The 56,415-nt window shown below is 72.5% G+C and carries 47 protein-coding genes and 3 pseudogenes (2 of these 50 only partly in view); 25 read left to right on the forward strand and 25 right to left on the reverse strand.

From position 1 onward, the window contains the following. A protein-coding gene (locus tag ACIRPT_RS28435) for a sensor histidine kinase (protein ID WP_403832118.1) crosses the window boundary here: on the forward strand, positions 1–18 show its 3' end. 1,158 nt of this gene lie to the left of the window's left edge; 18 of the gene's 1,176 nt are visible here — the last part of the coding sequence; its start codon lies beyond the left edge, outside the window; its stop codon occupies positions 16–18. A gap of 24 nt (positions 19–42) precedes the next feature. Here ACIRPT_RS28435 and ACIRPT_RS28440 read toward each other — a convergent pair whose 3' ends face one another. The 8 genes from ACIRPT_RS28440 to ACIRPT_RS28475 all read right to left on the reverse strand — a co-directional run bounded on the left by ACIRPT_RS28440 (position 43) and on the right by ACIRPT_RS28475 (position 10,107). After that, positions 43–1,341, reverse strand: a complete 1,299-nt coding sequence (locus tag ACIRPT_RS28440) for an MFS transporter (protein WP_403832120.1) — start codon at positions 1,339–1,341, stop codon at positions 43–45. After that, entirely contained in the window at positions 1,338–1,895 is a 558-nt protein-coding gene (locus tag ACIRPT_RS28445) for a helix-turn-helix domain-containing protein (RefSeq protein WP_403832419.1), read from the reverse strand. The genes ACIRPT_RS28440 and ACIRPT_RS28445 overlap by 4 nt, the downstream gene beginning before the upstream one ends. Before the next feature lie 209 nt (positions 1,896–2,104). Beyond that, the gene (locus tag ACIRPT_RS28450; RefSeq protein WP_403832122.1) at positions 2,105–2,791 is read right to left on the reverse strand and encodes a cytochrome b/b6 domain-containing protein; all 687 of its coding nucleotides are present in this window, start codon (positions 2,789–2,791) and stop codon (positions 2,105–2,107) included. After that, on the reverse strand, positions 2,775–3,530 hold the full coding sequence (locus ACIRPT_RS28455; protein ID WP_403832125.1) for a molybdopterin-dependent oxidoreductase: 756 nt from the start codon (positions 3,528–3,530) through the stop codon (positions 2,775–2,777). The genes ACIRPT_RS28450 and ACIRPT_RS28455 overlap by 17 nt, the downstream gene beginning before the upstream one ends. Before the next feature lie 85 nt (positions 3,531–3,615). After that, positions 3,616–5,562, reverse strand: a complete 1,947-nt coding sequence (locus ACIRPT_RS28460) for a primary-amine oxidase (RefSeq protein WP_403832128.1) — start codon at positions 5,560–5,562, stop codon at positions 3,616–3,618. Continuing rightward, complete coding sequence (locus ACIRPT_RS28465; protein ID WP_403832130.1) at positions 5,559–7,181, reverse strand: APC family permease; 1,623 nt, start codon at positions 7,179–7,181, stop codon at positions 5,559–5,561. The genes ACIRPT_RS28460 and ACIRPT_RS28465 overlap by 4 nt, the downstream gene beginning before the upstream one ends. Before the next feature lie 58 nt (positions 7,182–7,239). Then, a complete protein-coding gene (locus ACIRPT_RS28470) occupies positions 7,240–8,193 on the reverse strand; it encodes a hypothetical protein (RefSeq protein WP_403832133.1) in 954 nt (317 codons plus the stop codon). A gap of 258 nt (positions 8,194–8,451) precedes the next feature. Further along, complete coding sequence (locus tag ACIRPT_RS28475) at positions 8,452–10,107, reverse strand: FAD-binding dehydrogenase (RefSeq protein ID WP_403832136.1); 1,656 nt, start codon at positions 10,105–10,107, stop codon at positions 8,452–8,454. Between the two features lie 221 nt (positions 10,108–10,328). Here ACIRPT_RS28475 and ACIRPT_RS28480 point away from each other — a divergent pair, with 221 nt between their 5' ends. From ACIRPT_RS28480 to ACIRPT_RS28510, 7 genes are all read left to right on the forward strand, one after another. Further along, the gene (locus ACIRPT_RS28480) at positions 10,329–11,222 is read left to right on the forward strand and encodes a DMT family transporter (RefSeq protein WP_403832139.1); all 894 of its coding nucleotides are present in this window, start codon (positions 10,329–10,331) and stop codon (positions 11,220–11,222) included. A 577-nt stretch (positions 11,223–11,799) separates the two neighbouring features. Further along, a complete protein-coding gene (locus tag ACIRPT_RS28485) occupies positions 11,800–12,450 on the forward strand; it encodes a TetR/AcrR family transcriptional regulator (RefSeq protein WP_403832142.1) in 651 nt (216 codons plus the stop codon). 10 nt (positions 12,451–12,460) lie between these two features. Continuing rightward, positions 12,461–13,252, forward strand: a complete 792-nt coding sequence (locus ACIRPT_RS28490) for a glucose 1-dehydrogenase (protein ID WP_403832145.1) — start codon at positions 12,461–12,463, stop codon at positions 13,250–13,252. A 62-nt stretch (positions 13,253–13,314) separates the two neighbouring features. After that, on the forward strand, positions 13,315–13,887 hold the full coding sequence (locus ACIRPT_RS28495) for an NUDIX hydrolase (protein WP_403832147.1): 573 nt from the start codon (positions 13,315–13,317) through the stop codon (positions 13,885–13,887). A 10-nt stretch (positions 13,888–13,897) separates the two neighbouring features. Continuing rightward, the gene (locus tag ACIRPT_RS28500) at positions 13,898–14,308 is read left to right on the forward strand and encodes a YidH family protein (protein ID WP_403832150.1); all 411 of its coding nucleotides are present in this window, start codon (positions 13,898–13,900) and stop codon (positions 14,306–14,308) included. A 2-nt stretch (positions 14,309–14,310) separates the two neighbouring features. Continuing rightward, positions 14,311–14,661, forward strand: coding sequence for a DUF202 domain-containing protein (locus ACIRPT_RS28505; RefSeq protein WP_403832152.1), 351 nt, complete (start codon positions 14,311–14,313; stop codon positions 14,659–14,661). A 128-nt stretch (positions 14,662–14,789) separates the two neighbouring features. Beyond that, positions 14,790–15,692, forward strand: a complete 903-nt coding sequence (locus tag ACIRPT_RS28510) for an MBL fold metallo-hydrolase (protein WP_403832154.1) — start codon at positions 14,790–14,792, stop codon at positions 15,690–15,692. Positions 15,693–15,909: 217 nt separating this feature from the next. Here the strand turns inward: ACIRPT_RS28510 and ACIRPT_RS28515 are convergent. Further along, a pseudogene (locus ACIRPT_RS28515) lies at positions 15,910–17,170 on the reverse strand (RNA-guided endonuclease InsQ/TnpB family protein); the annotation flags it as partial. A gap of 206 nt (positions 17,171–17,376) precedes the next feature. On the opposite strand from ACIRPT_RS28515, the gene ACIRPT_RS28520 reads away from it, so the two are divergent. After that, the gene (locus ACIRPT_RS28520) at positions 17,377–18,450 is read left to right on the forward strand and encodes a phosphotransferase family protein (RefSeq protein ID WP_403832156.1); all 1,074 of its coding nucleotides are present in this window, start codon (positions 17,377–17,379) and stop codon (positions 18,448–18,450) included. Between the two features lie 7 nt (positions 18,451–18,457). Continuing rightward, entirely contained in the window at positions 18,458–19,672 is a 1,215-nt protein-coding gene (locus ACIRPT_RS28525) for an acyl-CoA dehydrogenase family protein (protein ID WP_403832158.1), read from the forward strand. An 18-nt stretch (positions 19,673–19,690) separates the two neighbouring features. On the opposite strand, the gene ACIRPT_RS28530 is transcribed toward ACIRPT_RS28525, so the two are convergent. The 3 genes from ACIRPT_RS28530 to ACIRPT_RS28540 all read right to left on the reverse strand — a co-directional run bounded on the left by ACIRPT_RS28530 (position 19,691) and on the right by ACIRPT_RS28540 (position 22,947). After that, positions 19,691–20,314, reverse strand: a complete 624-nt coding sequence (locus ACIRPT_RS28530) for a TetR/AcrR family transcriptional regulator (protein ID WP_403504162.1) — start codon at positions 20,312–20,314, stop codon at positions 19,691–19,693. 57 nt (positions 20,315–20,371) lie between these two features. After that, positions 20,372–22,033, reverse strand: a complete 1,662-nt coding sequence (locus ACIRPT_RS28535) for a class I adenylate-forming enzyme family protein (RefSeq protein WP_403832162.1) — start codon at positions 22,031–22,033, stop codon at positions 20,372–20,374. A gap of 140 nt (positions 22,034–22,173) precedes the next feature. Continuing rightward, on the reverse strand, positions 22,174–22,947 hold the full coding sequence (locus ACIRPT_RS28540) for an SDR family oxidoreductase (RefSeq protein ID WP_403832165.1): 774 nt from the start codon (positions 22,945–22,947) through the stop codon (positions 22,174–22,176). Between the two features lie 179 nt (positions 22,948–23,126). Here ACIRPT_RS28540 and ACIRPT_RS28545 point away from each other — a divergent pair, with 179 nt between their 5' ends. Genes ACIRPT_RS28545 through ACIRPT_RS28555 form a run of 3 tightly spaced genes read left to right on the forward strand, consistent with a single transcriptional unit; the run spans position 23,127 to position 26,391 of the window. Beyond that, on the forward strand, positions 23,127–24,395 hold the full coding sequence (locus tag ACIRPT_RS28545) for an exo-beta-N-acetylmuramidase NamZ domain-containing protein (protein ID WP_403832168.1): 1,269 nt from the start codon (positions 23,127–23,129) through the stop codon (positions 24,393–24,395). A gap of 50 nt (positions 24,396–24,445) precedes the next feature. Continuing rightward, complete coding sequence (locus ACIRPT_RS28550) at positions 24,446–25,735, forward strand: sensor histidine kinase (protein ID WP_403832170.1); 1,290 nt, start codon at positions 24,446–24,448, stop codon at positions 25,733–25,735. Then, on the forward strand, positions 25,723–26,391 hold the full coding sequence (locus ACIRPT_RS28555; RefSeq protein WP_403832173.1) for a LuxR C-terminal-related transcriptional regulator: 669 nt from the start codon (positions 25,723–25,725) through the stop codon (positions 26,389–26,391). Before ACIRPT_RS28550 ends, ACIRPT_RS28555 begins: the two co-directional genes overlap by 13 nt. 16 nt (positions 26,392–26,407) lie before the next feature. Here the strand turns inward: ACIRPT_RS28555 and ACIRPT_RS28560 are convergent. Together ACIRPT_RS28560 and ACIRPT_RS28565 are read right to left on the reverse strand one after the other, a co-directional pair. After that, a pseudogene (locus ACIRPT_RS28560) lies at positions 26,408–27,595 on the reverse strand (glycosyltransferase family 4 protein); the annotation flags it as partial. 141 nt (positions 27,596–27,736) lie between these two features. Next, positions 27,737–28,723: pseudogene (locus ACIRPT_RS28565) on the reverse strand (glycosyltransferase 87 family protein); the annotation flags it as partial. Between the two features lie 139 nt (positions 28,724–28,862). Here ACIRPT_RS28565 and ACIRPT_RS28570 point away from each other — a divergent pair. Further along, the gene (locus ACIRPT_RS28570) at positions 28,863–30,188 is read left to right on the forward strand and encodes an MFS transporter (RefSeq protein ID WP_403832176.1); all 1,326 of its coding nucleotides are present in this window, start codon (positions 28,863–28,865) and stop codon (positions 30,186–30,188) included. Positions 30,189–30,299: 111 nt separating this feature from the next. Further along, positions 30,300–31,148 (forward strand): alpha/beta fold hydrolase, encoded by an 849-nt coding sequence (locus ACIRPT_RS28575; protein WP_403832178.1) that lies wholly within the window; start codon positions 30,300–30,302, stop codon positions 31,146–31,148. Here ACIRPT_RS28575 and ACIRPT_RS28580 read toward each other — a convergent pair. Further along, the gene (locus ACIRPT_RS28580) at positions 31,138–32,160 is read right to left on the reverse strand and encodes a LysR family transcriptional regulator (RefSeq protein WP_403504142.1); all 1,023 of its coding nucleotides are present in this window, start codon (positions 32,158–32,160) and stop codon (positions 31,138–31,140) included. The two genes, ACIRPT_RS28575 and ACIRPT_RS28580, sit on opposite strands and share 11 nt — an antisense overlap. Before the next feature lie 193 nt (positions 32,161–32,353). Between ACIRPT_RS28580 and ACIRPT_RS28585 the strand changes: the two genes are divergently transcribed. Next, positions 32,354–32,941, forward strand: a complete 588-nt coding sequence (locus ACIRPT_RS28585) for a hypothetical protein (protein WP_403832180.1) — start codon at positions 32,354–32,356, stop codon at positions 32,939–32,941. Positions 32,942–33,036: 95 nt separating this feature from the next. Here the strand turns inward: ACIRPT_RS28585 and ACIRPT_RS28590 are convergent, their stop codons facing one another. Further along, entirely contained in the window at positions 33,037–35,853 is a 2,817-nt protein-coding gene (locus ACIRPT_RS28590) for a penicillin acylase family protein (protein WP_403832182.1), read from the reverse strand. Between the two features lie 246 nt (positions 35,854–36,099). Between ACIRPT_RS28590 and ACIRPT_RS28595 the strand changes: the two genes are divergently transcribed. The 4 genes from ACIRPT_RS28595 (at position 36,100) to ACIRPT_RS28610 (ending at position 40,528) form a co-directional block, all read left to right on the forward strand. Next, positions 36,100–36,708, forward strand: a complete 609-nt coding sequence (locus ACIRPT_RS28595) for a hypothetical protein (RefSeq protein WP_403832184.1) — start codon at positions 36,100–36,102, stop codon at positions 36,706–36,708. Between the two features lie 57 nt (positions 36,709–36,765). Continuing rightward, on the forward strand, positions 36,766–37,494 hold the full coding sequence (locus ACIRPT_RS28600; protein WP_403832186.1) for a 3-keto-5-aminohexanoate cleavage protein: 729 nt from the start codon (positions 36,766–36,768) through the stop codon (positions 37,492–37,494). Between the two features lie 22 nt (positions 37,495–37,516). After that, entirely contained in the window at positions 37,517–38,893 is a 1,377-nt protein-coding gene (locus ACIRPT_RS28605; RefSeq protein WP_403832188.1) for an OFA family MFS transporter, read from the forward strand. Positions 38,894–39,088: 195 nt separating this feature from the next. Continuing rightward, positions 39,089–40,528: an amidase gene (locus ACIRPT_RS28610; protein WP_403832191.1), complete on the forward strand. Its 1,440-nt coding sequence runs from the start codon at positions 39,089–39,091 to the stop codon at positions 40,526–40,528. A 39-nt stretch (positions 40,529–40,567) separates the two neighbouring features. Here the strand turns inward: ACIRPT_RS28610 and soxR are convergent, their stop codons facing one another. Further along, on the reverse strand, positions 40,568–41,170 hold the full coding sequence (gene soxR, locus ACIRPT_RS28615; RefSeq protein WP_403832193.1) for a redox-sensitive transcriptional activator SoxR: 603 nt from the start codon (positions 41,168–41,170) through the stop codon (positions 40,568–40,570). A gap of 167 nt (positions 41,171–41,337) precedes the next feature. Here soxR and ACIRPT_RS28620 point away from each other — a divergent pair, with 167 nt between their 5' ends. Next, positions 41,338–41,799 carry a MaoC family dehydratase gene (locus tag ACIRPT_RS28620; protein WP_403504120.1) on the forward strand — a complete coding sequence of 154 codons (462 nt, stop codon included), beginning with the start codon at positions 41,338–41,340 and terminating at the stop codon, positions 41,797–41,799. Here the strand turns inward: ACIRPT_RS28620 and ACIRPT_RS28625 are convergent. Together ACIRPT_RS28625 and ACIRPT_RS28630 are read right to left on the reverse strand one after the other, a co-directional pair. Continuing rightward, positions 41,780–42,430, reverse strand: coding sequence for a TetR family transcriptional regulator (locus ACIRPT_RS28625; protein ID WP_403832195.1), 651 nt, complete (start codon positions 42,428–42,430; stop codon positions 41,780–41,782). The two genes, ACIRPT_RS28620 and ACIRPT_RS28625, sit on opposite strands and share 20 nt — an antisense overlap. A gap of 123 nt (positions 42,431–42,553) precedes the next feature. Then, positions 42,554–43,741: an acyl-CoA dehydrogenase family protein gene (locus ACIRPT_RS28630; protein WP_403832197.1), complete on the reverse strand. Its 1,188-nt coding sequence runs from the start codon at positions 43,739–43,741 to the stop codon at positions 42,554–42,556. Positions 43,742–43,851: 110 nt separating this feature from the next. On the opposite strand from ACIRPT_RS28630, the gene ACIRPT_RS28635 reads away from it, so the two are divergent. Both ACIRPT_RS28635 and ACIRPT_RS28640 read left to right on the forward strand, forming a co-directional pair. Next, on the forward strand, positions 43,852–44,511 hold the full coding sequence (locus ACIRPT_RS28635) for a TetR/AcrR family transcriptional regulator (protein WP_403832199.1): 660 nt from the start codon (positions 43,852–43,854) through the stop codon (positions 44,509–44,511). Positions 44,512–44,656: 145 nt separating this feature from the next. After that, on the forward strand, positions 44,657–45,628 hold the full coding sequence (locus tag ACIRPT_RS28640) for an urea transporter (protein WP_403832201.1): 972 nt from the start codon (positions 44,657–44,659) through the stop codon (positions 45,626–45,628). Here ACIRPT_RS28640 and ACIRPT_RS28645 read toward each other — a convergent pair. From ACIRPT_RS28645 to ACIRPT_RS28660, 4 genes are all read right to left on the reverse strand, one after another. Next, positions 45,618–46,964, reverse strand: coding sequence for an MFS transporter (locus tag ACIRPT_RS28645; protein WP_403832203.1), 1,347 nt, complete (start codon positions 46,962–46,964; stop codon positions 45,618–45,620). The genes ACIRPT_RS28640 and ACIRPT_RS28645 overlap by 11 nt on opposite strands. 174 nt (positions 46,965–47,138) lie before the next feature. Then, positions 47,139–48,218: a Zn-dependent alcohol dehydrogenase gene (locus ACIRPT_RS28650; RefSeq protein WP_403832205.1), complete on the reverse strand. Its 1,080-nt coding sequence runs from the start codon at positions 48,216–48,218 to the stop codon at positions 47,139–47,141. An 80-nt stretch (positions 48,219–48,298) separates the two neighbouring features. Continuing rightward, positions 48,299–49,717, reverse strand: a complete 1,419-nt coding sequence (locus tag ACIRPT_RS28655; protein ID WP_403832207.1) for an aldehyde dehydrogenase family protein — start codon at positions 49,715–49,717, stop codon at positions 48,299–48,301. Between the two features lie 167 nt (positions 49,718–49,884). After that, positions 49,885–50,460, reverse strand: coding sequence for a hypothetical protein (locus tag ACIRPT_RS28660; RefSeq protein WP_403832209.1), 576 nt, complete (start codon positions 50,458–50,460; stop codon positions 49,885–49,887). 325 nt (positions 50,461–50,785) lie between these two features. On the opposite strand from ACIRPT_RS28660, the gene ACIRPT_RS28665 reads away from it, so the two are divergent. Further along, positions 50,786–52,246, forward strand: coding sequence for a hypothetical protein (locus ACIRPT_RS28665; protein WP_403832212.1), 1,461 nt, complete (start codon positions 50,786–50,788; stop codon positions 52,244–52,246). Positions 52,247–52,257: 11 nt separating this feature from the next. On the opposite strand, the gene ACIRPT_RS28670 is transcribed toward ACIRPT_RS28665, so the two are convergent. Both ACIRPT_RS28670 and ACIRPT_RS28675 read right to left on the reverse strand, forming a co-directional pair. Next, positions 52,258–53,691, reverse strand: a complete 1,434-nt coding sequence (locus ACIRPT_RS28670) for a CitMHS family transporter (protein ID WP_403832214.1) — start codon at positions 53,689–53,691, stop codon at positions 52,258–52,260. Positions 53,692–54,328: 637 nt separating this feature from the next. Continuing rightward, a complete protein-coding gene (locus tag ACIRPT_RS28675) occupies positions 54,329–54,943 on the reverse strand; it encodes a TetR/AcrR family transcriptional regulator (RefSeq protein WP_403832217.1) in 615 nt (204 codons plus the stop codon). Positions 54,944–55,101: 158 nt separating this feature from the next. Here ACIRPT_RS28675 and hmgA point away from each other — a divergent pair, with 158 nt between their 5' ends. Next, positions 55,102–56,415 carry the 5' portion of a homogentisate 1,2-dioxygenase gene (hmgA, locus tag ACIRPT_RS28680; RefSeq protein WP_403832220.1) on the forward strand. It continues 21 nt past the right edge of the window, so 1,314 of the gene's 1,335 nt are visible here — the first part of the coding sequence; the start codon lies at positions 55,102–55,104; its stop codon lies beyond the right edge, outside the window.

The raw sequence follows: 56,415 nt of genomic DNA on the forward strand, positions 1-56,415 counted from the left end.
GAGGGGCGGCCGGCGTGACGGGAGCGGCCGGCCGGCGGCCCCTCAGTGCCCCGGCAGCGCCGCCGCGCCGTCCCGGCCCTCCGGCCCGGTGGCCCGCACCGCCTCTCCGCGCCCGAGCGGCAGATCGCGGACGGTCCGGACCGGCGAGAAGAGCAGGATCAGCGCGGCGAGCGGGACCCCGGCCGTCGTGATCCACAGTGCGGTACGCAGGCCCAGCGCGGCGCCGAGCGTGCCGCCCAGCAGCGCGCCGAGCGGCAGGGTGCCGTAGTTGAGGAATGCGGTGCTCGCGGTCAGCCGGCCGAGCAGCTCCGGCGGGCAGTAGCGCTGCTGGAAGCCGGCCTTGAGGATGTTGCCGCCGACCACGCCCGCCGAGACGCAGCCGGCGCCCGCGACGTAGAGCAGGGTTCCGGCGCCGGGGGCGGTCAGCGGGATGAGCAGCGCCGCGGTGGACAGGCCCAGTTCGAACAGGAGCGTGGCGCGGGCGGTGCCGAGGCGGTCGGCGATCCGCCGGACCGTGAAGGCGCCGGCCACGCCGCCCGTACCGGCCAGGGCCAGGAGTGCGCCGACGGCGCCCGGGGACAGGCCGACCTCGCGCACCAGGAAGACGGCCGTCATCGACTGATATCCCATGAGGGCGAGGTTGGAGGCGGCGCCGAAGAGCGTCAGCGTGCGCAGCCAGCGGTCCCGGGCGACCCAGCGCAGCCCCTCGGCGACCTCGGCGGTCAGCGACCGGGACGGGCGGCCCCGGGTGCCGGGGCGCGGCTCGCGGTGGCGGATGCCGAGCAGACAGACCAGAGCGACCAGATAGGTGGCGGCGTTGGCGAGCAACCCGTTGGCGGCGTCGGCCAGTTGGACGAGGAGGCCGCCCGCGCCCCGTCCGGCGATGCCTGCCGCGGAGGCGCTGCCGTGCAGTTTGGCGTTGCCCTCGGGCCGGTCGGCCGGGTCCAGGAGGGTGGGGAGGTAGGCGCTGTAGGCGGTCTGGAAGAGGACCGCGGCGGCGCCGGTGAGCAGGGCGACGGCGATCAGCACGCCGAGGGTGAGCCGGCCGTAGCGGGCGAGGACCGGTACGGCGGCGAACAGCGCCGGGGACAGCGCGGCGGCGGCCAGCATCAGGGGGCGGCGGCGCACCCGGTCCACCCACACTCCGACGGGGAGGCCGATCAGCAGCCAGGGCAGCCAGCCGCAGGCGCCGAGCAGGCCGACGGCGAAGGTGCCGGCGTGCAGGGTGGAGACGGCGATCAGCGGCATGGCCACGTTGGTGACCTCCGCGCCGAACCTGCCTGCGGTCTCGCCGCACCACAGGAGCCGGAAATCGCGGTGGCGGCGCAGCAGGCCGCTCACCCCTCGCGCCGTTCCCTGCGGGGGAAGGACTGGAGCTGGACGATGACGGGCCGCGCGGCCGGGTCCTGCGGGGAGGCCTGCGTCGCCTCGCGGTGACGGTCGATGACGCCGAGCAACTCCTCGTTCAGTGCGGCGAGTTGATCGGATGACAGCCGGAGGTCGTGTACCTGGGTGAGGGTTCCGGCGTCGCGCCAGGCGGGGTCCCAGTCCTCGGTGAGATAGCCGATGACGCGGTTGAAGTGCTGCTGGACGATCTCGTGGACGTAGACGGAGAGGGCGCCGCGGGTGTCCGGGTCGTCGCGGAATTCGGTGGTGCGCAGATCGTGGGAGACCCGGGCCGCCCGCCACCAGCGTTCGCGTCTGGTGCCGCGGGCGGTGTCCTCCTCGATGAAGCCGTGGTCGGCGAGGTGGCGCAGGTGCCAGCTCACGGTGCCGGTGTTCTCGCCGAGGCGGCGGGCCAGTCCGGTGGCGGTGTCCGGGCCGTCGAGTCTGAGGAGTTCCAGGATGCGCATCCGCAGGGGGTGTGCGAGGCCGCGCAGGCTGCGGGCGTCCATGCGGCGGGTGGGGGGTGGTGTGGCGGCGGGCGGGCGGTTCCCTTGCGGGGCAGGGCCGTTGGCTTCCGGGACGTCACGGGTCATGGGTGCCAGCGTAGGGTTGCAGAGACTTCTCTGCAGAGGATTCTCTGGAATGAGTGGGCGTCAGGAACTCACCACGAACGCCCTGCCCGACGCCGGGTCACTGGCGGCGTCGGACAGGGACCTCCTCACGGGCGGTCGTGGCTGCGCGGCGCCGCTGCGGGGCGCTTGCGCCCGTCGTGCACCCACAGCGGATGCTCCCGGCGGGCCCACTGCGCATCGACCGAGCCCGTGCGCATCCCCCGCCGCGCCTCCGGGTCGCCGAATGCCATCCAGACGTGACCGGCGACGACGACGATCACGGCGAGGGCGAGCCAGTCGTGGACGAAGGTGGCGCCGGTGCGCCAGAGCACCGGCGCGAGGTGGGTGAACCACATCAGCAGGCCGGTGCCCATCATCACCAGCACGGCGCCGGCGATCCAGGCGGCGTAGAGCTTCTGGCCTGCGTTGAACTTGCCGGCGGGGCGGCCGGTGCGGCGGCGGCGCAGGGCGGAGTGGAGCCAGCGGCGGTCGTGGGGGCCGTAGCGGTTGAGGCGGGTGAGGTCGGCGCGCAGCGCGCGGGAGGCGAGGCCGAGGAGGAGGGGGACGGGCAGGAGGATGCCGGACCATTCGTGGACGGTGACCAGCAGGGCGCGGCGGCCGACGAGTTCGGCGAGGAAGGGCAGGTAGAGGCAGGCCGCGGTGAGGATGCAGACGGTCAGCAGGGTGGCGGTGGCGCGGTGCACCCAGTGTTCGGCGGGGGTGAAGCGGCGGATGCGGGACGGGCCGGCGGCGTCCTCGGTGTGCGGCCGGTCGAGGTCAGCTGGTCGGGGCATCGTCGCGTCCGTTCGATCGGCCGACCCAGGCGTCGACGTCGTAGCCGCGCTCTTCCCAGAAGCCTGGTTCCACGCGGTCGGTGACGGTGATGCCGGAGAGCCATTTCGCCGACTTGTAGAAGTACATGGGGGCGACGTAGAGGCGGGCCGGCCCGCCGTGGTCGTGGCCGAGCGGTTTGTCCTGCATACGGAGGGCCACCAGGACGTCCTTGCGGCGGGCTTGGGCGAGGGTGAGCGATTCGCTGTAGGCGCCGTCGAAGGAGGTGAAGCGGACGGCCCTGGCCCGGGGGCTGACGCCGGCGGCGTCGAGGAGGGTGGCCAGGCGTACGCCCTCGAAGGGGGTGCCCGGGACCCGCCAGCCGGTGACGCACTGGACGTCGTGGACGATCCGGGTCTGCGGGAGCCGGCGCAGGTCGGCGAGGCGGTAGTCGGCGGGGTGGCGGACCAGGCCGTCGACGGTGAGGCGGTAGGTGCGCTCGTCCTTGTGCGGTACGGAGCCGGTCACCGAGTAGTAGCGGAAGCCGCCGCCTGCGGGGAGCAGTCCGGAGATGCCGGTGGGGTCGTTCTGGGCGGCGCTGCCGATGGTGTTGTCGTAGGCGCGCTGGAGGACGGGGCCGGCGGCGATGCCGGCGGCGCCGGCGGCGAGCATGCCGAGCACCAGGCGGCGGCCGACGGGGGTTCCGCGCCCGTCGGGGCCGCCGTGGTCCGCCGCTGGGGGGTCGGTTGCGTCCTTGGTCACTCCTTGATTCGAGCACCGTGCGGCGGCCGGTGCCAGTGTCCGGGGCCCGGCGTCAGACTTTCGTCACACCCGGACGCCCGGCCCGTCAGGGAGCGGCGTGGCAGTGGCCGCCGCTCTCCCGCGGCAGGTCGAGGGCGGGGTTGCGGTCGAAGAAGCCGGTGGGGCGGAGGGTGAAGCCGCAGCGGTCGACGGGCATGACCGGCCAGTCCTCCAGGCGCGGGAGGTGGGTGGGGCCGAAGGTGTGCCAGAGGGTGAGTTCGGTTTTGAGGAGGGATTCGCCGGGCCGGGACCACTCCAGGACGCCGGCGCCGCCGGGGTGCTGGTTGGGGTAGTCGCCGTCGGGGAAGCGGCGTTCGGGGCGGGCGCGGGTGACCCAGAGGTGGCGGGTGGCGTAGCCGACGCGGCGGGCGACGGAGGAGCCGGGGCGGGCCAGGAGGGTGGGGCCGGGCTGCGGGGTGAGGGTGTAGGCGACGGTGTGGCCCATGCGGTTGTAGGCGGCGGGGTTGGTGATCCGCCAGCGGCGGCCGGCGGCCGTGTCGGCGAGCCGGCCCGCGTCGGCCGAGTCGGCGAGGGGGGTGGCGCGGGTGGTGAAGGCGTTGCCGTGCGGGTTGTCGGGGCCCGTCGGGAGCGGTACGACGTCGATCTCCTCGACGGTGTTGGCGTGGCCGTCCACCGCCGGGTCCAGCCGGGCGCAGAACAGGTGCTGGTGGAAGGGTGCCTGGAGGCCGGGGGCGACCTCGGTGGCGTAGGCGGTGCGCTCGCCGGGCACGGTCGCGGTGGTCTGCACCAGTCCGGTGGACTTGGCCTCGAACTCGATGGTGCCGTCCTGGTAGAGGTACCAGTAGAAGCCGTAGTCGTAGTTGCCGAGGGTCGCGATGAAGGAGATGACCAGACGGCGGGAGCGGCGGCTCTCGGCGGCGAAGTCGTCGAACATGTTGCTGTGTTTCCACAGGAGGCCGTGGTCCTCCTCGTGGATGCAGATGGCGTTGGGCAGCGTCTGCGGGGCGCAGTGGTCGTCGGCGACGACGGCGTCGAGGTAGCGGATCTCGCCGAGGCAGTCGCAGCCCAGGCGGAGCGCGTTGGCGTTGCGGCCGAGGGTGTATTCGCCGACGTCGAGGTAGCAGACCCAGTTGCGGGAGGCGTCGGGATCGGCGTAGGGGACGGCCATTTCGGCGAGCGAGGCGCGGTGCAGTACGGGGCGCAGGCGGTCGCCGTCGCGGTGGGCGAGCTGGTGCAGGACCAGGCCCTCGCGGGCGTTGAAGTCCACCCGCAGCTGCCAGTTCTGCCAGGTCAGGACGGGTCCGTCGAGGTGGAAGGAGGGGCCCTGCGGCTGGGTGATCTCCAGCGGCCGGAGGTCCGTGCGGGGCGGGCCCGTGAACTCGGCCTCGTAGCGGCCGCATTCGGCCGGTACGGGGACCGCGCCGGTGTCGGTGAGGCGGATGACCCGGCCCTCGGTGAGGTCGACGTCGGCGACGAGGCCGCCGACCGGGTGCGCGAAGGGGTTGTCGGTGGTGGTGCAGCGCAGGAAGGTCAGCGAGCGCAGCATCCGGCGGCCGCGTTCTTCCTCGGCGGCGAAGTTGCCGGCCGCGAGCGGGGCGCAGACGACCAGGTCGGTGTCGGTGATGCCGCGTTCGGCCATGGCCTTGCGCCAGCCCGGGTCGGCCTTGACGATCCGGTCGCATCGCTCGTGCTCCTCGAAGAGGATCGGCGGCTGGCCGTCGGTCTCCGGGTCGAGCGCGCGGTGGGCGAGCAGGGTGCGGGCGGTGACGTCGACGAGGGCCTCGTGGCTGGTGCCGGTGGCCGGTTCGAGGAGGGTGACGCGCAGCCGGCGCGTGACGGGGGCGCCGGGGTGGTGGGCGGTGACGGTGTGCCGGTCCGGTTCGTCGAGGAGGACGAGAGGGTAGCGGGTGGTCCCGCCCGCCTTGCCGGCCTCCTCCAGGACGGCGCGGGCGGTGGCTATCTCGTCGGCGGTCAGCGGGTCGAGCGGGTGCGGGGTCCTCGGGTGCGGGGCCCGCGCGTGGGGGGTGGTCATCGTCGGTTCTCCTTGTGCGGCGTGGGGGCAGCGGCATCGCCCGGGGCCGGTGCGCCGGCCGCCTTGTCGAGTTGGAAGGCCTCGTTGCCCAGCCCGATCCGGGCGTGCACCTCGGGCCGCCGCGCGCGCAGCACCCGGCCGTGGACGAGGCCGACCGCGGCGGCGATCCCGATCAGGGAGGGCAGCAGCCAGCTCAGTACGGAGCCCTGCTCGGCGTCGACCAGCACGTCGAAGTCGGTGACGCCGTAGCCGAGGACGACCAGCAGGGCGAGGGCGGCGAGCCCCGCGCAGACCAGCCGGCCGGCCTGGGCGCGGCCCGCTCCACGGCGTACGAAGAAGACGATGACGGCGACGGAGGCGGTGGCCATCAGCGCGATCACGCCGATCGCGCCGACGTTGCCGGCCCAGGTGAACAGCTGGATGACGGGGGCGGTGGGGTCGCCCACGGGCTGGTCGTCGGTGACGGCGAAGCCGGTGACGACGATCAGGGCGATGACGGTCTGGAGGAGGGAGCCGAGGGCCGGGGCGCCGCTGGCCTTGGCGGTGCGGCCGAGCGGGGCGGGCAGCAGGCCCTCGCGGCCCATCGCGAAGGCGTAGCGGGCGACGACGTTGTGGAAGCTGAGCATCGACGCGAAGATCCCGGTGACGAAGAAGAGATGCAGGACGTCGGTGAAGACGGTGCCCAGGCGGGGCTCGCTGAGCGCGAAGATCAGCTTCGGGCCGTACTTGCCGGCGGTGGCGACGACGTGGTCGGGGCCGGTGGCGACGCCGATGAGCCAGGAGCTGAGGGCGAAGAAGACCGCGACGATGCCGACGCACAGGAACATCACCCGGGCCACGACCGTTCCCGGGCGGCTGGTCTCCTCGGCGTAGACGGGGGCCTGTTCGAAGCCGACGAAGGCGGTGACGGCGAAGCACAGGGTGGTGCCCAGGCCCGCGCCGCCGAGGGTGGTGGGGTCGAAGGCGTGCAGGGACAGGCCCTGCGGTCCCGGCTGGGCGGCGAAGGCGGTGTCGAAGACGACGATCATGGCGACCTCGATGCACAGGAGGACGCCGAGGACCTTGGCGTTGAGGTCGATCTTCAGGGCGCCGAGCACTCCGGTGACGGCGACGGCCAGCAGCCCGGGGATCCACCAGGCGACGCTCACCGACAGATGCCGCTCCAGCAGCGCGGAGACCTCGAAGCCGAACATGCCGTAGATGCCGCACTGGAGGGTGCTGTAGGAGGCGAGCGCCACGAAGGAGGCACCCGAGCCGACGGTGCCGCCCAGGCCGCGGGCGATATACGCGTAGAACGCCCCGGCGTTGTGGACGTGCCGGCTCATCTCGGCGTAGCCGACGCTGAACAGCGCCATCACCACACCCAGGATGACGAACAGCAGCGGCTGCCCCACGATCCCCATGACCTGGTACGTGGTGGCCATGACACCCGCGACGACCATCAAGGGTGCACTGGCGGCCAGTACGGACAGCAGCAGACCGGGGGTGCCGATGCGGTCGGCCCGCAGCGCGCGTTCGGTGCCCTTGAAGGTGCTGATCCCGCCGCCGGGGCCGGTCGTCGGCCCGGGGCGGGCGGTGGCCGGGGCGCTGCTCGTCTTTCCCGAACTGCCGATGGGCATGGCGGGGTTGTCCTTCCGGGGATGTGGGGGTGGGGGTCAGGTCGCGGGCAAGTGGCGGTCAGGTGGCGCCGAGTGCGGCGGCGCGGGCGGCCTTGAACGCCTTGAGGGCGTCGCGCTCGGCGTACGACCAGGGTTCGGGGGTGACGTGGGTGCCGATGCGGTGGAAGAGTGCGGCCGCCTCGGCCATCCGTCCCTCGTAGAACTTTGCGTGTGCGAGGAAGTTGAGATCCACCTTGGAGCGCGGATGGCCCTCGCCCTCCCACTCCAGCCACCAGTCGAAGGCGGCCTTCATGGCCTGGCGGGCGCGCCGGGTGGCCCAGTGGCCACAGGCGGCGGGGTCGGCGGGCTCCAGACCGTGGGCGGCCAGGACGCGGTAGCGCTCGGCGTGGGCGATGACGGGGAGGACGGCCAGCGGGGAGTCGGCGGGGGCCTGTTCGGCGGCCCAGGCGGCGAAGTCGTAGACCTGGTGCAGGGGGTCGTCGCGGTCGCCCTGCTGGAGTTCGGCCAGGCAGGCCGTCATGAGGTGGTGCGCGTGGTGGTGGTCGGGGTGGCGGGCGCGGATCTGGTCGAAGGCCTGCTCACGTTCGTCCACGGTGCCGGTACGGCGGGCGAGGATCAGCGCGCCGAGCCAGGGCGTCGGATCCTCGGGCAGCAGGACGGCGGCGGCCTTGCAGGCGTCGGCGGCGGTCTCGATGCTGCCCTTCCCGGCCAGTGCCAGGTGGACGAGCGCGCAGGCCAGGAGGGTGGCGGCGTCGCCGCTGTCCGGCTCGGCGAGCTGCCAGTCGCGGGCCCAGTGGGCGCTGGCCGGCGAGGCGCCCAGGACCGTTAATCGGTGGCCGCGCAGGTCCCAGTCGGCGCCGGTCCCGGCGAGCAGGCTACGCACCTCGGTCCACCGGCCTTGGGTCAACGCCGCTGCGGCGGTGACCAGTTGGGCGTCGTCCAGACTCGGGGAGAGGACCGGGGCGTCCTTGCGGCGGGCGCGTCCCAGCGGGGGCGGAGGGGGCGGACTCATGGACCAGGAGACTCCATGACGCGCTGCACCGATTTTCCACCTCGCTGTGTTGTCCGACTGGTCGGTGGACCGAATCTGCGCGCGTAGCCCGCCGACGGAAAATGGTCTGGTCCACTTCGGAAACTTCACGGACAGCAAAGCGGTACGCACAGCTTCGCGTCAAGGCCGGAAAGGGAATGGCCGGATCCCCGCCAACTCCCCTTCCGGAAAACGGTATTGATCGATCACCGGCCGGAATGCGGCGGGGACCCGGCGCGCTCAGGAAACCGCCCTGGCCGCCGCCCGGCCCGCCGTACGCCCGGAGAAGAGGCAGCCGCCGAGGAAGGTGCCCTCCAGCGAACGGTAGCCGTGCACCCCGCCACCGCCGAATCCCGCCACCTCGCCCGCCGCGTACACACCCGGCAGGGGCTCGCCGTCCTCGGCCAGCACCCGCGAGGACAGGTCGGTCTCGAGGCCGCCGAGCGTCTTGCGGGTGAGGATGTTCAGCCGTACGGCGATCAGCGGGCCGGCCTTGGGGTCCATCAGGCGGTGCGGGGCGGCGGTGCGGATCAGCCGGTCGCCGAGGTATTTGCGGGCCCCGCGCATCGCGGTGACCTGGAGGTCCTTGGTGAAGGAGTTCGCGATCTCGCGGTCGCGGGCGACGATCTCGCGGCGCAGCTCGCCCTCGTCGATCAGCGGGTCCCCGGTCAGCTCGTTCATCCGCCGCACGAGCGAGGTCAGCGACCGTTCGACGATGAAGTCCGCGCCGTGGTCCATGAACGCCTGTACCGGGCCCGGCGCCCCGGCCCTGGCGCGGCCCAGCACCTCGCGCACGCTCTTGCCGGTCAGATCCGGGTTCTGCTCGGAGCCGGAGAGGGTGAACTCCTTCTCGATGATCTTCTGGGTGAGCACGAACCAGGTGTGGTCGTGGCCGGTCCGCATGATGTGCTCGAGCGTGCCGAGGGTGTCGAAGCCCGGGAACAGCGGCACCGGCAGCCGCTTGCCGCGGGCGTCCAGCCACAGCGGGGAGGGGCCGGACAGGATCCGGATGCCGTGCATCGGCCAGATGGGGTTCCAGTTGTCGATGCCCTCGGTGTAGTGCCACATCCGGTCGCGGTTGATGATCCGGCCGCCGGCCGCCTCGGTGATGCCGAGCATCTTGCCGTCCACATGCGCGGGCACCCCGGACAGCATCCGCTCGGGGGGCTTGCCGAGGCGCTCGGGCCAGTTGGCGCGGACCAGATCGTGATTGCCGCCGATACCGCCGGAGGTGACGATCACGGCCTGGGCCCGCAGCTCGAAGGCGCCGGCGACCTCGCGGCCGCTGGGCCGGCCCCGCTCGGCGTCGGAGGGCGCGAGGATCTCCCCGCTGACCGTGTCCACGTTCCCCGCGCTGCGGGCGAGCCCGGTGACCCGGTGGCGGAAGCGCAGCTCCACCAGGCCGCGCGCGACACCGGCCCGCACCCGGCGCTCGAACGGCGCAACGAGGCCGGGGCCGGTGCCCCAGGTGATGTGGAAGCGGGGGACGGAGTTGCCGTGCCCGGTCGCGTCATAGCCGCCGCGCTCGGCCCAGCCGACGACGGGGAAGATCCGTACGCCCTGCCGGTGCAGCCACGCCCGCTTCTCCCCCGCCGCGAAATCCACGTACGCCTCGGCCCATTTGCGCGGCCAGTGGTCCTCGGGCCGGTCGAAGCCGGCGGTGCCCAGCCAGTCCTGCCAGGCCAGCTCGCGGCTGTCGCGGATGCGCAGCCTGCGCTGTTCGGGGGAGTCGACGAGGAAGAGGCCGCCGAAGGACCAGTGGGCCTGGCCGCCGAGCGACTGCTCGGGCTCCTGGTCGAGCAGGATCACCTTGCGCCCCGCGTCGACCAGTTCGGCGGTGGCCGCCAGCCCCGCCAGGCCCGCTCCGATCACGATCACATCAGCGTCGTACGCCATCTGCGCTCTCTTCCGCTCTCCTCACCGGAGCGTGCCGGCCGCCCCGGACGCCGTGATGCCCACGATCCTCAGCGCGGTGGACCATGCCGTCAACCCTTTGTTACCCGGTGGTACGGGCGGGCTCGCGCAAGAATGGTGGGTGTTGAGGGCCACCCCGGGCCGCCACCGGACGAATGTCCTCAGGCGCAATACCCCGCCCCGCGCGATACGAGGTGTGCGACGTGACGGTGATTCTGCTCGCCCTTGGGGCGGCCTGCTGTCTGGGACTGGGCTTCGTCCTCCAGCAGGAAGCGGCGCAGCACGCCCCGCCCAAGGACTACCTCTCCCTGCGCTTGCTGCTGGACCTGGTGCGGATGCCGCGCTGGGTGGCCGGCATCGCGCTGTTCGTCGTCGGGATGGCGCTGGGCGCGCTGGCACTGGGGATGGGCGACATCACTCTGGTGGAGCCGCTGCTGGCGACGAATCTGCTGTTCGCGATGGCGCTGGCCCGGCGGCTGAGCGGGCAGCGGCTCGGCCGCAGCGGCTGGGCCGGGCTGTGGCTGTTGGCAGGCGGGGTGACGGCGTTCATCGTGGCCGGGCAGCCGCACGGTGGCACCAGCGAGGCCGGCCGGCCCGCCCAGTGGCTGATCATGGGCATAGTGCTGGCCACCGCCCTGGTACTGGCGGCCGTCGCCAAACGCGAACGGGTGCATGTGAGCCTGGAGGCGGCGCTGCTGGGCGTCGCGGCGGGGCTGCTGTACGGCCTCCAGGACGCGCTGACCCGGATCAGCGGCGAACGCTTCGGCCAGGGCGGCTGGGCCACCCTGGCCACGAGCTGGCATCCGTACGCCATCGTCGTCCTCGGCATCACGGCGCTGGTGATGGTGCAGAGCGCCTTCGAGACCGCCCCCCTGCGGCTTTCCCTGCCCGCGCTGACCGCCGCCCAGCCGCTGGCCGGCATCGCCTGCGGGGTCGGCTTCCTCGGCGACCAGCTACGGGTCACCCCCGGCGCACTGGCCTGGGAGGCGGCCGGGATAGCCGCCGTGATCGCGGGCATCGTCCTGATCGGCAGCCATCCGGCGATGCCGCCCGGGGCCGGCAAGGCCGACCCCGTCAGGGAGTTGCAGCCGCGGTAGCGCCCTCGCCGGTCGGCGGGGGCGCGTCGTTTGGGTCACCGGTCCGCCGGTCCGCTGCGCTTTGCCTGGGCCGAGCGTTTTTGGCTTTCCCGCCGTGGGTGGTTTCTCGCCGTTGCGCCTGCGGCGGGCGTGGGTTTGTCGGGTGCGGTGACGGCCCTACACGGCTCCGCCGCTACGGTCCGTCCCCTCCCGTGGGTGGGGGGATTTCTAGTGGGGGCGGGCGTTGTGTGTCCGGTGCCGCTGATTGTGTCCACGGCGTGCACCTGACCGCTGGCGTACGCCCCCACCGGTTTTCTCCCACCCCAACGGGGAGGGACCGGGCCGCAGGACGGAGTCCGGAGGCCCGGTCCCGCAGCCGAACAGCCCCGCGCAAGCGGCACCAGCCCGCCGCAGGCGCCACGGCGAACAACCCCCACGGCGGGGCAGCCAAAAACAACGGCTCAGGCAAAGCGCAGCGGAGGGGCAGGCGCAACGGCGGCAAACCCCCACGGCGGGCAAGCCAAAAACAACGGCCCAGGCGAAGCGCAGCGAACCGGCGGTATGGCAATTAATAATGGCCAGCATTAAGGTGCAGGCCATGGCCAGAACCTCAGGCCCCGAGACCCGGGACAAACTGATCCGCGCCGCGGAGGAACTCTTCGCGGCGCACGGCGTGGACGGCGCCCAGATGCGTGACATCGTCCGGCGCGCCGGCCAGGGCAACCCCTCGGCCGTGCAGTATCACTTCGGCTCGCGCGCCGGACTGCTGGACGCGGTGATGGCGGGCCGGCTGGGGCGTACGGAAGCGGCCCTGGCGCCGCTGCTGGCCGCCGTGGAGGGCGCCGGCGGGACGCTGGCCGAGCTGGTCGGCGCGTTGCTCACCGCGGAGGCGACCGAACTGCGCGACGACCGCGGGCGGCGCTGTCTTCGGATTTCCGCCCAGCTCAGCCATGAGAGCGGGGTACGCACCCGGATCCCGCATCCGACGCTGGACGGCACCGCCTACTGGCGGCTGATCGGCCGTATGGAGGACGCCCTCGCGGCGGCCGGGCTGCCCGAGCCGCTGCGCCTGGAGCGGCTGGATCTCGCGCTGACCCTCATCGGCGCGGCGATGGCCGACCGCGCGCGGCACTACCTGGAGGGCGCCGCCCCCCTCCTCGGCGAGGAGCTGTTTCTCGCCGATCTCACCGGGACCACCGTGGCGTTCCTGCTCGCGGCCGCTCCCGGCACGACCACCCCCGATCTTTAGGAGTTCGCTCATGACCGACGCCACCCCCGCCGCCCCGGCGGCGAGCCTGGCCGGCAAGACCGTCATCATCACCGGCGGCGCCCGCGGCCTGGGCGCGGCGGCCGCCGAGCAGGCCCTCGAGGCCGGAGCCAACGTCGTCCTCACCGACGTCCTCCAGGAGGAGGGCGCGGCGACCGCGGACCGGCTCGGCCAGCGGGCCCGTTTCCTGACCCACGACGTCACGTCCGAGGAGGACTGGCAGCGCGTCGCCGACTACGCCGTGGCCGAGTTCGGCGGGATCGACGGCCTGGTCAACAACGCCGGGATATCCACCGGAGCGCCGCTGGAGACGATCTCCGTCGACTTCTTCCGCAAGGTCATCGAGGTGAACCTGACCGGCGTCTTCATCGGCATGAAGACCGTCATCCCCGCCATGAAGGCGCGCGGCGCGGGCTCCATCGTGAACATCTCCTCGGCCGCCGGGCTGATGGGCCTGGCGATGACCGGCGGCTACGGCGCCTCCAAGTGGGGCGTACGCGGCCTGACCAAGGTCGCCGCGGTGGAGCTGGGCACCGAGCGCATCCGGGTGAACTCCGTGCACCCGGGCATGACGTACACCCCGATGACCGCCCAGGTCGGCATCCAGAAGGGCGAGGGCAACTACCCCAACACCCCGATGGGCCGGGTCGGCGAGCCGCACGAGATCGCCGGCTCCGTGGTCTTCCTGCTCTCCGACGCCGCGTCGTACGTGACCGGCGCCGAGCTGGCGGTGGACGGCGGCTGGACCACCGGCCCGACGGTGAAGTACGTCATGGGTCAGTGAGCGGCGGCGGGGCCGGGCTCCCCGGCGCGACCGGCCCCGGCCCCTGGTGATTCCATGACCCCATGACCGATCACGATCAGCCCACCGATCACGATCAGCGGCCGCTCGACGCGGACGAGATCCTCGATGTCGTGGACGAGAACGATGAGGTCGTGGGGCAGGCGCCGCGCGGCGAGACCTACGCCCGCCGGATGCGCACCCGCGCCACGTTCATCCTGGTCAGGGACGCCGAGGACCGGATCTTCGTGCACCGCCGCACCCCGCACAAGCTCGTCTTCCCCGGGCACTACGACATGTTCGTGGGCGGGGTGGTCGGCGCCGGGGAGAGCTACGACCGGGCGGCGCTGCGCGAGGCGGAGGAGGAGCTGGGCGTGCGGGGGCTGCCGCAGCCGGAGCCGCTGCTGAAGTTCCTGTACGAGACGGCGGAACATACCTGGTGGTCGGCGGTCTACCAGGTGCGCTGGACGGGGCCCGTCGCGCCGCAGGAGTCGGAGATCGACTGGCATACGTTCATGACGGAAGGGGAGCTGGACCGGCGGCTGGCGGAGTGGCCGTGGACGCCGGACGGGCTCGCCGCGTACCGGGAGCTGACCGCCCGACGGGGCTCCGGTTCCCCGGACGGCCCCGGCCGTTAGGGTTCTGACCATGATCCTCTCCGACGGGCTCCGGTCGATCGGCGCGGCCGTACGGCTGTGGCTGTCGCCCGCTCGGGTCCGCGAGGACGGCACCACCCCCGACTACCGCTTCTCGCTGGCCAATGAGCGCACCTTCCTGGCCTGGCTGCGTACCGGTCTGGCGCTGGTCGGCGGTGGCTTCGCAGTGGACCAGTTCCTGCCCCGGCTGCACCAGGGGCTGCGGCTGACCTGCACCGTCGTGCTGCTGGTGGCGGGCGCGCTGTGCGCCCTGCGGGCGGTCAACCACTGGGTCCGCTGCGAGCGCGCGATGCGCCGCGGCGAGGATCTGCCGCTCACCCGCTTCCCGACCGTGCTGGCCCTCGGCGTCGGGGTGCTGGCGGCCGCCATGGTCGTCCTCGTCGTACTGGGCTGGACCGTCTAGCCGTGGGGGACGCACAGCGGGACGCGCGGGCCCGGCCGCCGGCGCCCGACCGGGACCCCGGCCTCCAGCCGGAACGCACCCGGCTGGCCTGGCGGCGGACGACGCTGTCCTGCACGGTCGTGGCCCTGCTGGCCGGCCGCCAGCTGGCGCGGAGCCGGGCCCCGGGCGCGGTGGAGGCCGTTCTGGCGGCGGCCGTCGCGCTGGTGTGGCTCGCCTTCGTGGCGGCGGCTCACCTCCGGGTACGCGACCTGGCCACCGGACGTCCGCCGGACCTGCGGCCCTGGCTCGCGCTGCTGCTGGCCGGCTGCACGGTGGCGCTGGCGGCGTTCGGCGCGGCGCGGGTGCTGCCGTAGGCGGGGCGGGGTGCGGCCCGGGAGTGGGTAAAGAAAAGTCCAACTTCGCCGTCGGGGAGAGTACTGACCGTACGTCACCCGACGCGTCCGTCCATCACTCAGCTCACCCGTCACCCTGGGGGAAGTACATGGAGCCCTACCTCACCGAACTGGCCGCCGGCGTGCACGCCTTCATCCAGCCGGACGGCGGCTGGTGTCTGAACAACGCCGGCTTCGTCACCGACGCGGACGCCACCCTCGTCGTGGACACCGCCGCCACCGAGCGCCGGGCGCGCCTGCTGCGCCGGCGGATCGCCGGCAGTGGCGCCCCCACGCCACGCACGGTGGTCAACACCCACCACCACGGCGATCACACCTACGGCAACAGCGTCTTCACCCCCGAGGCGACCGTCATCGGGCACGCCGCCTGTCGCCGCGAGCTGCTGGCCGCCGGGCGCCAGCTGCATGCGGTGTGGCCCGGGGTGGAGTACGGCGACATCCGCCTGACCGCGCCCACGGTGACCTTCACCGACGAACTGACCCTGCACGTCGGCGGCATCGAGGTGCGGCTGCTGCACCCGGGCGTCGCGCACACCCCCGGCGACACCATCGTCTGGCTGCCCGCGCAGCGCATCGTCTTCACCGGGGACCTGGTCTTCCACGGCGGGACCCCGTTCATCTTCATGGGCTCGCTGGCCGGCTCGCTGCGCGCGCTGGACCTGCTGCGTTCGCTGGACGCGGTGACGGTCGTGCCGGGGCACGGCCCGGTGACGGGGCCCGAGGTGTACGACGGCATCGAGGATTATCTGCGGTTCGTCGAGCGGCTGGCGCGGGACGGCCGGGCGGCCGGGCGTACGCCGCTGGAGGTGGCCCGGGAGGCGGATCTCGGGCCGTTCGCGGCGCTGGCCGAGAGCGAGCGGCTGGTGGCCAATCTGCATCGCGCCTACGCGGAGCTGGCGGGCGGCGAGCCGGGTGCGCCGCTGGACCCGATGGCCGGGTTCGGCGACATGACGGCGATGAACGGCGGGATCCCGATCGCCTGCCACGCGTGACGGACCGGGCGGATACGGCGGAAAAGCGTCGCGTGACGGACGCCCCACCGACCGGCACTGGACTCCATACCGACTAGTCGGCATGATCGGTGCAGCGATGGATCGTATCGACCGTCACGCATGCCGCATGCTGCCGTACGGAGGACAACGTTGACCCCTCCCCCTCGTACGCGAGGGGGATTCCTGGCTCACGTTGCCTGCGGCCCGGCGGGCGCACAGGTCTTACACGATCAGCACCAGCCGGGTTGAAGACCAGCCCGGACCAGCATCACGCGGGCGGAGTTCTTGTCCCTGGGCGAGACGGCTCCGCACGCGGTGCAGGCATACGTCCTTTCGGAGAGGGGAAGCGCGTGCTTGGTTCTCGCTCCGCACTGCGCACAGTCCATCGTGGTGTGCGCGGGGTGGACCAGATGCACGGCACGGCCGTGCTTGCGGCCCATCTCGATCAGGGCGCGTTTCGTGGCGCCGGTCGCGGCATCGGCCGCCTTGCGGGCCATGGTCGACTTCGCCAGGAACTTCGGGCGGAAGTCCTCCACCGCCAGCGCGTCATGGTCGCGGACAACGCGCTTGGCCCTTCCCCAAGCTCTCGGCTCCGCTCGAGCAGGGAGAGACCCCATTCGCCCGGTGTCCTCCCTCTGCCGGGCGACCTTCTTGTACAGCTTCGCGGTCTGCCGCGTCGCCTCCCGATAGCCCTTCGATCCTGCCTGTCCCTTGGCCGGTTTACGCCTGGCCATCATGCGCTGACAGCGGGCGAGTTTCTGCGCGGCCGTCTTGCCGTACTGCGGGTGGGGAAGGTCGTGGGTATCGCTCGTGGTGGTCGCCGTCTCACGTACGCCCCAGTCGATCCCGATCACACGCCTGGTCTGCGGGAGGTGTTCGGTAGTCGTCGCGACGACGAACGACGCCCGCCACTGCCCCACCGCATCCCGGTACACGCGCACCGACGACGGCGGTTTGGGAAGCTCCCGCGACCACACCACGCGCAGCACGATGCCGCCGGCAAGCTGCAGACGGCCGTCCTTGAGGCGGAAACCGCGCTTCGTGTACTCCAGCGTGGGCAGCGCCTCGCGCTTCTTCTTGTACCGGGGCATCCCGGCACGCTGCCGCATCGGCAAACGCGCCTTGATGTCCTTCAACGCCTTCGCGCGGGACTTGCCGAAGTCCCGGATCAACTGTCCCCCAGCTACCGCTGGGAGTGCCCCCAGCTGAGGAACACAGGCACCCTCAGCCGGCCACGGCGTCCCCGCGCGGGCCTCGGTCAGCATCTTCGCCAGCTGCACCGGCCCGCACGTCGCCCTTTCACCGGAGGCCCGGTTGTGAGCGTGAACCGTCTTCGACTTCGCGACGCACTCATTCCAAATCCAACGACACCGGTCCCACTCGGCTTCGAGCGCACGCCGGGCCGTGGACGACAGACGCACACGAAAGGTGTACCGGGCGTGCCCGAACCCCTGCTCCGTCTGCGCTGCTGTCGTCATACACCCGAACCTACCTGGGAGGACTGACAATTGAGAGCAGCTGATCTTGGGGGGCCTGCGCACCCGTCCCGTGGTGGACAGCCCATCGCCCTGGCGGCGCTCGCCCTGTCCCTGCCCTGCTCCGCAGGAGCTTCGTTTCTCCCCCGCAAGCGGGAGGTACCCCCAGCCCCGGCTGAAACCGGGGGCATCCACGAAGGAGAACAACGATGACCAAGGGCACCCCTCCCCCGCAGACCGCGGCCCGGGAGGAACCCCCCGGCCTCGACCTCGCCCGATTGCGCGAGCGGCTGGACCGGGAGCTGCCGGGCCTGACCGGCGGGCCGCTGAGCGCGCAGCTGATCGAGGGCGGGCGGTCCAATCTCACCTACCGCGTCACCGACGGCGCCTCCTCCTGGGTGGTGCGCCGGCCGCCGCTCGGCCATGTGCTGGCCACCGCGCACGACATGCGGCGCGAGCACCGGGTGATCAGCGCGCTCCACGAGACGCCGGTGCCGGTGCCCGAGGCGCTGCTGCTGTGCGAGGACGAGTCGGTGATCGGCGCGCCGTTCTATGTGATGGAGCTGGTCGAGGGCACGCCGTACCGGACGGCCGACCAGCTGGCCCCGCTCGGCGCGGAGCGCACCCGCGCCGTGGTGCTGTCCCTGGTCGACACGCTCGTCGACCTGCACGCCGTGGACCCGGAGGCGGTCGGGCTGGGCGACTTCGGGCGGCCGGACGGTTTCCTGGAGCGTCAGCTGCGGCGCTGGGGAAAGCAGTTGAGCGCGTCGAAGAACCGCGAGCTGGCGGGGATCGACGAGCTGCACGAGGCGCTGGGCCGGGCGCTGCCCGCCTCCCCCGCACCGGCCGTCGTGCACGGTGACTACCGTCTGGACAATGTGCTGGTAGGTGCGGCGAACGAGCCCAAAAGGGGTGCCGACACCATCAAGGCCGTCCTGGACTGGGAGATGTCCACGCTCGGCGATCCGCTGACCGACCTGGGGCTGCTGGTGATGTACAGCCAGGACCTGCAGTTGCCCGAGTCGCCGGTCAGCACGACCAGCGGCGCCGCGGGCCACCCCTCCCCCGCCGAGCTGATCGAGCGCTACGCCGCCCGCTCCGGGCGGGACACCTCCGCCATCGCCTGGTACACCGCCTTCGCCTGGTTCAAGCTCGCCGTGATCCTCGAGGGCATCCACTACCGCTTCACGCTCGGCCAGACGGTCGGCGCGGGCTTCGACCGGATCGGCGAGCTCGTGCCCGTGTTCATCGACCACGGACTCACCACCCTCAAGGAAGGCTGAGGCAGCCATGGACTTCGCATTCGACGCCCGTACGGAAGAGCTGCGTGAGCGGCTGCTGGCGTTCATGGACGAGCATGTCCATCCGGCCGAGCAGACCGCGCACGAGCAGCGTGCCGAGCTCGCCTCGCCGTGGGACACCCCGGCGGTCGTGGAGGAGCTGAAGGCCGAGGCCCGCAGGCAGGGGCTGTGGAACCTGTTCCTCCCGGACGCGGAGCACGGCGCGGGGCTGACCAATCTCCAGTACGCTCCGCTGGCCGAAATCACCGGCCGCAGCCCGCAGTTGGCGCCCACCGCGCTGAACTGCGCGGCGCCGGACACCGGCAATATGGAGGTGCTGGCGCAGTTCGGCGACGAGGCGCAGCAAAAGCAGTGGCTCCAGCCGCTGCTGGCGGGCGAGATCCGGTCGGCGTTCGCGATGACGGAGCCGGAGGTGGCCTCGTCGGACGCGACGAACATCGAGACCCGTATCGAGCGCGACGGCGATGAGTACGTCATCAACGGCCGCAAGTGGTACATCTCCGGGGCGATGAACCCGCTGTGCGGGATCTTCATCGTGATGGGGAAGACGGACCCGGACGGCGCCGACATACGCCGCCAGCAGTCGATGGTGCTGGTGCCGCGCGATACGCCGGGCCTCGAGGTCAAGCGGGCCATGCAGGTATACGGCTACGAGGACCACTGGCACGGCGGGCACGCCGAGGTGATCTTCGACAATGTGCGGGTGCCGGTGGGCAATCTGATCGGCGAGGAGGGCGGCGGCTTCGGCATCGCGCAGGCGCGGCTGGGGCCCGGCCGGATCCATCACTGCATGCGGCTGATCGGGATGGCCGAGCGGGCCATCGAGCTGATGTGCCGGCGCGCGGTGTCGCGTACGGCCTTCGGGAAGCCGCTCGCGCAGCAGGGCGTGGTGCAGGAGTGGATCGCGGATGCCCGGGTGGCGGTGGAGCAGCTGCGGCTGCTGGTGCTGAAGACCGCGTGGCTGATGGACACCGTCGGCAACAAGGGCGCGCACACCGAGATCCAGGCCATCAAGATCGCCACCCCGCGCACGGTCGTGAACATCCTCGACCAGGCGGTCCAGCTGCACGGCGCGGGCGGCGTCAGCCAGGACTTCCCGCTGGCCGAGCTGTGGGCCGGGGCGCGGACGCTGCGCCTGGCGGACGGGCCGGACGAGGTGCACCAGCGGTCGCTGGCGCGCCGGGAGCTGAAGAAGTACCTGTGACGGTGAGCGCCTGACGCGTTACGGGCGCAGCGCGCGCAGCAGGAGGTCGGCCAGGTGGTCGGCCACCTGCTGCGGCGTGAGCGGGCCGTCCTCGCGGTACCAGGTGCCCAGGTGGTGCACCGACCCGAAGTGGTAGTCCACGACCAGGTCGGCGGGAATGTCCGCGGCGAAGACCCCCGTGCGCTGGCCCTCCTCGATCAGGGCCCGGAACCGCTCGTGGTAGCGCCGCCGTTCGGCCCGTACCTGCTTGTCCTTCTCGGGGCCGAGGTGGTGCATCGAGCGGAAGAAGATCTTGGTGTCGTCGAGGTTCTCGATGGTGGTGACGACGACATCGGCGGCGGCGTCCCGCAGCCGCCGTTCGACCGGCGCGTCGGCGTCCGCGAAGTGGTCCAGCCGCTCCTGCTGGAGGCGCAGGACCCGGCCGTAGACCTCGTGCAGCAGGTCGTCCTTGGAGCCGAAGTAGTGGTAGAGGGCGCCCTTGGTGACGCCCGCCGCGTCGACGATCTCCTGGACGGAGGTGCGGTCGTAGCCGCGCTCCGCGAAGAGCCTGGTGGCGGTGGCCAGCAGTCGTTGCGCCACCGGCTTCGTGCCGCCGGTGCCGTTCCCGGTGCCGCTGCCGTTGCCGTCCTTCGTGCCGGCCATCGCCCTCACCTGTCCTTCGTGCGTGTGCGCCTGTTGTGCTCCGCGGGTGCCGCGGGGTTACGCGCGGTGGCGCAGCTCCCGTCGGAGGATCTTGCCACTCGCGGTCTTCGGAAGCTCGGGCAGGATCTCCACCACGCGGGGATATTTGTACGCCGCCAGCCGTTCCTTGCAGTAGGCGGCCAGTTCAGCGGGCTCGGGGGCGGCCCCCGCGCGCAGGCTGACATAGGCCTTCACCGACTCACCGCGGTAGGCGTCCGGCACGCCGACGACGGCCGCCTCGCGCACCGCCGGGTGGGTGTAGAGGACGTCCTCGACCTCGCGCGGCCACACCTTGAAGCCGGATGCGTTGATCATGTCCTTCTTGCGGTCGACGACATAGAGCCAGCCGTCGGCGTCCATGAAGCCGATGTCGCCGGTGCGCAGTTCGCCGTCAGGGATGGCCTCGGCGGTGGCGTCCGGCCGCCGCCAGTAGCCGGGGACGACCTGGGGGCCGGTGACCGCGATCTCGCCCTGCTCGCCGAACGCCACGTCGGCGCCGTTCTCATCGATGATCCGCACGACGGTGTCGGGGCCGGGGACGCCGACGGCGAGGGTCCCGGAAACCTTGTCGACCGGCGCCTGACGCCCCGGTGGGACGCTGGCGCAGGGCGCGGTGCACTCGGTCAGGCCGTAGCCGTTGTGGAGGTAGGGGCCGAAGCCGGCCCGGAACTTCTCCACCAGGGCGGGTGGCAGCGGCGCGCCGCCCGAGGACAGCGCCTGGAAGGACGCGAAGTGGTCGCGGCCGGCATCCGGGTGGGCCATCAGCGCCATGTACGCGGTGGAGGGGCCGACCGTGTAGGCGGGGCGGTGCTCGCGGAAGGCGTCCAGGACGACGCCCGCCTCGAAGCGGTAGGCGAGCGCGAGGGTGCCGGTGTTGGCGAGGCAGGCGGCCAGTTCGCAGACCATGCCGGTGATGTGGAAGAGGGGGGCGAGCGCGAAGTACGTGGCGCCTTCGGGCAGGCCCAGGCCGGTGCGCTGGCGCTCGGCGTTGTAGCTGATGTTGCCATGGGTGTTGGTGGCGCCCTTGGGGGTGCCGCTGGTGCCCGAGGTGTAGCTGATCAGCGCGATGTCGTCGGCGGCCAGGCCGGGGTCGGCCGGCACCGCCCTGATGGGCCCGGCGGTACGGGCGACGGTCAGCAGATCGTCGGCGCCCTCGCGCGGCCCCGGGAGCCCGCCGCGCAGCACCCGGCCGTCGTTGCGCGTCTGCAGCCCGGTCTCGTCCGCGGTGAGGGCGATGCGTACGGACCGTGTCCCGGCGGCGGTGTCGCGGAGGAAGGCGTCCCAGGTGCGGTCGGCGCAGATGACGGCGGTGACCTCGGCGTCGTCGAGGATGTGCCGCATCTCACCCGATTTGTACATGGGGTTGACGGGCACCACCACGCCGCCCGCCTTCCAGACGCCGAGCACCGCGAGCACGAAGTGCGGGGTGTTCTGGAGCATCACCGCGGCCCGGTCGCCGCGCGCGAGGCCGTGGCCGGCGAGGTGGGCGGCGATGCCGTCGGAGAGCGCGTCGGTCTCGGCGTAGGACAGCTTCCCGTCGAAGTACGCGAGCGCCGTGCGGTCCGGGGCTCGGCGCACCGCCGCCCGGAAGGCGTGCAGCGGCGAGGGCGGCGGCTGGACGGGGGCGCGCTGGGCGTCGTTGAGCTGCGCCAGCCACGGCTTGTCCTGGTAGGAGGTCATCGGGGTGCGGCCCTGCCTTCCTGATCGTCCATGAGTCCGTACGTCGGTGGGTCGGTGGGTCCGTGGGTCGGCGGGTCGGCGGGTCGGCGGGTCGGTGCCCCGGTGGAATCCCTGCGTCCGTTAATCCTTGCCTACTGCGGTCAGCCCTCGCCGCCCTGCTGCTGCTCCAGCTTCCGCTGGAGGTGGTTCATGCCGCCCAGCCAGCGGTCGGGGTCGGTGGCGCGCGCGATGTAGTAGTCGCCGGCCTCGGGGTGCGGCAGGACCAGGAAGCGGCCCTCGGCCATGGCCGCGAAGAGCGCATCGGCGACGACTTCGGGCTCGACGGCGGTGGGCGTCAGGACGAGCTCCCCGGCGGCCCCGGTGCCGGACAGCATGTCGGTCCGTACGCCCTGCGGGCAGATCGCGTGCACGTCGATGCCGCGGTGGCGGTAGGTGAGCGAGAGCCACTCGGCGAAGGCGTACGCGCCGTGCTTGGTGACGCTGTAGGGCGCCGCGCCGACCATGGTCAGCAGGCCCGCGGCGGACACGGTGGAGATGAAGCGGCCGCTGCCGCGCTCCAGCCACTCGGGCACCAGCTCGCGCGCGGCCCGGACATGGGCCATCACATTGACGTCCCAGGCCAGCTCCCAGGCGTCCTCGGGCGCCTCGGGCCCGCCGCCGGTGCCGACGCCGGCGTTGGCGCAGAAGATGTCGACGGCGCCGCCCAGCGCCTCGCGGGCGGCCGGCACGACTCCGGAGGCGTCCCCGGGGACCGCGATCGCTCCGATGGCCTCGGCGGTGGTCTTCGCCTTGGCCTCGTCCAGGTCGTTGACCACCACACGGGCGCCTTCGGCGGCGAACCGGCGGGCCAGCGCGGCGCCGATCCCCCCGCCCGCTCCGGTCACGACAACGGCCTTGTCCCGTACGGCTGCCACGCTGTGTCTCCCTCGGTCGCGCTCACTGGGCTCTCCCCTGCGCAGACTAACCAGTCGGTATGTGGCAACGGAAGAGCTCGTTTCCGTCACGGCCGGGCGCATTCCGTAGCGGCCCCGGGCGCGTTAGCGTGCCCACGACACAAACCTCGGGTCCCTTTCCCGATCACGGAGGTGTGCGCATGGCTCTGTCGAGACGCGTTCTGGGTCGGCTGGCGGCAACCGGAGCGGCCGCGGCGGCGCTCCCCGCGACGGCGGCCCCGGCCCATGCGGCACGGCCCCCCGGCGGCCGCCCGGTACGCACCGGCTTCGACCGGCTCCAGGCCGACGGCTACCGCCTCCTGGACGGCCACGACGTCGGCGTCGTCACCAACCCCACCGGCGTGACCCAGGATGTGCGCCACATCGTGGACGTCATGCACGCCGACCCCCGGGTCCGCCTGACCGCCGTCTTCGGCCCCGAACACGGCTTCCGCGGCACCGCCCAGGCGGGCGGTTCGGAGGGCCGCTACGACGACCCGGCCACCGGGCTGCCGGTCTACGACACGTACAACAAGAGCGGCAGGGAGCTCGCCGGCATCTTCACCGAATCCGGCGTGGACACCATCGTCTTCGACATCCAGGACGTCGGCGCGCGCTTCTACACCTACATCTGGACGCTGTACGACTGCATGGTCGCGGCCGTCCTCGCGGGCAAGCGGTTCGTGGTGCTGGACCGGCCCAACCCCGTCACCGGACGCGCCGCCACCGGACCCGTACTGGACAGGAAGTACGCCTCCTTCGTGGGCCGGGAGCCCATCTCCCAGGCACACGGGATGACGGCGCTGGAGCTGGCGCTGCTGTTCAACGGCGAGTTCGTCCCGCAGGCCGCCGGGCGGCCGGTGGAACTGGAGACCGTCGGGATGACCGGCTGGCGGCGCGCGGACTTCTTCGACGCGACCGGGCTGCCGTGGGTGCCGCCGAGCCCCAACATGCCCACCCCCGACACCGCCCTGGTCTACGCGGGCACCTGCCTCTTCGAGGGCACCAACCTCTCCGAAGGGCGCGGCACCACCCGCCCGTTCGAGCTGCTGGGCGCCGACGGCATCGATGCCCGGTGGGCCGCGGCCGCCGGCGCGCTCGGCCTGCCCGGCGTGCGCTTCAGGGAGGCCTACTTCGCCCCCACCTTCTCCAAGTTCCAGGGCAAGACCATCGGCGGCGTCCAGCTGCACGTCCACGACCGCGCCGCCTTCGACGCCGTACGGACCGGCATCGGCCTGCTGGTGACGGCCAAGCGGGTCTGGCCCGGCTTCGCCTGGCGGCCGGACAACGGGATCGACCGGCTGACCGGCTCGTCGACGGTCCGCACGATGATCGAGGCGGGCGCCGGGACGGACGAGGTGGTGGCCTCCTGGCAGGAGAAGCTGAGCCGGTTCCGTACGATGCGACGGCGGTATCTGCGCTACGAGTAGGGGCGGCGGGGCGGCCCATGGCGGCGGTCCGGCCAGGGGGGATGCGGGGCATGGCGGACCGGCGTGCGGTCACGGTGTGGCGGGCGCTGAGGCGGCGCCCGCTGCGCTTCCTGCTCTCGGCGTGGCCGTGGCGCTGCTGGGCCTATCTGGCCAGCGGGGCGCTGCTCGGCTACGCGGCGCTGACCGCGCTGGTGCTCCTGGTCTTCGCGGGCATGGCGCTGTCCTTCGTCGGCGTGGGCATCGCGGTCCTGACCTGCGCCGCCCTGTACGGCATCCCCGTCGGCGCCCTGGAGCGGCGCCGGCTGCGGCTGGTCGAGCCGGTGCCGCTGCCCGGCCCGCACGACGCGCTCCCCGCACGGGGCCCGGTCACCTGGGCGGGCAACCGGCTGCGGGAGCGCGCCACTTGGCGGGAGCTGGGCTACACCGTGGTGTTCGGGGCCGTCTTCGCCGCCGTCGGATGCGGTGTCGTGATGCTGCTGTGCCTGTCCGCCGCCCTGACGGCGGTCCCGGTCATCGCCTGGGCGCTCGCCCCAGAGCCCGTGATGATCATCCCCGGCGAGCCGGTCAGCGGGCCGCTGGAGGCGCTGCTGGGCCCCGCCGTGGGCGTCCTCGGGCTCGCACTGTCCGCGTACGCCGCCGGGCTGCTGGCCGGCGCGCAGGTCAGAACGGCGGAGCTGCTGCTGTCGCCCCGGGACGACGAAGCGGGCCGCCGGGTCATCGAACTCACCCGCTCCCGCGCCCGGCTGGCCGATGCCTTCGAGGCCGAGCGGCGCCGCATCGAACGCGATCTGCACGACGGGGCACAACAGCAGCTGGTGGCCCTCAACATGACCCTGGGCATGGCCGAGATGGAGCTGCGCGAGAGCGGCTCCCCCACCACGGAACTGGTCACCCGCGCCCGCGGCGAGGTCCGGTCCGCCCTGGCTCAACTGCGCGACCTCGTCCGCGGCATCCACCCCCAGGTGCTGACCGACCACGGCCTGGCCGCCGCCGTCGCGGAGGTCGCGCAGCGCCATCCGGTCCCGGTCACCGTGGACATCGATCTGCCGCACCGGCTGCCCGACACCGTCGAGAGCGTCGCGTACTTCACCGTGACCGAGGCGCTGGCGAACGTGGCCAAGCACAGCGGCGCCACCGCCGTCACCATCGTCGCCCGCATCGAGCTGGGCGCGCTGCGGCTGCTGATCACCGACAATGGGAAGGGCGGCGCGGTCCCCGCCGCGGGCACCGGCCTGCAGGGACTCGCCGACCGGATGGCGATTTCGGGAGGCAGGCTCGTGGTGTCCAGTCCGGTGGGGGGTCCCACCCAGCTCCGCGCGGAGGTGCCGTGCTCCGGATAGTCCTGGCCGAGGACTCCGTGCTGCTGCGGGCCGGACTCGTCGAGCTGCTGACCCGCAACGGCCACACGGTGACCGCCGCGGTCGGCGACGCCGAGGAGCTGGCCCGTGCGGTGGACGCCGGCCTCCCCGACCTCGTCATCACCGACGTACGGATGCCGCCCGGCCACCGCAACGAGGGCCTCCAGGCGGCGCTGGCCCTGCGCGCCCGGCACGGCCGGCTCCCGGTGCTCGTCCTCTCCCAGTACGTCGCCACCGCCTACGCGGCCCAGCTGCTCGGCGGCGGCAGGACCGGCAGCGGCGGCCTCGGCTATCTGCTCAAGGACCGGGTCGGCGAGGTCCGCGAATTCCTGGATGCGCTGCGGCGGGTGGCGGACGGTCAGACCGTGATCGACCCGGAGGTGGTCCGGGTGCTGCTCTCCCAGCAGAGCGAGGACCGCTCGCTCGGCCGCCTCACACCGCGCGAGCGGGAGGTTCTGGCGCTGATGGCACAGGGCCTGAACAATCAGACGATCGCGCAGCGGCTGACGGTCACGGAGGCGTCCGTCGTCAAGCACTCCGGCAACATCTTCATGAAGCTCGACCTGGACCCGACGGAAGGGAACCGGCGGGTTCTTGCGGTGCTGGCGCATCTGCGGGACGCGTCGTCGTCCCCGTGACGGTGCCGTCCTCGCGCGGAGTGAGCAGCCCCGCCAGGCGGCGGGCGGAGGCCTCCCAGCTCCACTGCTCGCCCACCCACCGCCGTCCGGCCGCGCCCATCTCGGCGGCCCTCCGGGGTGACCGCAGCATCCGCACCACGGCGTCGGCCACCTGCCGCACGTCCCGGCCGTCGACCACCAGCCCCGTTTCCCCGTCGCGTACGGCGTCGGGCGCCCCGCCGGAGTCCCCCGCGATCACCGGCAGCCCGCTCGCCGCCGCCTCCAGATAGACGATGCCCAGGCCCTCCGCCTCCAGCCCCGCCTTGCGGGTACGGCACGGCATCGCGAAGACCTCGGCGGCGGCGTAGTAATCCGCCGTCCGGGCGTGGCCGATGCCTCCGGTGAAGATCACGGTCCCGGCCGCGCGGCTGCGGGCGAGGCGGCGCAGCCGCCGCTCGTCGGGGCCCTTGCCCACCACGACCAACACCGCTTCGGGCACGGCCTGTTGCACCGGGCCGAGGGCGCGGATGAGGGTGTCCTGCCCCTTGCGGGCGACCAGCCGCGAGACGCACAGGATGATCCGCTTTCCCTCGGGTACCCCGGGGAGGTCCGCCGCTCCGGTTCCCCGGGGCCGGAAGTCCCCGAGGTCGACGCCCGGCACCAGGCGGCGCAGCGTCGCCCGCGGGCCCAGGGCCGGGGCGATGCGGTCGCGGGTGTACCGGCCCAGATAGGTGACGACATCGACGTTGTCGCCGATCCGCCGCAGGATCCTGCGGGCGCCGGGCAGGCGGGCCCACCAGATCTCGTGGCCGTGCGTGGTGGCCACGATCCGGCGTATCCCGTCGCGCCGCAGCGCGGGCGCCATGTACGCGAGCGGCGCCGCGGCGCCGAACCAGACCCGGTCGCAGCCGTGGGCGCGGGCGAGCGCGAGCGCCTGCCGGGTGACGCGCGGGGTCGGCAGCAGCATCCGGGCGGGGTCGCGGACCACCGGGAACGGCAAGGTGGCGTCGTACTCCGCCGCCCCCGGTTCGGCGGAGGTGTAGACGACGACGCCCTCGCCCGGCAGGCGCGTGGCCATGGCGTGCACAAAGGTCTCGATGCCGCCCTGGCGGGGCGGGAAGTCATTGGTGATGACGAGGGTCCTGCCCGTGCCGCCGCCGGGGCACCCGGCGGGCCGGGACTCCCGCGCCTGCCGGGGCCCGGCCGCCGCCCGTGTCCACACCATCAGCACCAGGGGCAGCGCGAGGTAGCCGAACCGGCCGGCGGGCGCCAGCGCAAAGGCCAGGCACAGGCCGAGCGCGAGCCGGTCGGCGGCCTGCACCGCGCCGGCCGGCGGGCGCCGCAGGAGCGATACGGCCACCGCGAGCGCTCCGCACGCCAGCAGGCCCACCGCCAGGTACCAGCCGCCGGGCACATGCTCCGCGAGCAGCCGGCCCGGGAGCGGGCTGCGGGCGGGCGTCGCCACCTCGGCCCGTCCGGCGGGGAAGGCCAGTACCTGCTGGAACATGACGCCGGGTGAGCGCAGGGCCCAGGGCACGATGGCCAGGGCCGCGCCGGCCGCCGCGACGCCCGCGCACCTGAGGGCCGCCCGCCTGCCGTAGCAGCAGGCCAGCAGCGCCACCGCCACCGGAACCGCGGGCCACGCCGTCCACTTGAGGGCGCACCCGGCGGCGAGTGCCGCACCCGCCAGGAGGGGCCGCCCGCGGGCGGCCGAGGCCAGGGCGAGGCAGCACAGTCCGGTCAGCGGGAGGTCCACGCCGCTCACGCACAGCGGCAGCGCCACGACGGGCGAGGCGGTCAGGGCAAGGGCGGCCGCCGCGTACCCCGGGCGGTCCCCGCGCAGCACCCGCCGGCCCGCCCACAGGCAGCCGAAGAACGCCGCCGCGCACCAGATGCGGGCGTCGCCCAGCGCGTTCGCGCCCAGCAGCGCCCGGGGTATCCCGAACAGCGCCGTGCCGGGGAGGTACGGGGTGTAGTCGCCCACGCCATGAGGGTGCGTCAGATACGGGGTGCCCCGCTCCAGCAACGACAGCCCAGACCGCTCGATCACCCCGACCTCGCTCTGTCCCTGTCCGGTCAGCACGAGGTACAGCAAGGGCAGGACGACGGCCGCGGCGAGCGCGATCAGCGCGGGCGCCGTCGTCCATGGACCCATACGCGGCAGGCAGCGGGCGGCAACCGCCGCGCAGAGATAGCCGGCCGCGGCGCACAGCCCCCACAGCCGATGGGTCTCGAGGGAGGAGAACAGCGGGAAGAACGCGGCCCAGGCCGCGGCGGCCGACCATCCGAAGCACTGGAGGGAACGAGAAATACTCACCCCGCCATTGCAGTCGCGGGGGCGTGCGCGGGTCATGACGGCTGGGTCGAGGATGTCCGGTCGGGTTTTCCCTACCCCGCGCCCGCCCGCGGCCCCGGGCCCCCGCGTCTCATGCAACGAGACCCGCCGGTCCCGCTATTGACTGCCCCCTACACCGACCATGAGAGTGCCGCTCGTGCAGAACGATGCGAAAACAGCAAAGACGACGGCGCCGGACACGGCGGGGGAAGCGGACCGGGGCGGCGGCGAGAGCCTGCGCCGCGTGGCGGTGGCCTCGTTCATCGGGACGGCCATCGAGTTCTATGACTTCTACATCTACGGGACGGCCGCCGCCCTCGTCCTCAACCAGGCGTTCTTCCCGACCCTCGACCCGGTCAACGCCACCCTCGCGTCGTTCTCCACCTACGCGGTGGCGTTCGCCGCACGACCGCTCGGGTCGGTGATTTTCGGCCACTTCGGGGACCGGGTGGGGCGCAAGTCCGTACTGGTCGCTTCGCTGCTGCTGATGGGCCTGTCCACGGCCCTCGTCGGACTGCTCCCGGGGTACGGCACGCTCGGCGTCTGGGCGCCGCTGCTGCTGATCGCGCTGCGCTTCCTCCAGGGCATCGGTCTGGGCGGCGAGTGGGGCGGGGCGGCGCTGCTGGCGGTCGAGCACGCGCCGAAGAAACGCCGGGGACTGTACGCGGCGTTCCCGCAACTGGGGCCGTCCGTGGGGTTCTTCGCGGCGACCGGGGTGTTCTGGCTGCTGTCCGCCGGGCTGGATGACGCGGCGTTCCGCTCCTGGGGCTGGCGGGTGCCGTTCCTGCTGTCGTTCCTGCTGGTCGGCGTCGGGCTGTTCGTACGGCTGAAGATCAGCGAGACGCCGGTGTTCGCGAAGGTGCGGGACGCTCAGGAGGCCGCCAAGGTCCCCGCCGTCGAGGTCTTCCGCCGGCATCCGCGCGAACTGCTGCTGGGCGCGGGCGGCATGGTCGTCGCGTACGGGCTCTTCTACACCGCGACGACCTACTGCCTCGCGTACGCCACCGGCACCCTCGGCATCTCCCGTAACACCATGCTGGCCCTCTCCCTCGTCGCCTGCCTCTTCCTGGCGGCCGGCACCTGGCTGGCGGCCACCCGCTCCGACGGCGCCGGCCGCCGCAAGCTCGTCCTGATCGGCTGCGCCCTCGCGGCGGTGTGGCCGCTCTTCCCCCTTCTGGACACCGAGCAGCCGGTGCTGATCGCGCTCGGTATCGGCGGAGCCCTGTTCTGCATGGGCGTGGTGTACGGGCCGATGGGCGCGTATCTGCCGGAGCTGTTCGGCCCGACGGTGCGCTACTCGGGCGCGTCGCTGGCGTACAACCTGGGCGGCGTCCTGGGGGGCGCGGTGGCGCCGCTGGTCGCCACCCGGCTGCAGTCGGCGTTCGGTTCGTCGTCGGTGGGCTGGTACGTCAGCGCCATGGCGGTCGTCTCGCTGGTGTGCGTTCTGGCGCTGCCGGAGACCCGGGAACGCGAACTGCGCTGAGGCGGGCGGCGGAGGACGGCCGGTGTCGGTGGCGTGTCGGCGGGCTGTCGGCGGCACGCGGGAGAGTGGCGGCAGGCCGATGCCCGGCCGCCAGCTTCCGGGAGGTTCACCATGACCGCACCACGGACCGGCACCCTCCAGGTGCCCGGCGCACGGCTCTACTACGAGGTGCGCGGCCGCGGGCCGGTGCTCGTCCTGATACACGGCGGCGCCGGGGACGCCGGGATCTTCCACGAGGTCGTGGACCCGCTCGCGGAGCGCTTCACGGTGGTGGTGCCGGACCGCCGCGGCCACTCCCGCAGCCCGCTCGCCGCGCCCGGCTCCACACCGCGGGTCGCCGAGCACAGCGATGACATCCACCGGCTGATCGGCGAGCTGAGCGAGGAGCCCGCGCTGGTCTACGGCAGCAGCTCCGGCGCCGTCGTGGCGCTGGACCTGCTCGCCCGGCACCCCGACCGGGTGCGTACCGCCCTCGCCCATGAACCGCCGGTGATCGGGCTGTTGCCGGACGCGGCGGCCTACCGGCGGCTGTTCGCGGACGTCCAGGTCACCCACCGGCGGCAGGGGGCCACGGTGGCGATGCAGCAGTTCCTGGTGGGCGTCGGGCTGGTGGAGGGCACATGGGAAATGCCGCCGCTTTCCCAACTCCCGTCCGGCATAAGGGAGCTGATGGAGCGGCTGGCGGCCAATGAACCGTTCTTCCTGGAACATGAGCTGTGCGAGGTCACGGCGTACGAGCCCGATACCGACGCGCTGCGGAAGGCGGCGGACCGGCTGCTGATCGGGGTCGGCCGCGACTCCCTCCGGCAGATGCCCGGCCGTACGGGCGCCGCGCTGGCCGCCCGGCTGGGCCTGGAGGTCACGGAGTTGCCCGGCGGGCACTCGGGCTACGTGGAGGACGGCGGCGCCTTCGCCGCGCGGCTGGCGGAGCTGCTCGGCGACGGCGGGCTCAGGGCCTGAGCCACCACCGTTCGCTCTCCCAGGACAGCGCCTCCCAGAGGCGGTTGAGGGGGTGGGCGGGGCCGTAGGAGTCCCGCTCGCCGCGCCGGGTGAAGACCCCGACCAGCACCTCGGTCCGGGGCCCCACATCGCCGACGACGTCCAGCGTCCGCAGTCCCCCGGCCTCCGGGAGGCGGCCGTCCGCCGCCGCCTCGCCGATGCCACGGGTGACCAGCATCGCGCCGCTGACCACCCCCGAACGCAGCAGCTCGAAGCCGTAGTGGGCGGCCTCTATCTCCGCGGCGACGGTGAGCTTCTGACGATAGTCCGGGCCGTACCAGGAGGTCAGGAAGCGGCCGATGAGGCCGCGTGCGGAGATCACCAGGGGCAGCGCGGGCAGGTCGCGGGCGCCGAACGCGCCACCGGGGAGGCGTTCGGGCGGGAGATTCGTCAGCAGGGACAGGCCGCTGCGGCGCCACTCCATCACCTCGTACGGCGCGAGCTGCTCCTTCTCCTCGCCCTCCGTCACCACGACGCTGCCGCAGACCACATCCAGTTCCTTGGAACGGAGTTTGGCGAACAGGTCGCCGGTGCGGACATGGGTGACCTTGAGGTCGACGTTGTCGCGCTCGTACTCCTCGCTGACGCGTTCCACGGCGTCCAGGAGGAAGCCCAGGGTGTAGCGGGTGGTGCCGACGGACAGCGTCCGGCCCAGGCGGCGGCGGGCGTCGTGCACACCGTCCGACCAGTCACCGAGCGTGCGCCGCGCCAGGTCGACGAGGGCCTCGCCGGTCGCGGTGAACAGGGCGTCGCGTCCCCGCCCCTGTTTGAGCACCAGTTCCTCGCCGCACAGGGCGGCGAAGGTGCGGTTCATCGTGTCCAGCTGCTTTTGCACGCTGGACTGTTCGCGGCCCAGCCGGCGGGCGGCGCCGAGCGCGGTGCCCTCCTCACGAACCATGATCAACGTGCGCAGCTGGTCCATGGTGGTATCGAGCAGCTCCGGCGGATACTGCAACGGCCCCTCTAAGGACATGCGCCCCTTCTCGCTTTCCCATTCCTCTTTAATTCACGGCTGAGCAGCATAGCCCCCATTCAAAACTGATCCGGAGGCCAGCCGGGATTATCTGGGGATTTCTTCCGGAAAATGCTGGATGCGCTCCCGGTACCCATGCAAAGGTCGTGCCAATCCCGATCAACCCATCATCTCTGCAAGGAGAGTTGAGCTCGTGAGCCATTCCCAGGCCGCGCCGCCGCAGGCCGGAACCCCGCCGACGGACCGGGCGGGCAAACGGCCCGGCACGCTGACCGCGCTGCTGGCGATTACGGTTCTCTCGGCGGTGTCTGCGTTTGTCGGCGCGATCCTCGTCTTCGCCGCGGGAAAGGACGGCGCGGAACAGAACATCATGGACGCGTCCAAGGACCATCCGGACATTCTCGGCGGTGACACCATCGCCGCCATCAAGTCGCTCGGCCCGAGGATCTGGGACGAGGCGGTCAGCGAGCGCTACAGCACTCTCTCGATGCGTGCCGGAATGGCCGTCTTCTTCGGGCTGTGCCTGCTCGTCTTCGGGCTGTCCGCCCGTAACGGTGCGACCTGGGCCCGGGTGCTCATCACCATTTCCTCGGTGCTGGCGCTGTTTCCGCATATCCTCATCGCCGGCGATTACGAGCCGGATCCGGTCTTCCTGACCAGCCTGGTCGCCATGCTCACCGCGGTCGTGGCGATCGTCGTCAGCTGGCTTCCGCCGAACGGCCGGTATGCGAAAGCGCTGCAGCAGGCGAAGCGGCCGAATCCCGGCGTCACGGCCGGATAGTCATGCTCCGACGCGACAGGCCCCGGGCGCGCGCCCGGGGCCTGCCGTGTGACGTCGTCACAGCTGCGTATTCAGGTGTGTGCCTGCCGATGCGCCTACCGGTGCCCGGGGAATTCCACCACCTGCTGGTAGGTCGGCCGGTTCTGCCAGCTGATGGTGTCGTGGGTCAGGCCGCCCACCGCGCGGTGGATGATCGCATCCGCGCACCACTGGTCGCCGGCCTTGCAGCTGTCGTCGCCCGGGTAGACCTGCTCGGCCGTCTTGGCGTTGGCCTGCCGCAGGGTGTCCAGCAGGGTGTCGCGGCACGCGGACAGCTTGCCGTTGCCGCAGTACTGCTCGGCGAGCGGGCCCTTGACCTTGTCGCCGAGCACCGAGCGCAGGTCCTTGTCCGCGTAGCTCCACCAGCCGTACTGGAAGGCCGATCCGGCGTGCGCCCCGGTGGGGCCGTGGCCGGCCGACGGGGACTCGTCGGTGGCGAGGTTGGCGGTCAGGGATTTGTAGAGGTCGCCGCCGAGGCCCGGCTTGAAGGTGGCGTCGATCATCAGCGGCCACCAGGCGTCCATCAGCCGTACGGCGTCGGAGTGGGCGTAGGTGTGGGAGCCCGCGGCGGTCTCGTGGCGCCGGGCGCCGTCCTTGCGCCAGGCCTCCAGCTGCTGCACCGCCGTCTTGAGCGCGGGGTCGGTGAGGGGCTTGCTGTGGAGCACCCGCAGCATCTCGGGCAGTACGTCCTCGCCGCGCAGGTCGGTGACCGCGGCCTCCGCCATCGCCCTGGTCAGGGAGGCGCGGGTGACGCCGCCCTCCTCGGTCAGCGCGCGCACCCGGTCGTCCAGCAGATTGGCGCGGTGCACCGAGCCGTTGCCGAAGCCGGCCGAGTCGTAGTCCTTGGCCTGCTTGTTGTTCCAGGAGACGTAGTAGTCCTGGTCGACGGACTGCGGGTGCTGGGCGGGCGGGGTGTAGTCGGTGGTGTTGGTGGCGGGGTCGTAGCCCTTCCAGGCGTAGGCCTGCTCCGCCTTGATGGGCAGCGCGGGGTCGACATGCGGATTGCGGACCGGGTTGAGGCCGCTGTTGTAGTACGCGATGTCGCGGGAATCGGCGTAGAACCAGTTGAAGGCGTAACCGATGTGCTGGGCGGCCTTCTTGAACGTCGCGGCATCGTGGACGTACGAGGGGTCGTTCAGCATCTGGAAGCCGATGATGGAGTCGGCCTCGTGCCGGTAGGTGGTGCGCAGCGCCGTGTAGGCGACGGGCTTGCCCTTGACGGTGGCGCGGTGGGTGACGGTCCCCCACTTGGTCCGGAAGACCTGCATCCGGTACGAGCCGGCCGCCGTCGGGTCGGCGATGGTGGGCTTCCAGGAGTTGGCGCGCTCCAGCTTCTCCATGGGGACGCACGCCCCGTGGTAGCGGTAGGAGGTCGAGTCCTTGGTGGGCTCGGAGCCGTCCGCGTTGCACAGGTCGACGGCGTAGGTGTCGGTGATGTCCTGGCCCGCGGAGGTGGCGCTCCAGGCGTAGTCCTGCCCGCGGCCCAGCTGGACGTACATCCCGACGCCCGCGAAGGAGGCGCCGCGGGAGCTGATGCCCGGCCCCTGGATCTCCTGGAGCATCAGCAGCTGGGGCGCGAAGTAGCCGGTCTGCGGGCCGAAGACGGCGACCGGGTTGCCGCTGGCGGTGTGCTTGCCGGAGACCAGCAGGGCGTTGGACATGCCGCGGTGCTGGGTGGGGTTGAAGCTGCCCTTGGGCAACACCCCGTCCTTGAAGAGGCCTTCCAGCTTCTTGTACTTCTCCGGGGCCTTGACCGGGTCCTGCGGCGGGGCCTTCTTGTCCTTGGCGGCCGCGGCACCCGTGCGGTCGAAGACCAGCGGTTCGGGGGTGACCGAGCCGCGGTCGGGCAGTGCGGTGCCCTTGGCCTCGGCGGGCTTGACGGCGTACGGGAAGCTCTGGCCGTCGTGCAGGGTCTTGGCGGCCTCGGGGTCGTTGCGCTCGCGGAAGGACTCCCAGACCTTGGTGCCCTGCTCGACGCCGTACTTCTGCTGGGCGGAGAGCAGCGCGAGGGCCGAGGTCACCTCGCCGCCGCCGCCGTTGCCGAAGAGCCCGCCGACGACGGAGGCCAGGGCTATCAGGTCGGTGAGCTTGAAGGGCTTGATCTCACCGGCGTTGGTGATGGCGTTGACGTGTCCGGTCAGGACGTACTCGCCGGGGAAGTAGCGGCCGTTCTTGGACTGCTCCCGGTAGGCGTTGATGCCGTCGACGTACGCCTGGGCGTCCTGCATCGCCTGCTTGCCGCGCGCTCCGTTGTTGTTCCGGATGGCGTCAACCTGGTCCTGGAGGTCCTTCTCGGTGTACGGCGCCTGCGGGAAGAACTGCTGCTCCAGGCCCTGGTTGGCAGGCGCGCCGCCGGCGAAGGAGGTCAGCTCGCCGCGTCCGATGTGTCGGAAGAGGTCCATCAGCCACAGCCGGTCCTGGCCCGCGGCGTAGCCGGCGCCGAATTCGGTGCCGTAGCGGGTGGTGCCCTTGATGTGCGGGACGCCGGTCTTCTTGTCGCGGGTGATGGTCACATCGTCGCGGGGCGTGGAGACCTTGCCGACCTGGTCTTCGGGGACGCCGAAGGAGGCGTCGTTGAAGAAGTTGGTGAGCGTGGCGTCCGTGAGGTTCTGATAGCCGCTCGACAGCGCGCCGTAAGGGCCCAACTGGTCGGTGGAGTGGGCCGGATGGGTGCCGAACAGCTTGTTGCCGAGGATCTGCATCAGGGTGGCGTTGCCGGTGGCGCCGGGCGGCAGGATGTCGGCGCACTGCCCCTGGCAGTAGTCGTTGGGGGCGGCCGCGGCCGCGGTGGGGGGTGGTGCCAAGAGCGTGGCACCCAAGGCGAACAGGGCTGCCGCGGCGGCAGCTCTGAGCCTTCCGGTACGTCGTTGCATCCCTGCTCCTCGATGGGGGTCCCCCTGCTCCTCAAGAGCCCGGGGGAGGCTGGGCGGGACGTTACCGGCGGTTACTCGTTGCCGGAAGGTGAACAACAGTCACCTTTTCGAATTCCCCACAGACGACCGGGACGGCGGAGCCGGAGAGGCCGGGACGAACCGCACGAAAATTCGAGGGATCCAGGTGGTGATCGGTTACGTCCCTTCCATGTCCAGTCGGGTCCTCCCCACGGAGGTGGGATGAAATTGGCCGGTTTCAGAGCTCTCGCAGAACAGGTCCGCAATCCACGGCTCGTGTCCACCCAGCGCCGCACGGCGCTGCGCAAATGCCTGGAGCGCTTCGCGCCGTACGGGCACCGCGCCACCTGGCATCACCTGTGCACCCGGGCCGGGATCGCGGCGTACGACCGCAACCCCGACCCCGAGCGGCTGGTGGCCGCACTGGCGGAGCTGGAGGAGGCGCGCACCCTCTGGCTGGCCTACGAGCGGGAGTTCGCCGACCGGCGCCGCAGGGAGAAGCACGACGGCATCCGGCAGCCCAGCGCGATCGACGACTGGCACCGGCGCACCTGGGGCGGCTGTGACATCGTGCCGTGCGAGTCGCCGCAGCGGCATCCGGCGGCCCGGCTCGCGGTGGTGCTGCGCAGCATGATCGCGGCGATGGAGTCGGGACGGCCGCGCCGGGATTGCCCGGTGTGCGGCGGGACGCGCTTCGCCTGGCTGCCGGCCTCCGCCGACTTTCCCTCCTCCGGGCCCGCCTGCCGGCAATGCGGCGTGCTCGCCCCCGCGTCGGTGCTCACGCCGGAGGCACTGACGGCGGCGGCCGGCGGGACGGGGGCGTTCGCGGCGGCGTGAGTGCGCGACAAGGGGGCCGTTCCGGGCGTTGTCAGACCTCCGTGTCACGATGAGGACATGCTTCAGGTATGTCTCAACGGCGCCCGAAACGCGGCCGATTCCGCCGCGATCCCCCTCTCACCGGCCGCGCTCGCCGATGCCGCCCGGCAGGCGGTGGCGGCCGGTGCCGCCGAAGTCCACGTCCACCCCAAGACCCCCTGCGGCAAGGATTCCCTCTCGCCGCGCGTGGTGGGCCCGGCCCTGGAGGCGATACGGGCCGTGGTGGACGTCCCGGTCGGCGTGACGACCGGCGCCTGGGCCGAGCCGGACCCCGCGCGCCGGGTGGAGCGGATCAACGCCTGGACGGAGCTGCCCGACTACGCCTCCGTCAACTGGCATGAGCCGGGCGCCGACAGCGTCGCCGCCGCCCTGCTGGAGCGCGGCATCGGCATCGAGGCCGGGCTGTGGTCGGGCACCGACGCCGCGGCCCGCTTCGCCCGCTCGCCCCTGGCGCCGCGGGTGCTGCGGATCCTGGTCGAAGCGCTCGACCCCGACGCCACCACCGCGCGCCGCACCGCACACGAGCTGCTCGCCGAGGTGGCCGGGGCCGGACACGACCGCCCGGTGCTGCTCCACGGCATGAACGACGGCGCCTGGACGGTGCTCCGGCTCGCCGGCGAGCTGGGCCTGGACACCCGCATCGGCCTCGAGGACACCCTCCGGCTCCCCGATGACCGGCCCGCCGACTCCAGCGCCCAGCTGGTCCTGGCCGCAAAGGAGTTCGCGGGCATCCTTCCCGCAGGGTGACGTAAAAGGTACGTTCCGTCGCATGCTCCCCCTCGCCCGCTCCCGCATCGTGGCCCCCGCGGGATGGAGCCGCTGGCTCGTCCCGCCCGCCGCCCTGTCCATCCATCTCGCCATCGGCCAGGCGTACGCCTGGAGCGTCTTCAAACCGCCCCTGGAGGCCTCGCTCCAGCTGTCCGGCACGGCCTCCGCGCTCCCCTTCCAGCTGGCCATCGTGATGCTGGGGCTGTCCGCCGCCTTCGGCGGCACCCTCGTCGAACGCCACGGCCCCCGCTGGGCGATGCTGGTCTCCGCCGTCGCCTTCTGCTCCGGCTTCCTGGTCGCCGCCCTGGGCGCGGCCACCGGCCGGTACTGGCTGATCGTTCTCGGCTACGGCTTCATCGGCGGCATCGGCCTGGGCATCGGCTACATCTCCCCCGTCTCCACCCTCCTCAAGTGGTTCCCCGACCGCCCCGGCATGGCCACCGGCATCGCCATCATGGGCTTCGGCGGCGGCGCCCTGATCGCCTCGCCCTGGTCCACGCAGCTGCTGTCCGGCCTCGGCTCCGACGCCTCCGGCATCGCCCGGACCTTCCTGGTCATGGGCCTGGTCTACGCCGTCTTCATGACGCTCGGCGTGCTGCTGGTACGGGTCCCGCCCGACGACTGGCGCCCGCCGGGCGGCCCGCCCACCGCCGGCGCGGCGGCGCGCCCGCTGATCACCACCGCCCAGGTCTCGGCCCGCAGCGCGCTGCGCACCCCGCAGTTCTGGTGCCTGTGGGTCGTGCTCTGCATGAATGTCACGGCGGGTATCGGCATTCTGGAGAAGGCCGCCCCGATGATCACGGACTTCTTCGCGGGCACCGCCGCGGCGGTGAGCGCATCGGCCGCGGCCGGGTTCGTCGGCCTGCTGTCGCTGGCCAACATGCTCGGCCGGATCGTCTGGTCCTCGGTCTCCGACCTGGTCGGCCGCAAGAACATCTACCGCCTCTACCTCGGCGCCGGCGCCCTGCTGTATCTGCTGCTCGCGCTGACGGGCGACGCGTCCAAGCCGCTGTTCATCCTCTGCGCCGCGGTGATTCTCTCCTTCTACGGCGGCGGATTCGCCACCGTCCCGGCGTACTTGAAGGATCTCTTCGGCACGTATCAGGTCGGCGCGATCCACGGCCGGCTGCTCACGGCCTGGTCCACGGCCGGCGTGCTCGGCCCGCTGATCGTCAACGCCGTCGCGGACGCCGGGAAGTCGGCCGGCCACGGCGGCCCGGACCTCTATGCGACCTCGTTCTTCATCATGATCGGCCTGCTGGTGACCGGCTTCGCCGCCAACGAGCTGATCCGCCCCGTGCACCCCCGGCACCACGAACCGCCGCCCGCCACGGTGGAGCGGTCCCCGGCCACCGAAGCGAAAGGAACCGGTCAATGACCGCCCGCGCCTCCCGCACTCCCCTCCTCATGCTCGTATGGCTGTGGGTCGGCGTGCCGTTCCTCTACGGCCTTTACGAACTGACCCTCAAGCTGAAACAACTGTTCACGGGTTGACCGACCGGTAACACCGTTGGCCCGTACGGTCCGTGCGGCATCAGGGCGGCACGGACGCCGGAGAAGAGAGTGGACGTTCATGGCCGAACTGCACGATCTGACCGCGCTCGAGCAAGCCGCGGGAATCCGCTCCGGTGAGATCTCGCCCGTCGAGCTCACCGAGCACTATCTGGCGCGGATCGACCGGCTGGACGACGTCCTCGGCGCCTTCCTCACCCGTACGCCGGAGATCGCCCGCAAGCAGGCCGCGGACGCCGAGAGCGAGGCCGCCGCGGCCCGCCGGGAGGGCCGCGAGCTCCCGGCGCTGCACGGCGTTCCGGTGCCGGTCAAGGACCTCAACCAGGTGGCGGGCGTGCGCTGCACGATGGGCTCGCGGGCGCTGGCCTCGTACGTCCCCACCGTCGACGACCATGTGACGGAGAAGCTGCGGGCGGCCGGCACGATCCTGCTCGGCAAGACCAACACCCCCGAATTCGGGCTGCCCTGCTACACCGAGAACGGCCTCGCGCCGCCCGCCCGCACCCCGTGGGACCTGGAACGCTCGGCGGGCGGATCCAGTGGTGGCGCGGCCGCGGCGGTCGCCGGCGGGCTGGCGCCCCTCGCGCACGCCAGCGACGGCGGCGGCTCGATCCGCATCCCGGCGTCGGCCTGCGGGCTGTACGGCATCAAGCCCAGCCGCGGCCGGGTCAGCGGCGGCCCGACGCTGCACGATGTGACGGGCCTGAGCACGTCGGGACCGCTGGCCCGTACGGTCGCCGACGCGGCCGCGCTGCTGGACGTCCTGGCGGGCGAGATGCCCGGCGACCCGTACACGGCGCCGGCGCTGCCGCCCGGCGAGACCTTCGCCGCGCACGCCCACCGCGACCCCGGACGGCTGCGGATCGCCTGCCTGACCGACGCCCCGATACCGGGCATCACCGTCGATCCCGACTGCCGCACCGCCACCACCGAGGCCGCCGCCCTGCTGAGCGAACTCGGCCATGAGGTGACGGAGGTGACGCTGCCGGGCGACGACGGCATCCTGCTCGCCTTCACCCGCGTCTGGTCGGTGATGGCCGCCAACCGCCCGGTGCCCGCGGAGCGCGAGGAGCTGCTGATGCCGCTCACCCGCTATCTGCGCGCACGGGGCCGGGAGGTCTCCGGCAGCGACTTCGCGGGCGGGCTGTATGCGTTCCGGGTGCTCGCGCAGACCGTCGCGGACGGGCTGATGCCGCCCGGCGGGTTCGACGCGATCCTCTCGCCGACGCTGGCCGGGCCGCCGCTGCCGGTCGGCGCGCTGCGCAACGACGTCCATCCGCAGGCCGAGTTCGCCGCGATCGGCGCGTACACCCCGTTCACCGCGCTCTACAACGCCACCGGCCAGCCGGCGGTCAGCCTCCCGCTCCACTGGAACGCCGCGGGTCTGCCGATCGGCGTGATGCTCGGCGGCCGGTACGGCGAGGAGGCCACCTTGATCTCCCTCTCCGCGCAGCTCGAACGGGCCCGCCCCTGGGCCGGCCGTAAACCGTCGCTCTGGTGACCGCCGCCGCGCCCGCCCTCCCGCGGGGCGGGCGCGCGCTCATCCGCAGACGCCGCCGCGCCCGCCGGGCGCGCAGGCCTCGCTGTCCTTGTCTCCGGCGTGCAGATCCGCCGGTTCGGTGCCCGCCTGGTCCGTGTCCGCCGGGTCGGCGTCCTCCGAGTCCCTGCCCGCCGGGTCCTTGGCCGCCCGGTCGACCCGCAGCCGCCGCGCGCCGGGCCCCTGCGCGCCGAGGTTGTCGTAGGGATTGGACAGGGCGCACTTCTCCAGCGAGAGACAGCCGCAGCCGATGCAGCCGGTGAGCCGGTCGCGCAGTTCGACGAGCTGGCTGATGCGCTCGTCCAGCTCGGTGCGCCAGACCTCGGAGAGGCGGGCCCAGTCGGCGCGGTTGGGCGTGCGCTCGTCCGGCAGCTCGGCCAGCGCGTCGCGGATCACCGCGAGCGGGATGCCGACCCGCTGCGCCGCCCGGACGAAGGCGACCCGGCGCAGCGCGTCGCGGGAGTAGCGGCGCTGGTTGCCGGCCGTCCTCGTGCTGCTGATCAGCCCCTTGGACTCGTAGAAGTGCAGCGCGGAGACGGCCGCGCCGCTGCGCGCGGAGAGCTGGCCGACGGAGAGCTCATGAACCTTGTACGGAAGCTGAGGCACCCCTCAACCCTAGAGGGTGCCGGCAGGGCCCCTCCGGGCGCGCGACGCTCCCCGCAACGTTTCCGCAGGCGTTGACAGTGGGTGCCCGCACTCTGCATGCTCACTATGCACTGAGCAAGCGCTTAGTAACTGCTTGCCGAGCAGGGAACCCGAGGAGGCAGACGGAGATGGCAGAGCCCCGAGTGTTTGCATCGGTCGACGAGCTACAGGGGGCGGTCGGCGAGGAGCTGGGCCCCAGCGACTGGCTGGAGATCGACCAGAAGCGGATCGATCTGTTCGCGGACGCCACCGGCGATCACCAGTGGATCCACGTCGACCCGGAGAAGGCCGCGGCCGGCCCCTTCGGCACGACCATCGCGCACGGCTATCTGACGCTCTCGCTGCTGCCCACCCTCGTACCGCGGCTGATGCGGGTCGACAACGTGAAGATGGGCATCAACTACGGCACCAACAAGGTGCGCTTCCCCGCCACCGTCCCGGTCGGCTCGCGGCTGCGCGCCACGGCGAAGATCGCGGAGGTGGCCGAGGTGAAGGGCGGGGTGCAGCTCACCACCGTCGTCACGATCGAGCGCGAGGGCGGCGATAAGCCGGTGTGCGTCGCGGAGTCGGTCAGCCGGTTCTATCTGTAGCGGGGCGCTCCTGGACCCCCACCATCCGCAGGACGAGGCCGGCGTAGAGCGCGCCGACCTCGTCGGGGGTGCGCGGGCCGTCCGCCGAGAACCAGCGGGCGACGTCCACGCAGAGGGACAGCACGGCCAGCGTGGTGCCCGGGACGTCGTCGGCGCGGAACTCCCCGCTGTCGGCGCCGTCCTGGATGATGCCGCGCAGCAGCCGGTCGGTCCGGCGACGCAGATCGGTGATCTCGGCGTAGTGCTCGGCGCTCAGCGCCTGGAGCTCGTACTGGATGACCCGGGCGGTGGTGTGGTGCTCGGCGTGCCAGCGGGCGAAGGTCCGCACCGCGTCGGCGAGCCGCTCGGTGGGGCTGCCCTGCGCCTCGGCGGCGGCGCCCATGATGCGCAGCGCCTTCTCGTGGCCGATGCCGCTGATGCGGTAGAGGAGCTCTTCCTTGGTCTTGTAGTGGATGTAGAGGGCGGCGGGGCTCATCCCGGCCCGGCCGGCGATGTCCCGGGTGGTGGTGGCGTGGTAGCCGCGCTCGGCGAACGCCTCGACCGCGGCGCCGACCAGCCGCCGCGCGGCGTCCGGCGTCACCCCGGCCCACTCTTCGCTCTCCGCCTGCGCCCGTTCCGCCGCAGCACCCATCCCGTACCCCGCTCCTCGATCCGCCAGGGACGTTCCCCTGACGGATCGAACACCATACCGCGCCGCTGAGCAAGCGCTTAGGGATGCGGTGCGGCGCGGGCCGGATTCCGGCCGGCAGCAGGGTCAGAAGGCGGAGACCCCCGTCAGCGCCCGCCCGATGAGCAGCTTCTGTATCTGGCTGGTGCCCTCGTACAAGGTCATCACCCGGGCGTCCCGCAGCAGCTTACCGACGGGGTATTCGTCGATATAGCCGTACCCGCCGAAGACCTGAAGGGCGTTGCTGGCGGCGCGTACCGCGGCTTCCGAGGCGAACAGCTTGGCCTTCGAGGCCTCGGTGGCGAACGGCTCGCCGCGGTCGATCAGATCGGCCACCCGCCAGGTCAGCAGGCGCGCCGCGTCCACATCCACCGCGATGTCGCTGATCAGCTCCTGCACCAGCTGATGCCGGGCGATCGGCTTGCCGAACTGCTCGCGCTCCCCCGCATAGCCCAGCGCGGCCTCCAGGGCGGCGCGGGCGATGCCCACGCACCCGGCGGCGACCGACATCCGCCCCTTGGCGAGCGCGGACATCGCCACCGAGAAGCCCTTGCCCTCCGGGCCGAGCATGGCCGTGGCGGGGACCCGTACGCCGTTCAGGGCGAGTTCGGCGGTGGCCTGGCCGCGCAGACCCAGCTTGCCGTGGATCTCCCGGCGCTCCAGCCCGGGGGTGTCGGTCGGTACGAGGAAGGCGCTGATGCCCTGGTGTCCGGGCGCGTCGCCGGTGCGGGCGAAGAGGAGCACGACGTCGGCCCAGGTGCCGTTGGTGATGAACATCTTGGCGCCGTCGATGACATAGTGCCCCGCGCTCCCGGCTCCGCCCGAACGGGAGGCGCCCCCGTCCTCGCGGACCGCCCGGGTGGTCAGATTGCCCGCGTCGGATCCGGTGCCCGGCTCGGTGAGCCCGAAGCAGCCCACCGCCTCGCCGGACGTCAGCCGCGGCAGCCACTCCCGCTTCTGGCGTTCGTCGCCCCAGGACGCGATGGTCTTGGCCACCAGGCCGAGGGAGACCGAGACGATGCCGCGTACGGAGGAGTCGCCGCGCCCCAGTTCCTCGGTGACCAGGGCGTAGGAGAGGTGATCACCGCCGCAGCCGCCGTACTCCTCGGGGATCGTCAGGCCGAGGAATCCCACCTCGCCGAGCTTCTTGACGATGCCGCGGTCGACCTCTTCCGCGCGGTCCCAGGCGGTGGCGTGCGGGGCGATCTCGCGGTCGGTGAAGTCCTTCGCGAGGCGGCGTACGGCGGTCTGCTCCGCGCTGAGCTCGAGGTTCATCGAGGGCTCCCTGTCGACGAGAACAGTTGATCAGCAGGTGGATCCGCAGCTTGATCAGCAGCTTAATTACCAGTGCTAGTTTTCTTGCGGCGGCCACTACTATGTGCGCCATGGCCCGACCCCGCAAGCCCCTGCTGAGCCACGAGCGCATCGTCACCACAGCGCTGGCGCTCATCGACGCGGAAGGCCTGCCGGCGCTCTCCACCCGGCGCCTCGCGGCGGAGCTGGGCGTGAGCGGGCCCTCCCTCTACAACCACTTCACGACGAAGGACGAGATCCTCGACGCGGTCGCCGACACGGTCATCGCCGAGGTCGATGTGTCGACGTTCAAGGCGGGCGGCGACTGGCGGGCCGGACTGCTGGACTGGGCCCGCTCCTACCGCGCCGCGCTCGCCGCGCATCCGCACATCGTGCCGTTCCTCGCCCAGGGCCCCGGCCGCCGACCGGCAGGCCTGAAGATGGCCGACGCGGCCTTCGGCGGCATGGTCGGGGCGGGCTGGCCGCCGGCCCAGGCCACCCGGGTCTGCGCGATGGTCCGCTACTTCGTGGCCGGCTCCGCCCTGGGCTCCTTCGCCCGCGGTTTCGTGGACGATCCGGGCGCGTACGACCCCGCCGACTACCCGCACCTGGGCCAGGCCCATCTGCTGGCCGAGCACCAACGCCAGGTGGACGAGGGTGCCTTCGAGAGCGGTCTGCGCGCGCTGGTGGACGGCCTGGCGCTGCAGCACCCGGAGCTCGTGCCGCCGGACGGCGCCCCTGGCGACGCCTGACGAAGCCACCCGGACCCGTACAGGTGCGCAGGGATCCGCGCGGGTCACCCGAGGAATGGACACCTCCGCCGCATCCCCGGCAAGGGCGGTAAAGTGCGCCCGCCTCTGGCGGACAGAGGCCATATGTGCGTAAGCGGGAGGCTGCGTGCACGAGTCGGGTATGGCCCTCAACGGACCTTTCCGGACACGGTACGGACGTTTCGTCATCGAGGTGCTGCGCGGTCAGGCGCAGGTCGACTTCCTGCCCAGCGCGCCGGCCGGTGTGGTGTTCTCGGTCGCGCTGTTCGCGGCGGGCTGGGAATTCGGCCTCTACGGGCTGATAGGCACGGCCGTCGGCACCGCCACCGCCCGCCTCCTGGGCGTGGACCACGACCGGATCACCGCCGGCCTCGAAGGGTTCAACGCCTGCCTGGTGGCGGTCGGCTGCGCGGTCTTCCTCGGCGCCGCCCATCCGTCCACCGCGCTGCTCGCGCTGGCCGGCAGCGCGGCGGTCACCGTTCTCACCGCTGCCGCCGCCCGCATCCTGGCCACCTGGGAACTGCCCACCTTCACCCTGCCGTTCTGCGTCACGGCCAGCGCGATGACCATCGCCGCGCCCGGCTTCCAGCACGTCTGGCACCAGGACGCGGGCCCGGCCGTCCTCTCCCGGCCCGCCGACGGCCCCACCGCCCTCGCCCTCGCCGACCTCTGGCGGGCCTTCTTCGCCAATATCGGCCAGATCTTCTTCATGCCGCAGTGGCACGTCGGCCTGATCTTCCTGCTCGGCATCTTCCTCGCCTGCCGCCGGGCGGGCGCCCTGGCCTGCGTCGGCAGCGCCGTCGGCATCCTGACCGCCTGGGCCCTCGGCGCACCCGCCGAGCAGGTGGCCGAGGGCACGATGGGCTACAACGCCGTGCTGGTCGCGATGGCGCTGTGCGGGGTGTTCCTCGCCGCGGACGGCTGGAGCCTGGCGTATGCGGTCGTCGGCGCGGCGGCCGCGACCGCGCTGAGCCCGGCCCTGGCAGCCGTCTTCGCACCGTCCGGCGGCCACACCTTCACCTGGCCGTTCGTCCTGGTCTCGCTGGTCTTCCTGGTGGCCGCACCGGCATTCCCGCGGCTGCGCCGGGTCACCGGCTGAGCCCGGAGCGGCCGGCGGCCCGGCGGGCCAGCAGCCGGATGGAGGCCAGCGCGATGACGGACAGCACCATGATGTAGGCGGCCACCGACATCGAGGTGCCGCTCGCCTCCAGCAGCAGCACCATCAGGAACGGCGCCAGCCCGCCGCCCAGGATCGCGCTGATCTGATAGCCGAGGGACGCCCCCGTATAGCGCATCTCGGGCGTGAACAGTTCGGCGAACAGTGCGGCCTGCGGCCCGTACATGATGCTCAGGAAGCAGCTGCCGATGAAGGTGCCGACCGCCATCCACAGCAGCGAGGCGGTGTCGATGAGCAGGAACATCGGGATCGCCCACAGGAGCAGCCCGACGGCGCCCGCGGCGTAGACGCGCAGCCGGCCGATGCGGTCGGAGAGCGCGGCGGCGGCCGGGATCAGGGCGAGTTGGGTGAGGCTGACCAGGAGGGTGAGGGTGAGGACGGAGGTGCGCTCCATGTGCAGGGAGCGGGTGGAGTAGTCCAGGACCCCGGTGATCAGGATGTAGAAGGTGGCGGTGTTGACGGCGAACGAGCCGCCGGCCAGCAGGACCGTTCCCAGGTGGTGCCGGAGGATCGTCCGCAGCGGTGAGCGCCGCGCGGCCGCCGCCTTCTCCTCCGCCGCCAGCTCCCGCTCCGCCTTGCGGAATTCGGGGGTCTCCTCGACGCGGGTGTGCACGTACCACGCCAGGACGAGGACCAGGACGCCGACGAGGAAGGGGATCCGCCAGCCCCAGGCCCCGAAGGCCCGCTCGTCGGTGACCGCGCCCGCCACCAGGAACACCGAGTTGGCGGTCATCACCCCGATGGGGACGCCGAGCTGGACGAGCGAGCCGTAGAGTCCGCGCTTGCCCTCGGGGGCGTATTCGGTGGCCATCAGCATGGCTCCGCCCCACTGGGCGCCGACAGCGATGCCCTGCACGATGCGCAGGACGACCAGCAGGACCGGGGCGGCGAGCCCGATGGCGTCGTAGGAGGGCAGCAGGCCGATACCGGTGGTGGCCAGCCCCATCACGGTCAGCGCGAGCACCAGCATCGGCTTGCGGCCGCGCCGGTCGCCGAGGTGACCGGCGATCACACCGCCGATGGGGCGAGCCAGAAAGCCCACGGCGAACGTGGCGAAGGAGGCGAGGACGCCGGCCGCTTCGCTGCCGGAGGGGAAGAAGGCGTCGCCCAGGACGAGCGCGGCGGCGATGCCGAAGACGAAGTAGTCGTACCACTCGACGGCGGAGGCGAGGGCCGCAGCGGTGGCCACCTTGCGGCGGCTGCGGGCGGAGGGAGAGCTGCCGGTGCTGTCGTGGGTCGCGGAGGGGGCCGTGTCCATACGTGCACACTCCCGGGGTGCGGGGCGGGATGGGGGGCGGCGCCGGTGATGTCGGGCGACCGTACCGACCGGCCGGTACGGCGTCAACGGACCGCGCACCACGAGTTTTCCGGCCGTCCCACGGCGCGGGGCCGGAAGCGCTCGCCGCGCCCCGGCCCCGCTCTCGTACTCCCCCTAAAACACCACCAGCGCCCGGCCGCCCTTCCCCGCCACCATCGCCTCGAACGCGGCCGGGATGCCGTCGAGCCCGATGCGGTCGGTGACCAGCGCGGAGAGGTCGAGTGCGCCGGAGCGGACGTGCTCGGCGATGACCGGGAGGTCGCGGGCCGGATCGCTGTTGCCGTAGACGCAGCCGGCGAGGGTGCGGCCGAAGTAGAAGATCTCGAGGGCGGAGAAGGCGACCTGCTCGTCCTGGCCGCCGATGCCGACGACCGTGGTGCGGCCGCCGCGCCGGGTGGCGGACCAGGCCGTACGGATGGTGTCGGCGCGGCCCACGCACTCCACGGCGACGTCGGCGCCCACGCCGCCGGTGAGCTTGCGGATCCGCTTGGCGGTGTCCTCGCCGGCCACCACGAACTCGGTGGCCCCGGCCGCCCGCGCCAGCTCCTCCTTCTCCGGGGAGACATCCACGGCCACGATCGGTCCCGCCCCCGCGATCCGCGCCGCCTGGAGGGTGGCCAGGCCCACCCCGCCGACGCCGAGCACCGCCACCGACTCCCCCGCCCGCACCCGCGCGCTGTGGTGAACGGCGCCCCAGCCGGTGAGCACCGCGCAGCCCAGCAGCGCGGCGTCGGTCAGCGGCACGCCCGCCGGCAGCGGCAGCGCGGCATGCGCGGGCACCACCGTCTCCTCGGCGAACGCGGCCGTGCCCAGGCCCGGGTAGAGATCGGTGCCGTCCGCCCGCCGCGCATACGGCGTCGCGGCGGCCGCGCCCGCGTTGGCGCACAGCCAGGGCTCCGCCAGGCCGCAGAAGTGGCATCCGCCGCAGGACGGCGCCCAGTTCAGGACGACCCGATCGCCGGCCGCGACGCCGGTGACGCCCTCACCGATGGCGGTGACGGTGCCCGCGCCTTCGTGCCCCAGGACCGCGGGGGCGGGCTGCTTCAGCGTCCCGTTGGACAGCGACAGGTCGGAGTGGCAGACCCCGGCCGCGGCGAGCCGGACCCGGACCTGGCCCGGACCCGGTGCGGGCAGCTCGATCTCGGTGATCTCCAGTGGGGCGTTGACGGCTGGCAGTACGGCGGCGCGGACCACGGTGCGGTCTCCTCGGTGGGGAGGTAAGGGGGAAGCCGGGCGGGCGGGAGGGAGGAAAGGGGCGGGCGGCGGCCCGGCCCTCAGAGCTGCAGCGACTTGGTCTGGAGGTATTCGGTCAGACCGTGCGGGCCCAGCTCGCGGCCGACGCCGGACTGCTTGTAACCGCCGAACGGAGCCAGCAGGTTGAAGCGGCCGCCGTTGATGTCGACCTGCCCGGTGTCCAGCCGGCGGGCGAAGGCGACCGCGGTCTCCTGGTCGGCGGCCCACACCGCGCCGGCCAGACCGTAGACCGTGCCGTTGGCGATCCGTACGGCATCGTCCTCGTCCTCGTACTTGAGGATCGAGATGACCGGGCCGAAGATCTCCTCCTGCGCGATGGTCATCTCCGGCGTCACGTCGGCGAACACCGTCGGGCGGACGTAGTAGCCGCTCTCCAGGCCCTCGGGGGCTTCCGCGCCGCCCGCCACCAGGCGCGCGCCGTCCGCCACGCCCTTGGCGATGAAGCCGCGGACGCGGTCGCGCTGCTTGGCGTTGACGAGGGGGCCGAGCCGGCTGGCCTCGTCCGTCGGGTCGCCGGGTACGTAGGCGGCCACCGCCTCGGCGGCGAGCGCCACCGCCTCGTCGTACTGGTCGGCGTGGACGAGCATCCGGGTCAGCGCGTTGCAGGACTGGCCGGAGTTGCGGATGACGTCGGCGACGTTGACCTCGACGGCCTTGGCGAGATCCGCGCCCGGCAGGATGACATTGGCGGACTTGCCGCCGAGCTCCAGCGCCACGCGCTTGACGGCGCCGCCCGCGATCGCGCCGATCTTCTTGCCGACGGCCGTGGAGCCGGTGAAGGAGACCAGGTCCACGCCGTCGTGCTCGGCCAGCGCCTGGCCCGCGACCGTACCGAGGCCGGTGACGAGGTTGAAGACCCCGGCCGGGATGCCCGCCGCGTCCACGCACTCGGCGAAGAGCTGGGCGGTGAGCGGGGTGTCCTCGGCGGGCTTGAGCACGACCGTGCAGCCCGCGGCGAGCGCCGGGGCGACCTTGTTGGTGATCTGGTGCAGCGGGTAGTTCCAGGGAGTGATCGCGCCGACCACGCCGACCGGCTCGTGCAGCACGGTGGAGTTGCCGAGCTTCTCCTCGAAGGCGTACGAGGCGGCCAGTTCGGCGTACGAACCCACCACCGCGACCGGGAGACCGGACTGCACCCGCGTGCTGAAGGAACGCGTCGAGCCCAGCTCGGCGGTGATGGTCCCGGCGATCTCCGCGGCGCGCTCGGCGAGCCGGTCGCGCAGCGCGGTCAGCCTGGCGGCGCGCTCGGCGGGGGCGGTGGCGCGCCAGCCGGGCAGCGCGGCGCGGGCGGCGCGCACGGCGGCGTCCACGTCCTCGGCGGTGCCGGCCGGGACGGTCGCGATCACCTGCTCGTCGGCGGGGTTGCGCACCTCGATGGTGTCGCCGCCCGCGGCGGGCCGCCACGCGCCGCCGATGTACATCCCGTCGTGTGCCTTCATCAAGCCGTCCTCCCGAGGCTCCAGCGCGCGGCGGTGTGCCGCGCCCCTCAAACTAGCGGTGCTAGTTTGAGGGGCGCCACTCCCGGACGGGAGCGGAACGCGTCACCCGGCCATCATCACCCGGGCGCGCGGCCCGGTCACGACCGGCCGCGGCAAGGCCCGCCCGGTCACGCGCCGGGGATCCGGGCGCGGAACTTCTCGGTCAGATCGGCGCCGCGGATCACTCCGCCCTGGTGGTACTTCAGCCCCCAGGCATCGATCACCGACCCGTCGCCGAACATGCAGGCGGACATCACCTTGTCCGGTTTCGTCTCGCCCTTCAGCCCCCAGCCGCCGCCGTCCGTGGGCCTGTTGCCGAACATCGCGGTGCCGTTGATGCCCTGGCAGTAGGCGATGGAGGGATTTCCGGGGCTGCTGGGGCCGGTGGGCTTGCGGACGTAGGCGAGCGCGGCCAGGGTCGGCTTGTCGGCGGCCAGGGTGTCCGCCGCGATCATGATGTGGCTGCCGTCCTTGGCGGTGAACAGGCACATCTCCCGCTCGCCGCCCAGCGGGGTGATGACGTTGCCGGAACCGGTGAAGTACGGGACCCGGGTCTGTGCCACGCCGCCCTGCTGCACGCACCAGGCCGCGGCGGCGGAGGTGCCCCGCCCGGCGGGCGGGGTGCCGTCGGCCGCATGGGCCGCCACGGCCGTACCGGAGACAAGGACGAGAACGGAGACGGCAAGGGCGTGGGAGCGCTTCACGCTTACTCCTGAAGGATCGTCGGGACGTGTTCCGAGAGGTGGTCCTGAAGAGGGTCCGAAAGGCGGTCCGAAAGTGGCCGGAAGCGCCGTCCGAGCGGTGATCGGGCGGGGCGTTGCCGCTGGTCGAACCCGTGCGCACGGGCACATCCTTCGCAGCGCGCCGCGCAGCGTCAACGCCCGCCCCGTCCTTGCCGCGCGACCCCGGCCACATTGACGCGATCACTGCGGCGAACGGCCCGTGACGTGCCCCGACGAGGGATCGATTCCGGCCAGTAATTCACCGGTAACAGCCCCTGGAACGCGACCGGTTAGAGTGTCCGGCCTGATGAATCCCCCACTGCTGCGCATTCGCCTCCTCGGCGGGTTCCGGCTGGAACGCGACGGCGGCGCGCCGCTCGCGGAGCGCTGGTCCCGGCCCAGCGCCCGGACGCTGGTGAAGCTGCTCGCGATCGCGCCCGGCCATCAGCTGCACCGCGAGCAGCTGATGGGCGCCTGCTGGCCGCACGCCGAACTCCCCGCGGCGCTGCGCAGTCTGCGGGTCGCGCTGCACGCCGCCCGGCACGCGCTGGAGCCCGAACTGCCGCCCCGCGCCGTCTCCTCGTACCTGACCGGCGACGGCGCGCTGCTGCGGCTGGCACCCGACGCGGTGTGGATCGACATCGACCACGCCGGGTCGCTCGCCCGGCAGGCGCTGGCCGACGGCGGGGCCCACGGGCTGGCGGCCGCGCTGGAGGCGCTGAACGGCGAGCTGCTCCCGGAGGACCCGTACGCGACCTGGGCCGCCCCGCCCCGCGAACGCCTCCGGCAGCTGCGCGACCAGGTGCGCGGCGCGCTGTCCCGGGCGCAGACGGCCCCGGTGCGGGGGACACCGGGCGAGGAGGCGGCCCCGCCCGAGGCGGATGCGGCGCGGGTGCGGCTGGACTGGGCACTGGCCCTGGACCGTTCGGGACGCTACGGCGAAGCGATCGGCGTGCTGCGAGAGGCCCTGGCCTCGTACGAGCGCCAGGGCCGGCGCGATGCCTGCGTGCTGGCCGCGGCCCGGCTGGCGGAGGTGCTGTGCCGCAGCCGTAAGGGCCAGGAGGCGCTCGCCGTGCTCGACGCCCACCCGCCGGGGCCGGGGACGCCCGACGAGGTGTGGGCGGCACACCGGATGGCGCGCTCCGCGGTGCTGTCGTACACGGGCCGGTACGAGGAGGCGCTGGCGGCCGCGCGGGCGGCGCAGCGGTCGGCGGAGGCTGCGCGGGGGCCCGACCGGCCGGTGCTGCTGGCCCGTTCGCTCGCCCAGCAGACCGTCTGTCTGGGCCTGTCCGGCCGCTCCGGCGAGGCGACGGGCCCCGCCGAACGGGCGCTGGCGCCGGCCGAGGAGTCCGGTGACCCGGCGCTGCTGGCCACCGTGCTGTCCGTGCTGCGCGAGAGCGCGCGCCGGGCGGGCCGGCACCGGCAGGCGCTGGAGTACGGGCGCCGCGCCCTGGCGCTGGCCGAACAGGCCGGCCGGCCCACGGCCACCGCCTTCGAGCGCGCCAACCTCGCCGAACTGCACCTCCTGCTCGGCGAGCGGGACGACGCGGAGCGCCTGGCCCGCGCCGCCGTCGAACTGGCCGAACCTTTCGGGGCCACGGCACTCGCCTTCGCGCTGGTCGCCCTGGCCCGCGTGCGGCACGCCCCCGACCCGGCCGGGAGCATCCGCCTCCTGGACCGGGCCGAGCGCTGCGCGGAGGAGGGCGGACACCTCCAGGCCATCGACGAGGTACGCGCCGCGCGCGCGGCGCTGACCGGCCGGGGATGACACCCGGCGGGCTAGATGATCCCGAAGAGCAGTCCCGCGCCCAGGACCACCAGCGAGGTCAGCGCGGCCCACTTCACGGTGAACTTCGTGTGGTCGCCGAATTCGACCTTGGCCATGCCGACCAGGACGTACACGGCGGGGACCAGCGGGCTGGACATGTGCAGGGCCTGGCCGACGAGGGAGGCGCGGGCGATCTCGATGGGGGCGACGCCGTGGGCGGCACCGGCCTCCGCGAGGATCGGCACGATGCCGAAGTAGAAGCCGTCGTTGGACATGAAGTACGTCAGCGGGATGCTGAGGATTCCGGTGACGATGCCCATGTGCGGACCGAGCGCGTCGGGGATGCCGGCGACCAGCCAGCGGGCCATGTGCTCGACCATGCCGGTGCCGGTGAGGACGCCGGTGAAGACGGCGGCGGCGAAGACCATGCCGGAGACGTTCAGGACGTTCTCGGCGTGCGCGGCGATGCGGGCCTTCTGGTCCTTCATGTGCGGGAAGTTGACGGTGAGGGCGATGGCCGCGCCGAGGAGGAAGAGGACCGGGATCGGCAGCGTCTGCAGGATGAGCAGGGTGAGCAGCGCGACGGTGAGCACGGCGTTGAACCAGTAGAGCTTGGGGCGCAGCGTGGGCCGCAGGGGGTCGAGGCCCTGGAGGTCGGCGTCCACCGCCCCCTCCCCGGAGCCGGCGCCCGCGCCGCCGGCCGGCACCGTACGCCGGGTGGCGACCGGACCGCCGCCCGCACCGACCAGCACCTGCTCGGCCTCCTTCTCCTCGGCCTCCTCGACGTCCTCGAACTCCTCGGTCACCACGCGGGCGTCGCCGAGCGTCAGCACCCCCAGCCGGTTGCGCTCGCGCCGCCCGAGCACATACGCGAGGACGAACACGGCGACCAGGCCGACGGCCAGCGCGGGAATCATCGGGACGAAGATGTCACCGGCGTCCAGCTTGAGCGCGGTGGCGGCGCGGGCGGTCGGGCCGCCCCAGGGGAGGGTGTTCATCACGCCGTTGGCGGTGGCGGCGACACCGGTCATGACCACCAGGCTCATCTTCAGCCGCTTGTAGAGCGGGTAGAGCGCGGACACGGTGATCATGAACGTGGTGGAGCCGTCACCGTCCAGCGAGACGATCGCGGCGAGCAGCGCCGTACCGACGACCACCCGCACCGGGTCGGCCTTGCAGAACTTCAGGATGCCGCGGACGATCGGGTCGAAGAGCCCGACGTCGATCATCACCCCGAAGTAGATGATGGCGAACATCAGCATCGCGGCCGTGGGAGCCAGGTCGCCGATGCCCTTGAGGACGTAATCGCCCAGGTGCGCGCCCTGACCGACCAGGACGCAGAACAGCGCGGGGATGAGCACAAGCGCTGCCATCGGTGACATCTTCTTCATCATGATCAACACCAGGAAGGTGGCGATCATGACAAATCCGAGGATTGTCAGCATGGGGGATACCTCACGTTCGCCCTTGAACATCTGCCGGGGGGTGGCGGCTCAGGCGACGTTAGGTCCCGCAAACTTTTGTTAACAAGACCTTGACACCCGAGCAATACGAGCAAAACGCCTGGTCACTGCGTTCGGCTTGGGCCGTACGTTGTCGGCTGACCCGCCGTGGTTGGTTCTCGCCGTTGCCCCCCACTGCCTTAAGGGCGTGGGAGGTGCCCCCAGCGGCGGGCGTGGGTTTGTCGGGTGCGGTGACGGCCCTACACGGCTCCGCCGCTACGGTCCGCCCCCTCCCGTGGGTGGGGGGATTTCTGGTGGGGCGGGCGTTGTGTGTCCGGTGCCGGTGGTTGCGTCCACTGGGTGCACCTGACCACCGACGCACGCCCCACCGTCTCCTCCCACCCCCAACGGGGAGGGGCCGGGCCGCAGGACGAAGTCCGGAGGCCCGGTCCCGCAGCCGAACAGCCCCGCGCAAGCGGCACCGGCCCGCCGCAGGCGCAACGGCGAACAACCACCCACGGCGGGACAGCCGAACACACCGGCCCAGGCAAAGCGCAGCGGACCGGCCCGCCGCAGGCGCAACGGCGGCAAACCCCCACGGCGGGAAAGCCAAAAGCATCGGCCCAGGCAAAGCGCAGCGCTACGCATCCAGATAGCGGGCCAAATACGCCCGCAGCAGCACCTTGCACTCCGCCACGATCGCGGGATCGCCCGCCGGGTCCGTGCGGAAGGCGAGCTGGAGCAGCGCGTCGGCCGTCTCGACGCCGACGAGGAAGGCGGTCCGCAGCCGTTCCTCGGCGGGGTCCAGGCCGAGCGGGCCGGCGAGCAGGGCCAGCAGCCGGTCGGCGACCTCGTAGTTGGCGCGGCGGGGGGCGTCCGGGGCGGGGACGGTGAACTCGACCAGGGCGAAGCCGGAGACCGTGCGCTTCATGGCGAGGTATTCGTCGACCACCACGTCCATCGCGCGGCGCCATTCCAGCCGCTCGTCGGCGGGAGCGGTCAGCCGGGCGGTGATGCGGTCCGCGTAGGCGTCGAGGTTGCGCCGGGCGAGCGCCTCGGCCATGGCGCGTTTGTTGGGGAAGAAGCGGTAGACCGAGCCGATCGGGACATCGGCGCGGCCGGCCACGGCGCGCGTGCTGAGGTCCTCGTAACCGGTCTCCTCCAGGAGTTCGGCGCAGGCATCGAGGATGCGCGCCAGGCGCTGGGCGCTGCGCTGCTGGACGGGGACGCGTCGGAGCGGGGTCGGCTGCTGCACCCGGACATCCTGCCCGGCGTGCGCGCGGGGAGTCCGCAAACGCCGGAATCCGGCCGGCACGGCTGCCCCCACCGTTGACGGGCGCGGCCGCGACGGCAATCCTAAGGTCTTGCATAGGATTCGGTCTTGCACGGGTTACTGATGGGCGGGAGCGCGCGATGACAGGTACGGGCAGCGAGCAGGCGCGAAAGACGGCCGAGGGGCTCTCGTACGCCTCCGGCTTCGGCAACGAGCACAGCTCGGAGGCCGTCACGGGCGCGCTGCCGGTGGGCCGCAACTCCCCGCAACTCGCGCCGCTGGGCCTGTACGCCGAGCAGCTCAGCGGATCGGCGTTCACCGAACCGCGCAGCCACAACCACCGCACCTGGCTCTACCGCATCCGCCCCTCGGCGGCGCACCCGCCGTTCGTCCGCGCCGAGCGCGGCGCGCTGCGCTCCGCGCCGTTCACCGACTGCGCGGCGGACCCCAACCGGCTGCGCTGGAACCCTCTCCCCGAGCCCGCCGGCCCCGTCGACTTCCTCGACGGCCTGTGGACGCTGGGCGGCAACGGCGACGCCACCCAGCGCACCGGTATGGCCGTCCACCTCTACTACGCCAACTCCTCCATGACCGACCGGGTGTTCAGCGACGCGGACGGCGAGCTGCTGATCGTGCCCGAGCACGGCGGGCTGCTGCTGCGTACGGAGCTGGGCCTGCTGCGCGCCGAGCCGGGCCATGTGGCGCTGATCCCGCGCGGCGTACGCTTCCGCGTCGAGCTGCTGGATGCGACCGCCCGCGGCTATGTCTGCGAGAACTACGGCCGGCCCTTCCAGCTCCCCGACCTCGGCCCGATCGGCGCCAACGGCCTGGCCAACGCGCGGGACTTCCTCGCCCCGGTCGCCGCCTACGAGGACGTCGAGGGCCCCGTCGAGGTCGTCAACAAATTCTGCGGCAACCTCTGGACGGCGACCTACGACCACTCCCCGCTGGACGTCGTCGCCTGGCACGGCAACCACGTCCCGTACGTCTACGACCTGCACCGCTTCAACGTCCTCGGGTCGATCAGCTACGACCACCCCGACCCGTCCCTCTTCACCGTCCTCACCTCCCCCTCCGACACCCCGGGGCTGGCGGGCGTGGACTTCGTGGTCTTCGCGCCGCGCTGGCTGGTGGGCGAGGACACCTTCCGGCCGCCCTACTTCCACCGCAATGTGATGACCGAGTACATGGGCCTGATCGAGGGCGCCTACGACGCGAAGACCGCGGGCCCGGGAGGTTTCGTCCCCGGCGGCGGCTCGCTGCACAACATGATGTCCGCGCACGGGCCGGACCGGGAGACCTTCGACCGCGCCAGCGCCGCCGAGCTGCGGCCGCAGAAGATCGACGACGGTCTGGCCTTCATGTTCGAGACCCGCTGGCCGCTGACGCTCACCGAACAGGCCCGGGACGCCGGACATCTCCAGCGCGGATACGACGACGTGTGGCAGGGTCTC

It is taken from the genome of Streptomyces sp. NPDC101227, from assembly GCF_044767545.1.
Classification (GTDB): Bacteria; Actinomycetota; Actinomycetes; order Streptomycetales; family Streptomycetaceae; genus Streptomyces.

Bases quoted from the DNA above. Each gene is read 5' to 3' on its own strand.
- ACIRPT_RS28445 (WP_403832419.1), bottom strand. From the start codon at position 1,895: ATGGACGCCCGCAGCCTGCGCGGCCTCGCACACCCCCTGCGGATGCGC.
- ACIRPT_RS28450 (WP_403832122.1), bottom strand. From the start codon at position 2,791: ATGCCCCGACCAGCTGACCTCGACCGGCCGCACACCGAGGACGCCGCC.
- ACIRPT_RS28460 (WP_403832128.1), bottom strand. From the start codon at position 5,562: ATGACCACCCCCCACGCGCGGGCCCCGCACCCGAGGACCCCGCACCCG.
- ACIRPT_RS28465 (WP_403832130.1), bottom strand. From the start codon at position 7,181: ATGCCCATCGGCAGTTCGGGAAAGACGAGCAGCGCCCCGGCCACCGCC.
- ACIRPT_RS28470 (WP_403832133.1), bottom strand. From the start codon at position 8,193: ATGAGTCCGCCCCCTCCGCCCCCGCTGGGACGCGCCCGCCGCAAGGAC.
- ACIRPT_RS28475 (WP_403832136.1), bottom strand. From the start codon at position 10,107: ATGGCGTACGACGCTGATGTGATCGTGATCGGAGCGGGCCTGGCGGGG.
- ACIRPT_RS28485 (WP_403832142.1), top strand. From the start codon at position 11,800: ATGGCCAGAACCTCAGGCCCCGAGACCCGGGACAAACTGATCCGCGCC.
- ACIRPT_RS28490 (WP_403832145.1), top strand. From the start codon at position 12,461: ATGACCGACGCCACCCCCGCCGCCCCGGCGGCGAGCCTGGCCGGCAAG.
- ACIRPT_RS28495 (WP_403832147.1), top strand. From the start codon at position 13,315: ATGACCGATCACGATCAGCCCACCGATCACGATCAGCGGCCGCTCGAC.
- ACIRPT_RS28500 (WP_403832150.1), top strand. From the start codon at position 13,898: ATGATCCTCTCCGACGGGCTCCGGTCGATCGGCGCGGCCGTACGGCTG.
- ACIRPT_RS28510 (WP_403832154.1), top strand. From the start codon at position 14,790: ATGGAGCCCTACCTCACCGAACTGGCCGCCGGCGTGCACGCCTTCATC.
- ACIRPT_RS28520 (WP_403832156.1), top strand. From the start codon at position 17,377: ATGACCAAGGGCACCCCTCCCCCGCAGACCGCGGCCCGGGAGGAACCC.
- ACIRPT_RS28525 (WP_403832158.1), top strand. From the start codon at position 18,458: ATGGACTTCGCATTCGACGCCCGTACGGAAGAGCTGCGTGAGCGGCTG.
- ACIRPT_RS28530 (WP_403504162.1), bottom strand. From the start codon at position 20,314: ATGGCCGGCACGAAGGACGGCAACGGCAGCGGCACCGGGAACGGCACC.
- ACIRPT_RS28535 (WP_403832162.1), bottom strand. From the start codon at position 22,033: ATGACCTCCTACCAGGACAAGCCGTGGCTGGCGCAGCTCAACGACGCC.
- ACIRPT_RS28545 (WP_403832168.1), top strand. From the start codon at position 23,127: ATGGCTCTGTCGAGACGCGTTCTGGGTCGGCTGGCGGCAACCGGAGCG.
- ACIRPT_RS28550 (WP_403832170.1), top strand. From the start codon at position 24,446: ATGGCGGACCGGCGTGCGGTCACGGTGTGGCGGGCGCTGAGGCGGCGC.
- ACIRPT_RS28575 (WP_403832178.1), top strand. From the start codon at position 30,300: ATGACCGCACCACGGACCGGCACCCTCCAGGTGCCCGGCGCACGGCTC.
- ACIRPT_RS28580 (WP_403504142.1), bottom strand. From the start codon at position 32,160: ATGTCCTTAGAGGGGCCGTTGCAGTATCCGCCGGAGCTGCTCGATACC.
- ACIRPT_RS28590 (WP_403832182.1), bottom strand. From the start codon at position 35,853: ATGCAACGACGTACCGGAAGGCTCAGAGCTGCCGCCGCGGCAGCCCTG.
- ACIRPT_RS28600 (WP_403832186.1), top strand. From the start codon at position 36,766: ATGCTTCAGGTATGTCTCAACGGCGCCCGAAACGCGGCCGATTCCGCC.
- ACIRPT_RS28605 (WP_403832188.1), top strand. From the start codon at position 37,517: ATGCTCCCCCTCGCCCGCTCCCGCATCGTGGCCCCCGCGGGATGGAGC.
- ACIRPT_RS28610 (WP_403832191.1), top strand. From the start codon at position 39,089: ATGGCCGAACTGCACGATCTGACCGCGCTCGAGCAAGCCGCGGGAATC.
- ACIRPT_RS28620 (WP_403504120.1), top strand. From the start codon at position 41,338: ATGGCAGAGCCCCGAGTGTTTGCATCGGTCGACGAGCTACAGGGGGCG.
- ACIRPT_RS28625 (WP_403832195.1), bottom strand. From the start codon at position 42,430: ATGGGTGCTGCGGCGGAACGGGCGCAGGCGGAGAGCGAAGAGTGGGCC.
- ACIRPT_RS28630 (WP_403832197.1), bottom strand. From the start codon at position 43,741: ATGAACCTCGAGCTCAGCGCGGAGCAGACCGCCGTACGCCGCCTCGCG.
- ACIRPT_RS28635 (WP_403832199.1), top strand. From the start codon at position 43,852: ATGGCCCGACCCCGCAAGCCCCTGCTGAGCCACGAGCGCATCGTCACC.
- ACIRPT_RS28645 (WP_403832203.1), bottom strand. From the start codon at position 46,964: ATGGACACGGCCCCCTCCGCGACCCACGACAGCACCGGCAGCTCTCCC.
- ACIRPT_RS28655 (WP_403832207.1), bottom strand. From the start codon at position 49,717: ATGAAGGCACACGACGGGATGTACATCGGCGGCGCGTGGCGGCCCGCC.
- ACIRPT_RS28665 (WP_403832212.1), top strand. From the start codon at position 50,786: ATGAATCCCCCACTGCTGCGCATTCGCCTCCTCGGCGGGTTCCGGCTG.
- ACIRPT_RS28670 (WP_403832214.1), bottom strand. From the start codon at position 53,691: ATGCTGACAATCCTCGGATTTGTCATGATCGCCACCTTCCTGGTGTTG.